55 protein-coding genes, 2 pseudogenes and 1 riboswitch (1 of these 58 running past the window's edge) are annotated in these 56,588 nt (G+C 60.8%); of the genes and pseudogenes, 38 read left to right on the plus strand and 19 right to left on the minus strand.

Annotation, left to right across the window (positions count from 1 at the left end):
* Positions 1-185: 185 nt before the first annotated feature.
* Positions 186-899 carry a YggS family pyridoxal phosphate-dependent enzyme gene (locus ACNAZS_RS15705; protein WP_415791444.1) on the plus strand — a complete coding sequence of 238 codons (714 nt, stop codon included), beginning with the start codon at positions 186-188 and terminating at the stop codon, positions 897-899.
* A 53-nt stretch (positions 900-952) separates the two neighbouring features.
* Here the strand turns inward: ACNAZS_RS15705 and ACNAZS_RS15710 are convergent, their stop codons facing one another.
* Both ACNAZS_RS15710 and ACNAZS_RS15715 read right to left on the minus strand, forming a co-directional pair.
* Positions 953-1,441 carry a copper chaperone PCu(A)C gene (locus ACNAZS_RS15710; protein ID WP_415790937.1) on the minus strand — a complete coding sequence of 163 codons (489 nt, stop codon included), beginning with the start codon at positions 1,439-1,441 and terminating at the stop codon, positions 953-955.
* A 47-nt stretch (positions 1,442-1,488) separates the two neighbouring features.
* Positions 1,489-2,394, minus strand: coding sequence for a LysR family transcriptional regulator ArgP (locus tag ACNAZS_RS15715; RefSeq protein ID WP_415790939.1), 906 nt, complete (start codon positions 2,392-2,394; stop codon positions 1,489-1,491).
* A gap of 126 nt (positions 2,395-2,520) precedes the next feature.
* On the opposite strand from ACNAZS_RS15715, the gene ACNAZS_RS15720 reads away from it, so the two are divergent.
* Positions 2,521-3,156 carry a LysE/ArgO family amino acid transporter gene (locus ACNAZS_RS15720; RefSeq protein ID WP_415790941.1) on the plus strand — a complete coding sequence of 212 codons (636 nt, stop codon included), beginning with the start codon at positions 2,521-2,523 and terminating at the stop codon, positions 3,154-3,156.
* 56 nt (positions 3,157-3,212) lie between these two features.
* Here ACNAZS_RS15720 and ACNAZS_RS15725 read toward each other — a convergent pair whose 3' ends face one another.
* Entirely contained in the window at positions 3,213-3,914 is a 702-nt protein-coding gene (locus ACNAZS_RS15725; protein ID WP_415790943.1) for a Crp/Fnr family transcriptional regulator, read from the minus strand.
* Positions 3,915-4,085: 171 nt separating this feature from the next.
* Here ACNAZS_RS15725 and ACNAZS_RS15730 point away from each other — a divergent pair, with 171 nt between their 5' ends.
* The 11 genes from ACNAZS_RS15730 (at position 4,086) to ACNAZS_RS15780 (ending at position 16,258) form a co-directional block, all read left to right on the plus strand.
* A complete protein-coding gene (locus ACNAZS_RS15730) occupies positions 4,086-6,065 on the plus strand; it encodes an AMP-dependent synthetase/ligase (RefSeq protein ID WP_415790945.1) in 1,980 nt (659 codons plus the stop codon).
* A gap of 3 nt (positions 6,066-6,068) precedes the next feature.
* On the plus strand, positions 6,069-6,866 hold the full coding sequence (locus ACNAZS_RS15735) for an ABC transporter ATP-binding protein (protein WP_415790947.1): 798 nt from the start codon (positions 6,069-6,071) through the stop codon (positions 6,864-6,866).
* 18 nt (positions 6,867-6,884) lie between these two features.
* Positions 6,885-7,814 (plus strand): branched-chain amino acid ABC transporter permease, encoded by a 930-nt coding sequence (locus ACNAZS_RS15740; RefSeq protein ID WP_415790949.1) that lies wholly within the window; start codon positions 6,885-6,887, stop codon positions 7,812-7,814.
* Between the two features lie 10 nt (positions 7,815-7,824).
* A complete protein-coding gene (locus ACNAZS_RS15745; protein ID WP_415790951.1) occupies positions 7,825-8,889 on the plus strand; it encodes a branched-chain amino acid ABC transporter permease in 1,065 nt (354 codons plus the stop codon).
* Between the two features lie 109 nt (positions 8,890-8,998).
* A complete protein-coding gene (locus ACNAZS_RS15750) occupies positions 8,999-10,333 on the plus strand; it encodes an ABC transporter substrate-binding protein (RefSeq protein ID WP_415790953.1) in 1,335 nt (444 codons plus the stop codon).
* Between the two features lie 54 nt (positions 10,334-10,387).
* Entirely contained in the window at positions 10,388-11,248 is an 861-nt protein-coding gene (locus ACNAZS_RS15755; RefSeq protein ID WP_415790955.1) for an ABC transporter ATP-binding protein, read from the plus strand.
* Between the two features lie 90 nt (positions 11,249-11,338).
* On the plus strand, positions 11,339-12,604 hold the full coding sequence (locus ACNAZS_RS15760) for a phenylacetate--CoA ligase family protein (RefSeq protein ID WP_415790957.1): 1,266 nt from the start codon (positions 11,339-11,341) through the stop codon (positions 12,602-12,604).
* An 86-nt stretch (positions 12,605-12,690) separates the two neighbouring features.
* Positions 12,691-14,160 carry a polyphosphate:AMP phosphotransferase gene (pap, locus tag ACNAZS_RS15765; protein ID WP_415790959.1) on the plus strand — a complete coding sequence of 490 codons (1,470 nt, stop codon included), beginning with the start codon at positions 12,691-12,693 and terminating at the stop codon, positions 14,158-14,160.
* A gap of 15 nt (positions 14,161-14,175) precedes the next feature.
* The gene (locus ACNAZS_RS15770) at positions 14,176-14,634 is read left to right on the plus strand and encodes a GNAT family N-acetyltransferase (RefSeq protein ID WP_415790961.1); all 459 of its coding nucleotides are present in this window, start codon (positions 14,176-14,178) and stop codon (positions 14,632-14,634) included.
* The gene (locus tag ACNAZS_RS15775) at positions 14,631-15,095 is read left to right on the plus strand and encodes an HIT family protein (protein ID WP_415790963.1); all 465 of its coding nucleotides are present in this window, start codon (positions 14,631-14,633) and stop codon (positions 15,093-15,095) included. The genes ACNAZS_RS15770 and ACNAZS_RS15775 overlap by 4 nt, the downstream gene beginning before the upstream one ends.
* A 146-nt stretch (positions 15,096-15,241) precedes the next feature.
* Positions 15,242-16,258 carry an amino acid ABC transporter substrate-binding protein gene (locus ACNAZS_RS15780; protein WP_415790965.1) on the plus strand — a complete coding sequence of 339 codons (1,017 nt, stop codon included), beginning with the start codon at positions 15,242-15,244 and terminating at the stop codon, positions 16,256-16,258.
* A gap of 17 nt (positions 16,259-16,275) precedes the next feature.
* Here ACNAZS_RS15780 and ACNAZS_RS15785 read toward each other — a convergent pair whose 3' ends face one another.
* On the minus strand, positions 16,276-16,803 hold the full coding sequence (locus ACNAZS_RS15785; protein ID WP_415790967.1) for a hypothetical protein: 528 nt from the start codon (positions 16,801-16,803) through the stop codon (positions 16,276-16,278).
* 124 nt (positions 16,804-16,927) lie between these two features.
* On the opposite strand from ACNAZS_RS15785, the gene ACNAZS_RS15790 reads away from it, so the two are divergent.
* The 3 genes from ACNAZS_RS15790 to ACNAZS_RS15800 all read left to right on the plus strand — a co-directional run bounded on the left by ACNAZS_RS15790 (position 16,928) and on the right by ACNAZS_RS15800 (position 21,114).
* On the plus strand, positions 16,928-17,689 hold the full coding sequence (locus tag ACNAZS_RS15790) for a uracil-DNA glycosylase (RefSeq protein WP_415790969.1): 762 nt from the start codon (positions 16,928-16,930) through the stop codon (positions 17,687-17,689).
* A gap of 276 nt (positions 17,690-17,965) precedes the next feature.
* Entirely contained in the window at positions 17,966-19,792 is a 1,827-nt protein-coding gene (locus tag ACNAZS_RS15795) for a DEAD/DEAH box helicase (protein WP_415790971.1), read from the plus strand.
* 125 nt (positions 19,793-19,917) lie between these two features.
* Positions 19,918-21,114 (plus strand): class I SAM-dependent methyltransferase, encoded by a 1,197-nt coding sequence (locus ACNAZS_RS15800; RefSeq protein WP_415790973.1) that lies wholly within the window; start codon positions 19,918-19,920, stop codon positions 21,112-21,114.
* Here the strand turns inward: ACNAZS_RS15800 and ACNAZS_RS15805 are convergent.
* Both ACNAZS_RS15805 and ACNAZS_RS15810 read right to left on the minus strand, forming a co-directional pair.
* The gene (locus ACNAZS_RS15805) at positions 21,100-22,269 is read right to left on the minus strand and encodes a CCA tRNA nucleotidyltransferase (RefSeq protein WP_415790975.1); all 1,170 of its coding nucleotides are present in this window, start codon (positions 22,267-22,269) and stop codon (positions 21,100-21,102) included. The genes ACNAZS_RS15800 and ACNAZS_RS15805 overlap by 15 nt on opposite strands.
* Entirely contained in the window at positions 22,269-24,389 is a 2,121-nt protein-coding gene (locus ACNAZS_RS15810; RefSeq protein WP_415790977.1) for a lytic transglycosylase domain-containing protein, read from the minus strand. Before ACNAZS_RS15810 ends, ACNAZS_RS15805 begins: the two co-directional genes overlap by 1 nt.
* An 11-nt stretch (positions 24,390-24,400) precedes the next feature.
* Here ACNAZS_RS15810 and ACNAZS_RS15815 point away from each other — a divergent pair, with 11 nt between their 5' ends.
* The 5 genes from ACNAZS_RS15815 (at position 24,401) to ACNAZS_RS15835 (ending at position 29,560) form a co-directional block, all read left to right on the plus strand.
* On the plus strand, positions 24,401-25,081 hold the full coding sequence (locus tag ACNAZS_RS15815; protein WP_415790979.1) for a 5-formyltetrahydrofolate cyclo-ligase: 681 nt from the start codon (positions 24,401-24,403) through the stop codon (positions 25,079-25,081).
* A 285-nt stretch (positions 25,082-25,366) separates the two neighbouring features.
* Positions 25,367-26,758 (plus strand): circularly permuted type 2 ATP-grasp protein, encoded by a 1,392-nt coding sequence (locus ACNAZS_RS15820; RefSeq protein ID WP_415791446.1) that lies wholly within the window; start codon positions 25,367-25,369, stop codon positions 26,756-26,758.
* A gap of 2 nt (positions 26,759-26,760) precedes the next feature.
* Positions 26,761-27,711, plus strand: coding sequence for an alpha-E domain-containing protein (locus tag ACNAZS_RS15825; protein WP_415790981.1), 951 nt, complete (start codon positions 26,761-26,763; stop codon positions 27,709-27,711).
* A gap of 22 nt (positions 27,712-27,733) precedes the next feature.
* Entirely contained in the window at positions 27,734-28,546 is an 813-nt protein-coding gene (locus ACNAZS_RS15830; RefSeq protein ID WP_415790982.1) for a transglutaminase family protein, read from the plus strand.
* Positions 28,547-28,699: 153 nt separating this feature from the next.
* A complete protein-coding gene (locus ACNAZS_RS15835; RefSeq protein ID WP_415790984.1) occupies positions 28,700-29,560 on the plus strand; it encodes a peptidase in 861 nt (286 codons plus the stop codon).
* Between the two features lie 4 nt (positions 29,561-29,564).
* Here ACNAZS_RS15835 and metF read toward each other — a convergent pair whose 3' ends face one another.
* From metF to ACNAZS_RS15860, 5 genes are all read right to left on the minus strand, one after another.
* On the minus strand, positions 29,565-30,419 hold the full coding sequence (gene metF / locus ACNAZS_RS15840; RefSeq protein WP_415790986.1) for a methylenetetrahydrofolate reductase [NAD(P)H]: 855 nt from the start codon (positions 30,417-30,419) through the stop codon (positions 29,565-29,567).
* Between the two features lie 27 nt (positions 30,420-30,446).
* Positions 30,447-30,782 (minus strand): phage holin family protein, encoded by a 336-nt coding sequence (locus ACNAZS_RS15845; RefSeq protein WP_415790988.1) that lies wholly within the window; start codon positions 30,780-30,782, stop codon positions 30,447-30,449.
* A gap of 122 nt (positions 30,783-30,904) precedes the next feature.
* Positions 30,905-32,320: an adenosylhomocysteinase gene (ahcY, locus tag ACNAZS_RS15850; protein ID WP_415790990.1), complete on the minus strand. Its 1,416-nt coding sequence runs from the start codon at positions 32,318-32,320 to the stop codon at positions 30,905-30,907.
* A gap of 106 nt (positions 32,321-32,426) precedes the next feature.
* Positions 32,427-32,550: riboswitch (S-adenosyl-L-homocysteine riboswitch) on the minus strand.
* Between the two features lie 102 nt (positions 32,551-32,652).
* Complete coding sequence (locus tag ACNAZS_RS15855) at positions 32,653-33,723, minus strand: glycosyltransferase family 4 protein (protein WP_415790992.1); 1,071 nt, start codon at positions 33,721-33,723, stop codon at positions 32,653-32,655.
* Positions 33,724-33,839: 116 nt separating this feature from the next.
* Positions 33,840-34,763 carry a LysR family transcriptional regulator gene (locus tag ACNAZS_RS15860; RefSeq protein ID WP_415790994.1) on the minus strand — a complete coding sequence of 308 codons (924 nt, stop codon included), beginning with the start codon at positions 34,761-34,763 and terminating at the stop codon, positions 33,840-33,842.
* Between the two features lie 133 nt (positions 34,764-34,896).
* On the opposite strand from ACNAZS_RS15860, the gene leuC reads away from it, so the two are divergent.
* The 5 genes from leuC to ACNAZS_RS15885 all read left to right on the plus strand — a co-directional run bounded on the left by leuC (position 34,897) and on the right by ACNAZS_RS15885 (position 38,707).
* On the plus strand, positions 34,897-36,318 hold the full coding sequence (gene leuC, locus ACNAZS_RS15865) for a 3-isopropylmalate dehydratase large subunit (RefSeq protein ID WP_415790996.1): 1,422 nt from the start codon (positions 34,897-34,899) through the stop codon (positions 36,316-36,318).
* Positions 36,315-36,968, plus strand: a complete 654-nt coding sequence (gene leuD / locus ACNAZS_RS15870; RefSeq protein WP_415790998.1) for a 3-isopropylmalate dehydratase small subunit — start codon at positions 36,315-36,317, stop codon at positions 36,966-36,968. Before leuC ends, leuD begins: the two co-directional genes overlap by 4 nt.
* Before the next feature lie 61 nt (positions 36,969-37,029).
* Positions 37,030-37,914: an alpha/beta fold hydrolase gene (locus tag ACNAZS_RS15875; RefSeq protein ID WP_415791000.1), complete on the plus strand. Its 885-nt coding sequence runs from the start codon at positions 37,030-37,032 to the stop codon at positions 37,912-37,914.
* A gap of 75 nt (positions 37,915-37,989) precedes the next feature.
* Positions 37,990-38,238: a DUF1289 domain-containing protein gene (locus tag ACNAZS_RS15880; protein ID WP_415791002.1), complete on the plus strand. Its 249-nt coding sequence runs from the start codon at positions 37,990-37,992 to the stop codon at positions 38,236-38,238.
* Between the two features lie 253 nt (positions 38,239-38,491).
* Positions 38,492-38,707: a dodecin gene (locus ACNAZS_RS15885; protein WP_415791004.1), complete on the plus strand. Its 216-nt coding sequence runs from the start codon at positions 38,492-38,494 to the stop codon at positions 38,705-38,707.
* Positions 38,708-38,867: 160 nt separating this feature from the next.
* Here ACNAZS_RS15885 and metK read toward each other — a convergent pair whose 3' ends face one another.
* Entirely contained in the window at positions 38,868-40,031 is a 1,164-nt protein-coding gene (gene metK, locus ACNAZS_RS15890; RefSeq protein ID WP_415791006.1) for a methionine adenosyltransferase, read from the minus strand.
* Positions 40,032-40,317: 286 nt separating this feature from the next.
* Here metK and ACNAZS_RS15895 point away from each other — a divergent pair, with 286 nt between their 5' ends.
* The 6 genes and pseudogenes from ACNAZS_RS15895 (at position 40,318) to xerC (ending at position 44,799) form a co-directional block, all read left to right on the plus strand.
* A complete protein-coding gene (locus ACNAZS_RS15895; RefSeq protein WP_415791008.1) occupies positions 40,318-41,238 on the plus strand; it encodes a lysophospholipid acyltransferase family protein in 921 nt (306 codons plus the stop codon).
* A gap of 5 nt (positions 41,239-41,243) precedes the next feature.
* Positions 41,244-42,134: a lysophospholipid acyltransferase family protein gene (locus ACNAZS_RS15900; protein ID WP_415791010.1), complete on the plus strand. Its 891-nt coding sequence runs from the start codon at positions 41,244-41,246 to the stop codon at positions 42,132-42,134.
* Positions 42,130-42,272: pseudogene (locus tag ACNAZS_RS15905) on the plus strand (hypothetical protein); the annotation flags it as partial. The gene ACNAZS_RS15900 and the pseudogene ACNAZS_RS15905, both read left to right, overlap by 5 nt.
* A gap of 1 nt (position 42,273) precedes the next feature.
* Positions 42,274-43,077: pseudogene (gene dapF / locus ACNAZS_RS15910) on the plus strand (diaminopimelate epimerase); the annotation flags it as partial.
* Between the two features lie 14 nt (positions 43,078-43,091).
* Positions 43,092-43,775 carry a DUF484 family protein gene (locus ACNAZS_RS15915; RefSeq protein ID WP_415791013.1) on the plus strand — a complete coding sequence of 228 codons (684 nt, stop codon included), beginning with the start codon at positions 43,092-43,094 and terminating at the stop codon, positions 43,773-43,775.
* A gap of 37 nt (positions 43,776-43,812) precedes the next feature.
* Positions 43,813-44,799 carry a tyrosine recombinase XerC gene (gene xerC, locus ACNAZS_RS15920; RefSeq protein ID WP_415791015.1) on the plus strand — a complete coding sequence of 329 codons (987 nt, stop codon included), beginning with the start codon at positions 43,813-43,815 and terminating at the stop codon, positions 44,797-44,799.
* A 14-nt stretch (positions 44,800-44,813) separates the two neighbouring features.
* Here xerC and ACNAZS_RS15925 read toward each other — a convergent pair whose 3' ends face one another.
* The 7 genes from ACNAZS_RS15925 to ACNAZS_RS15955 all read right to left on the minus strand — a co-directional run bounded on the left by ACNAZS_RS15925 (position 44,814) and on the right by ACNAZS_RS15955 (position 51,600).
* Complete coding sequence (locus tag ACNAZS_RS15925) at positions 44,814-46,880, minus strand: TonB-dependent receptor domain-containing protein (RefSeq protein WP_415791017.1); 2,067 nt, start codon at positions 46,878-46,880, stop codon at positions 44,814-44,816.
* Between the two features lie 130 nt (positions 46,881-47,010).
* Positions 47,011-48,066, minus strand: a complete 1,056-nt coding sequence (locus ACNAZS_RS15930; RefSeq protein ID WP_415791019.1) for a nickel/cobalt transporter — start codon at positions 48,064-48,066, stop codon at positions 47,011-47,013.
* The gene (locus tag ACNAZS_RS15935; RefSeq protein WP_415791448.1) at positions 48,063-48,653 is read right to left on the minus strand and encodes a DUF1007 family protein; all 591 of its coding nucleotides are present in this window, start codon (positions 48,651-48,653) and stop codon (positions 48,063-48,065) included. The genes ACNAZS_RS15930 and ACNAZS_RS15935 overlap by 4 nt, the downstream gene beginning before the upstream one ends.
* A gap of 41 nt (positions 48,654-48,694) precedes the next feature.
* On the minus strand, positions 48,695-49,744 hold the full coding sequence (locus ACNAZS_RS15940) for a metal ABC transporter substrate-binding protein (RefSeq protein WP_415791450.1): 1,050 nt from the start codon (positions 49,742-49,744) through the stop codon (positions 48,695-48,697).
* Positions 49,744-50,631 carry a metal ABC transporter permease gene (locus ACNAZS_RS15945; protein WP_415791021.1) on the minus strand — a complete coding sequence of 296 codons (888 nt, stop codon included), beginning with the start codon at positions 50,629-50,631 and terminating at the stop codon, positions 49,744-49,746. Before ACNAZS_RS15945 ends, ACNAZS_RS15940 begins: the two co-directional genes overlap by 1 nt.
* Before the next feature lie 58 nt (positions 50,632-50,689).
* The gene (locus ACNAZS_RS15950; RefSeq protein ID WP_415791023.1) at positions 50,690-51,442 is read right to left on the minus strand and encodes a metal ABC transporter ATP-binding protein; all 753 of its coding nucleotides are present in this window, start codon (positions 51,440-51,442) and stop codon (positions 50,690-50,692) included.
* Between the two features lie 5 nt (positions 51,443-51,447).
* Positions 51,448-51,600 carry a hypothetical protein gene (locus ACNAZS_RS15955; RefSeq protein WP_415791025.1) on the minus strand — a complete coding sequence of 51 codons (153 nt, stop codon included), beginning with the start codon at positions 51,598-51,600 and terminating at the stop codon, positions 51,448-51,450.
* Between the two features lie 170 nt (positions 51,601-51,770).
* On the opposite strand from ACNAZS_RS15955, the gene ACNAZS_RS15960 reads away from it, so the two are divergent.
* The 6 genes from ACNAZS_RS15960 to ACNAZS_RS15985 all read left to right on the plus strand — a co-directional run.
* Positions 51,771-52,280 (plus strand): Fur family transcriptional regulator, encoded by a 510-nt coding sequence (locus tag ACNAZS_RS15960; protein ID WP_415791027.1) that lies wholly within the window; start codon positions 51,771-51,773, stop codon positions 52,278-52,280.
* Positions 52,281-52,602: 322 nt separating this feature from the next.
* Positions 52,603-53,706: a CobW family GTP-binding protein gene (locus ACNAZS_RS15965; RefSeq protein ID WP_415791029.1), complete on the plus strand. Its 1,104-nt coding sequence runs from the start codon at positions 52,603-52,605 to the stop codon at positions 53,704-53,706.
* Positions 53,707-53,762: 56 nt separating this feature from the next.
* Positions 53,763-54,227, plus strand: a complete 465-nt coding sequence (gene dksA, locus ACNAZS_RS15970) for an RNA polymerase-binding protein DksA (RefSeq protein WP_415791031.1) — start codon at positions 53,763-53,765, stop codon at positions 54,225-54,227.
* A gap of 160 nt (positions 54,228-54,387) precedes the next feature.
* The gene (gene hslV / locus ACNAZS_RS15975; protein ID WP_415791033.1) at positions 54,388-54,927 is read left to right on the plus strand and encodes an ATP-dependent protease subunit HslV; all 540 of its coding nucleotides are present in this window, start codon (positions 54,388-54,390) and stop codon (positions 54,925-54,927) included.
* 36 nt (positions 54,928-54,963) lie between these two features.
* Positions 54,964-56,298: an ATP-dependent protease ATPase subunit HslU gene (gene hslU / locus ACNAZS_RS15980; protein ID WP_415791035.1), complete on the plus strand. Its 1,335-nt coding sequence runs from the start codon at positions 54,964-54,966 to the stop codon at positions 56,296-56,298.
* Positions 56,299-56,471: 173 nt separating this feature from the next.
* Positions 56,472-56,588, plus strand: partial view of an alpha/beta fold hydrolase gene (locus ACNAZS_RS15985; RefSeq protein ID WP_415791037.1) — the beginning only. Its footprint extends 888 nt past the window's final position; only the first 117 of its 1,005 coding nucleotides appear in the window; its start codon is at positions 56,472-56,474; the stop codon falls past the right edge of the window.

A 56,588-nucleotide genomic window follows, 5' to 3' on the forward strand; every position in this document is an offset into this window, starting at 1 on the left:
ACGGGCAGCCNCGCGCAGCGNGGCCGAGGCCCCTGGTTGGGCCGAGCCGTGGCGATCTGGCCAGCGGGGGCTATGAACGGGAAGCACGGGCGTCAACAGAACTACCCCGCCGCCACAGCACAACAGCACCACACGTCACCCACCGCGACTATCATGACGTCTTTGCACCGAATCTCACAGTCATCATGAGCCTCGACGACAACATGGCGGCCCGCATCGCGCAACTTCGCGAACGCATGGATGCCGCCTGCACCCGGGCCGGCCGGCCCGCCGGCAGCGTCACGTTATTGCCCGTCAGCAAAACCTTCGGGCCCGACGCCATACGCGAAGCCACTGCCTTGGGTTTCACCCGCTTCGGCGAAAACAAAACACAGGAAATCCGTCAAAAAACCGGCGACCTGGCAGAACTGAATCTCCAGTGGGTCATGATCGGCCATCTACAGACCAACAAAGCCAAAGACGCTGCACGCGATGTCGCCGAAGTCCAGTCACTTGACCGCCTCGAACTCGCGCACGCCCTACAACGCCGCCTGGAAACCGAGGGCCGGGAAATCGACGTCCTCGTGCAAATCAAAACCTCGCCAGAGCCCAGCAAATATGGCTTGCCGCCCGAAAGCGCAGCCGACTTTCTGCGCACACTCGCCCGCGACTGCCCCGCCCTGCACATCCAGGGCTTGATGACCATGGCGGTGCAATCCGACGACACCCAAGCCGTGCGTGCGTGCTTTCGTGCCCTGCGCGAACTACACGATCACCTAAAAACCCTGGCCATCGATGGCGTACGGCTCGACAGATTATCCATGGGGATGAGTGGCGACTTCGAAATCGCCATCGAAGAAGGCGCTACCGAAGTCCGCATCGGCAGCGCCATTTTTGGTGCGAGGCAGTACCCGCAATAACGCGTCACCCTGCCTGTCCGGCGGGCCTGCCGCCCGACGAATACCGGACGACGTTAGTGCTTCATGTGCGACTCATGGCTCGCCCCGGAGTGATGCCCGATAGGCTTGACCTCGAACTTCACCGCCACCTCGCCAGCCTTCTCGAATTTCAGCGTCGCGGGCACCTCGGCCCCCTCGGCAAAGGGTTGCTTCAGTTTCATGAACATGACGTGATAGCCGCCCGGCTTCAACGCGACATCGCCCCCCGCCGGCACTGGCACCCCCTCGGGCAGGTGCCGCATCCGTGCCACGCCATTGTCGGTTTGCACCGTATGCAACTCAATGCGCTCGGCGGCATCAGAGGTTACCGACAGTAGACGATCCGGCGCCGTGGCATCGTTATCGATCTCCATATAGCCCGCGCCATTAGACTGTCCCGGCGCAGACGCCCGCACCCAAAGGTCGTCGACCTCAATCTGCCCGACCTTGTAATCGTGCGCCCACACTGCGGGGGCCGCGCACAGGCTCAGAGCGGCAACCAGTGCCCATTGACGAAATTGCATAGGAACGTCTCCGTAAAGCTGCCAGTCCCAACGAAAGCACTGACGGGTTAACGCCGCCGAATCAAACCACCATCGGCAGCCGCGGCCAAGACCGACTGAGTCAAAGCCTCCATGGCCTGAGAGTTTACCCGCCAGTGCTGCCAATACAACGGGACATCCTCCGTCGCGCGTGCACGCAGCGGAATCAAATGCCCGGCATCCAACGCATGCTGAATCAACGGCAGCGGATTCATCGTCCACCCCAGCCCGTCCCGCGTCGCCTGCACAAACGCCCGTGACGACGGCAGCCACCACACAGGCGGCTGCCAGGGGACGTCCCCCATGACCTTGCGTGCAAATCGGTGCTGCATGGCATCTTTACGGTTAAACACCAGCACTGGCGCCGCCGCCAGTGTCCGCGCACTGACCCCCGCCGCAAAATACCGTGCATGAAACTCGGGCGTACACGTCGCCACATAACGCATACTGCCCAGGGCATGAATACGGCACCCTTGAACCGGATCCGCCAATGCGGTCACGGCGCCCAACACCGAGCCGTTGCGCAACAAGGCCGCCGTATGGTCCTGGTCCTCGGATCGCAGATCCAGCGTGGCCCGGCTGCGCGCGGCAAAATGCCGGGCCGCATTCATAAACCAGGTTTCCAGGCTATCGTGATTGACCGCCACGGTCAGGCTGATCTGCGGCAGCGTGTCACCCTCTAGGCCCAAACGATCTAACGCGTCATGCTCCAGCAGCGCCGTTTGATCCGCCAACTGCACCAATACTTGCCCGTCGGCGGTGGCCATCGCAGGCACCGTGCGCTGCACAAGCAGGCGGCCCATCCGGGCCTCCAGCAGCTTGACGCGTTGTGACACGGCCGACGGCGTCACATTCAACGCTGCGGCCGCACGCTCGAAACTGCCCTCGCGCACCACGGCGGCCAAGGCACGCAGATTGCCGTGATCAATTTTCATGACTCTTTACATTAGAAAAACTTAATTCACTTAAAGAAAATTAGCTTTATTTCATATTACACCCAAGCCAAAATACGCTCTCTGGCCGAAGCGCGTCGCTGCGGCGCTATTTTGTGGATCCCCGAGATGTTCACGTTCGCCTCCTCCTCTGCTGCCCTGACTGCCTGGGCCAGTGGCACAGCCACCGGGCTAGGGCTGTTCGCCGTCGTCGGCGCACAAAGCGCATTTATTCTGCGGCAGGGGTTGGTACGTGCCCACTTATTCAGCATTCTGGCGATCTGCGCCCTGCTGGATGGCATTTTTATTTTCTCCAGCGTGTGGGGCCTGCAAGCAGTGGTGAGCTGGTTTCCGTGGCTAACGCATGTCATTCTGTGGTTCGGCGTGGTCTTCCTGGCCTGGTACGCCTTGCAATCGGCGCGGCGCGCCATTCGGACACAAGGCGGCCTGCACGCCGCTCAGCACGCCGTCCCCTCGCGCACCGGCGCCCTGCTGGCCGCGGCGGGCTTTACGCTATTGAATCCGCATTTCTGGCTGGACATCATGGTGCTCGGCTCGCTGGCACACAGTTTTGACGACGAGCGTCTGGCCTTTGCCGCGGGTGCGGTGACCGCCAGCGTGCTGTGGCTCCTCGTGTTGGGCGCAGGGTCGCGCCTGTTTGCGCCGTACTTTCTGAATCCCAGGGCTTGGCGCATCCTGGATGGCGCGATTGCGCTGATCATGGCCACACTGGCCATACGGTTGGCACTCGATGGCTTGGCCTGAGCGCCACGCCCCTCATCCCGTCATACGCCCAGCGGCATTGCCTCATCCATCGGAATCTATGCCGCACCGATGCCGCTCACGGCGTCCGCGCCATAGCGCTTGAGCCCATCCAGGTCCAGGACCCGCACCGCCCCGTACTCCACTCGCAGCAACCCGGCTTCCTCCAGTTTGCCCAGTGCCTGATTGGCGCGCTGGCGCGAGACACGGGCCAAATAACCGACCTCTTCTTGCGTGATGGTCAACCGCATCCCCATTCCGGGATACAACAAGGGATTGAACAACTCCGCGAGGCAACGCGCCACCCGTGCGTCGGGATCCAATAAACGGTCGTACTCCGCCTTGCCGATGAACTGAGCCACCCGTTCGTTCAATTGATGCAGTAAATAACGATTGAACGGAATACTCGTATCCAGCAGCCATTCAAACGTCGCGGCCGGCATGCGCGCGATGACCGAGTCGCGTAACGCCACCACATCGTATTTGCGAATTTCACGCTTAAGCAGCGACCCCTCGCCAATCCAGCCGCCGGCCGGCACACCAGTCAACGACGCAACCTTACCGTCAGCATTGCCGACCGACACCTTCACCAGACCCGCCAACACGCCGATCCAAACCTGTGCAAATTCCCCTTTGCGCTCTACTATCGAACCAGCCTGCACAGACTGCACCGCGATATCCCGTTCGACTCGCGATCGTTGCTCGTCGGTCAAAACACGAAACCAGGCGGCGGCAAGCTGGAGGGAATCGGCTAATTGCATCGGGAATACCCTAAATATTCTTGGAATGTCGTGATCGTGACAGTTGGCAACTCACCAAGCTTATACCTTACTGTTGCCGTACATCGAAAATGAACTGGTCAAGAGTCGCCCCGGAGTTCAAGCCGCCAGCTTGATCTCCGGACCAGCGGCTCCCAAACCGGAGGAGACAACGTGGTGCATTCACAGCCCGCAGCCGACGGCAAAACGTCGACCGCACCCAGCACCTTTCCTGGCCTGCTCCTGCAGCATGCCAACGTACGCGGGTCGCGGCCCGCCATACGCGAGAAAGACCTGGGCATCTGGCAAACCCTGACCTGGAGCGACGTCGCTCGCGAGGTCCGTCTGGCCGCGCATGGCTTGGCGACGTTGGGGATCCGGCCAGGAATGCACGTTGCGGTCATCGGCGAAAACCGGCCGCGTCTCTATATTGCCATGATGGCAGCCCAGGCACTGGGCGCCATTCCCGTGCCGCTCTATCAAGACGCTGTCGCCCAGGAAATGGTCTATGTCTTGCAAGATGCCAGCGTCACCGTCGCAGTCGTCGAGGACCAAGAGCAGGTCGACAAGATGCTGGACGTGCGCGTGCAATGTCCGGATCTCGCACACGTGGTCTATGACGATCCACGCGGTCTGCGGCATTACGCCGATCCCATGCTGCGCTCGTTCGACCAACTGGAAATGATCGGCCAGGAGCACGCCGACCAGAACCCCGATTTTTTCGAGGCCTCCGTCGCCGCGGTGCAGCCCGATGATGCGGCCGCCATGTTTTATACGTCCGGCACGACGGGCAAACCCAAAGGCGTCGTGTTAACGCATCATGCCCTGATTGACCGTGCGCGCGCCGTCGCCGAACTGGAAAAGCTGACCGACCAGGAGGACGTGCTGGCCTACCTGCCGCCCGCCTGGATCGGCCAAAACATGTTCTCGTATACGCAGTTGCTGGTCAGCGGCTTTACGGTGAATCACCCCGAGTCTCCCGAAACCGTGTCGATCGACATGCGCGATATCGGCCCGACGTATTACTTCGCGCCGCCACGCGTGCTGGAGGCGCTGCTCACGCACGTCATGATCCGCATGGAAGACGCGGGCCGCATCAAACGCAGCCTGTTCCAGACCTGCATGAAACTGGCCCGTCGCGTGGGTGTACGCATTCTGGATGGCGAGTCAGTCGGCCTCTGGGATCGCCTGTGCTATGCAGTGGGCAACGCGCTCATCTACGCACCGCTACGCAATGCGCTGGGGATGAGCCGCGTACGCGTCGCCTACACCGCGGGCGAAGCGATCGGCCCGGATCTGTTTGTGTTCTATCGCTCCATCGGCATCAACTTAAAACAGCTATATGGTTCGACCGAAACCTCGGTTTTCGTGTGCGTACAACCCGATGGCCAAGTCCGTGACGATACCGTCGGACCGCCCGTCAGCGGCGTCGAAATTCGCGTTGCCGAGAACGGTGAAATTCTGATCAAGAGTCCGGGTTTGTTCAAAGAGTACTACCGCAACCCTGATGCAACGGCCGAGGCGCGTGATGCCGATGGTTGGTATCGAACCGGTGATGCAGGCTATCTGGATACCGATGGTCAATTGAAAATCATCGACCGCGCCAAAGATGTCGGCAAGCTCGCCGATGGCAGCCTGTTCGCGCCAAAGTACCTGGAAAACAAGCTCAAGTTCTTTCCCCACATCAAAGAGGCCGTGGCCTTTGGCGCGGATCGGGATCACGTTTGCGCCTTTGTGAATATCGACCTCGAGGCCGTGGGCAACTGGGCCGAACGACGTGGCCTGCCTTACGCGGGCTATACCGATCTGGCAGGCAGGGACGAGGTCTATCAACTGGTGGCGGAGTGTATCGAGCAAACGAATGCCGATCTCGCCAGCGACCCCAAGCTGGCCGCCTCGCAGATCGGCCGTTTTCTGATTCTGCATAAAGAACTCGACCCCGACGACGACGAACTGACCCGTACGCGCAAAGTTCGACGTGCTTTTATTTCACAGAAATACGGGGTCTTGGTCGAAGCGCTGTTCGCCGGGAAAGACTCGCAATACATCGAGACGGAAGTGAAGTTCGAAGATGGCCGCAGCGGCAAGATCGCGGCGGATTTAAAAATTCGCACCGTCAAAACCTTTCCCCCCATCGCTGCCCGGGCCGCGTAGATTATGAGCCACACAAATCGCGACCAGCGCATTGGCAAGGTCATGCTCGACCTGCAGAACATTTCCCTGTCTTTTGGAGGGGTAAAGGCGCTCACCGATATTTCCTTCAATGTCCGTGAGCACGAAGTGCGCGCCATCATCGGGCCCAACGGCGCGGGAAAGAGCTCGATGCTGAATGTCATCAACGGCGTGTACACCCCGCAACAGGGCGGCATCGAATTCGAGGGCACGCGCTACACGCGGATGAACCCGCGCCGAGCGGCCGAAATGGGCATCGCGCGCACTTTTCAGAATCTGGCCCTGTTCAAGGGTATGAGCGTGCTGGACAACATCATGACCGGCCGAAACCTGCGCATGACAACGGGCCTGCTCGCCCAGGCATTTCGTTGGGGTCCCGCCGAGCGCGAGGAAATTCGTCACCGCGAGTTTGTCGAGAACATCATCGATTTTCTCGAGATTCAGGCCTATCGCAAAACGCCAGTGGGCCGTCTGCCTTATGGCTTGCAAAAGCGCGTCGACCTGGGCCGAGCCCTGGCCATGGAGCCGCGCCTACTGTTGCTGGATGAGCCGATGGCAGGGATGAATATCGAAGAAAAGCAGGACATGAGCCGCTTTATTCTGGACGTCAATGACGAATTCGGCACCACTATCGTGCTGATCGAGCATGACATGGGCGTTGTGATGGACATCTCGGACCGGGTCGTGGTCCTGGATTACGGAAAAAAAATCGGCGACGGCAAGCCCGATGAGGTGCGTGCCAACGAAGCCGTCATCCAGGCCTACCTGGGCGTATCGCACTAGAACCAAGGCGAAAGAGACATGGGATTTTTTCTAGAAACCTTGTTCGGCGGACTGATGAGCGGCATGATGTATGCGCTGATCGGCCTGGGCTTTGTTCTGATTTTCAAGGCGTCGGGCGTCTTTAACTTCGCACAGGGTGCGATGGTGCTGGTCGCCGCCCTGTCGATGGCGCGCTTCTCGGAATGGATACCGGCATGGCTGGGATTTGAAAACCTGTTGCTTGCCAATGTCCTGGCCTTCATCATCAGCGCCATTTTGATGTTCGTGCTGGCCATCGTCATCGAACGCTACGTTCTGCGCCACCTGGTCAACCAAGAAGCCACGACGTTATTAATGGCCACGCTGGGCATCAGCTATTTCCTGGATGGACTGGGCCAGATTGCTTTTGGGAGCTCCGTCTACAGCATCGATGTCGGCATGCCGAAAGACCCTGCTTTTATCCTCGACTCGGTATTCGAGGGTGGCATCCTGATCAACCTGGAAGATCTGACGGCCGCCGTCGTGGCCGCCCTGCTGGTCGCAACACTGGCCATTTTTTTCCAGTACACCAGCACCGGCCGAGCGCTGCGCGCCGTCGCGGATGACCATCAGGCCGCGCAATCCATCGGTATTCCCCTGAATCGCATCTGGATCATCGTCTGGAGCGTCGCCGGCCTGGTCGCCCTCGTCGCCGGCATTATCTGGGGATCCAAGTTCGGCGTGCAGTTCACCTTGTCGACCGCGGCATTGCGCGCCCTGCCGGTCGTGATTCTGGGCGGACTGACCTCAGTGCCTGGCGCCATTCTGGGGGGCCTCATCATCGGCGTCGGCGAAAAACTGTCCGAAGTCTATTTGGGCTCACTTGTGGGCGGTGGTATCGAAATCTGGTTCGCCTACGTGTTGGCGCTCGTGTTCCTGCTGTTCCGCCCACAAGGGCTGTTCGGCGAAAAAATCATCGATCGGGTCTAAGGGAAACACTATGTTCTATCGCGAAAACGGCCAATTCAAGACCGGCTATCGCGCCGACCAGCAGATCTTCCCGATCCGCCAGGACCGCATCTTTGTCGTGCTGCTGCTGGCGGTCGCGTTCGTCGCCGTGCCATTACTGGCCAGCGACTATATGCTGCGCGCCATTCTGATTCCCTTTCTGATTTTGTCACTGGCCGCGGTTGGCCTGAACATCCTGGTGGGGTATTGCGGCCAGATCTCGCTCGGCACAGGCGCCTTTATGGCCGTCGGTGCCTATGCGGCCTGGAACTTCGGTGTCCGCTTTCCCGGCATGCCGCTGGTCATACAGATTTTGCTAGGGGGTTGCTTTGCCACGCTGGTGGGCGTGTTGTTTGGCATCCCCAGTTTACGGATACGCGGCCTGTATCTGGCCGTCGCCACACTCGCCGCGCAGTTCTTTGTCGACTGGGCGTTCTTGCGCATTCCGTTTTTCACGAATTATTCGTCGTCAGGCAGCGTATCGGTGCCACCACTGAGCGTATTCGGCATGCCGATACAGACGTCAGTACAACGCTATGTGCTCGTGTTGTGCTTCGTGGTGGTCTTTGCCCTGCTGGCTAAAAACCTGGTGCGTGGCGCCATCGGCCGCCAATGGATGGCCATCCGCGACATGGACGTGGCTGCCGCCGTGATCGGCATACGCCCCATGTACGCCAAGCTCACAGCCTTTGCCGTCAGCTCCTTCATCGTGGGTGTCGCTGGCGCATTGTGGGGCTACATCCATCTGGGTTCGTGGGAGCCCCTGGCGTTCGATCTGGCGCGCTCGTTCCAGCTGTTATTCATGGTGATCATTGGCGGGCTCGGCTCCATCGTAGGCAGCTTCTTTGGCGCTGCCTTTATCGTGCTGGTCCCCGTGGCCCTGACCAACGTGCCGCATATCCTCGGACTCTCGTTGTCGGTAGATACCGCGGCACACATCGAGCACATGGTGTTCGGCGCGCTGATTGTGTTCTTCCTCATTGCGGAGCCCCACGGGCTGGCGCGCCTGTGGGGCATTGCGAAAGAGAAACTGCGAATTTGGCCTTTCCCGCACTGACGGTGCATCTGTTCCCGGTTGCCGTGCCATGCACTGCACGACAACCTCTTTGACTACCCGGCCTCAGACCGGGCCAATCCTGGTGTGAACCACACCAAGCAGGAGGTAAATGGAGATGAAGCGTCTTAACCTGAAGTGGGCAGCGGCCTGCCTGGCCGCCGCTGGCGCCCTATCAGCCGCCGCGCCAGCGCTGGCGGCCGAAGAGCAATTCGTTCCGCTCTTGGTGTATCGCACCGGCTCGTTTGCGCCGCTGGGCATACCCTGGGCCGACGGCAAGCTGGACTACCTGAAACTCGTCAACGCGCGCGATGGCGGCGTCAATGGCGTCAAAATCACCTACGAGGAATGCGAAACCGCCTACGCGACCGATCGCGGCGTGGAATGCTACGAGCGCCTGAAAGCCAAGGGCGGCGGCGCATCGGGCTTTGACACCCAATCGACAGGTATTACCTTCGCCGTGACCGACAAGGCCGTCGTGGACAAAGTGCCCGTCGAAACCATGGGCTACGGGCTATCCCAGTCAGTCGACGGCAAGGTGTTCGAATGGAACTTCCCGTTGCTCGGCACATACTGGACAGCGGCCGACGTCATGATCCAGGACATCGCCAAAAAAGAAGGCGGCCTGGACAAACTCAAGGGCAAGAAGATCGCGCTGGTCTACCACGACTCGCCCTATGGCAAAGAACCAATCGCTTTGCTGCAAAAGCGTGCCGCCAAGGAAGGATTCGAGCTTTTGCTCTACCCCGTTACGGCACCGGGCGTCGAACAGAAATCGACATGGCTGCAAATTCGTCAGTCGCGCCCCAATTACGTGCTGCTCTGGAGCGCCGGGATCATGACGCCGACCGCGATTCGTGAAGCCCAGGGTACGGGTTTTCCGCGCGACAAAATGTACGCCATCTGGTGGGCAGGCTCGGAGGGCGACGTCAAGGACCTGGGCAACGTGGCCAAGGGCTACAACGCCATCACGATCCACAACAGCGCAGCCCGCGGCAAGGTCTACGACGACCTGAAGACGTACGTGTACGACAAAGGACAAGGTTCCGACTCGTCCGGCAGCAACACGCTGGGCACCATCGCACATACCCGAGGCATGATGATTTCGATGCTCCAGGTCGAAGCCATCCGTGCTGCGCAAGAAAAGTTCGGCAAGGGCAAGCACATGACGCCGGAACAAGTGCGCTGGGGTTTTGAAAACCTGAATCTCACTCAGGAACGCCTGAACGAACTCGGCTTTGGCGACATCATGCGCCCTGTGAAGACCTCGTGCGAAAACCACATGGGTGACGATTGGGCGCGCATCGTGCAATGGGATGGCAAGGCGTTCAAGGTGGTCTCCGACTGGTATCAATCCGACAAGTCGGTAACCAGGCCGTTGGTGGAAGAGGCCGCGGCCAAATACGCCAAAGAGAAGAACATCACGCCTCGCAAGTGCGAAGGCTGATGTAAACCAGCCGCTCGCGCCGGGTGCGCGGGCGGCTACCTCGCAGGAACCCTCATGACTGCTCCACACGCCGCCCACACCGCCCCGGCTTCGCCCACCGCGACAGACGCCCCCCAGTTACTGCTGGACGTCAACGGTATCGAAGTCATTTACAACCACGTCATCCTGGTGCTCAAGGGCGTGTCGCTGCAAGTGCCCGAGGGCCGCATCGTCGCGCTGCTGGGCGCCAACGGCGCAGGCAAAACAACCACCCTGCGCGCCGTGTCCAACCTGCTCAAAGGCGAGCGCGGCGACGTGACCAAGGGCACGATTCAGTATCGGGGCCAGCGTATTGAGAGGCTATCACCGTCCGAACTCGTGCGGCGGGGCGTCGTACAGGTCATGGAAGGCCGGCATTGCTTTGCTCACCTGACGATCGAAGAAAACCTGCTGACGGGCGCTTATACCCGTGATCTGAACCGCGGCGACATGGCGGCGGCACTGGATCGGGTATATCAGTATTTTCCACGCCTGAAGCAGCGCCGCGCCAGTCAGGCGGGCTATACCTCGGGCGGCGAACAGCAAATGACGGCGATCGGCCGTGCATTGATGGCCGACCCCAACATGATCCTGCTCGACGAACCCTCCATGGGCCTGGCTCCGCAGATCGTCGAAGAAATCTTCGAAATCGTGCGGGACCTGAATCAACGAGAACGCGTGAGTTTTCTGTTGGCCGAGCAAAACACCAATATTGCACTGCGCTACGCCGATTATGGGTACATCCTGGAAAACGGGCGCGTCATGATGGACGGAGACGCGGCCGAACTCGCCAGCAACGAAGACGTCAAGGAGTTCTACCTGGGTATTGCCAGCGGCGAACGCAAGAGCTTCCGGGACAACAAATTCTACCGGCGCCGAAAGCGCTGGCTGGCTTGATCCCGCCTAGTCTGTTTTTTCATCCGGCTTTATGGCTGACGCCGTATTGCTGTTATTTACGCCTCCCGGCCTTTCATAGAGTGCGACCACATGCCCGCGTTTTTTGATGCACTGGAAACTCGCGTACCGGAACAGCGCGAACACGATTTGATGACGGCATTGCCCGGCGTGCTTGAACGCGCGATGTCGGGCGCGCCCGCCATCGCCGAACAACTGCACGGTATCGACCCGCGCGATGTGACCTCGCGACAGGCCCTGGCGGCTGTGCCCGTGTTACGCAAACATGAACTACTGGAAAAACAGCAGCACAGCCGCGGCAGCACGGCGACGGCCAGCGCTACCAAGACTTTCGGTGGCTTTTCAACGATAGGATGGGGGAAGGCGCTGCGCGTCTTTGCCTCGCCCGGTCCCATCTACGAGCCCGAAAGCAGTCGTGCCGACTACTGGCGTTTTGCACGCGCGCTCTATGCGGCGGGCTTTCGGCCCGGCGAGCTCGCCCACAACAGTTTTTCCTATCACTTCACGCCGGCGGGCTCGATGATGGAGACTGCCGCCCATGCGGTGGGTTGCACGGTATTTCCCGGCGGTACGGGCCAGACCGAGCAGCAAGTTCGCGCCATCGCGGACTTGGCGCCCAGCGGTTATCTAGGTACACCCAGTTTTCTGAAAATCATCCTGGAAAAGGCCGATGAGCTGGGGGTGACCCTACCCTCGCTACAACGCGCGCTCGTGTCGGGAGAGGCCTTTCCGCCCTCGCTGCGTAATTGGCTCGCCGCTCGTGGCATTGACGGTTACCAAGCCTACGGGAGCGCCGATCTCGGCATGATCGCCTTTGAGACACCGGCGCGCGAAGGTTTGGTTGTGGGCGAAGAGATCATCCTCGAAATCGTCCGGCCGGGCACCGGCACACCCGTGCCGATCGGCGAGGTCGGCGAAGTCGTCGTCACCACACTGAATCCGGACTACCCGTTAGTGCGTTTTGGCACCGGCGACCTTTCCGCCGTGCTGCCCGGTGCGTCGCCTTGCGGACGCACCAATCTGCGCATCAAGGGCTGGATGGGACGTGCCGATCAGACCACCAAGGTTCGGGGCATGTTCGTCCATCCCTCCCAGGTCGCCGAAGTCCTGGCTCGCCATCCGGAAATCACCCGGGCGCGATTGATCGTCAGCGGACAAATGGGCAGTGACCGCATGGTGCTGCACGTCGAAGCCGCGGAACACTCGGATGTCCTGGCCGAGCGCATCGCCTCATCGACACGCGATATCACCAAACTGCGTACCGATGTGCAGTGGGTCGATACGGGTAGCCTGCCAAATGATGGCAAGGTCATTGACGACGTACGCTCGTATGAATGACTGGACTCTCGTGCCGATACGCTTGTGCCTCAGACAGATATGTTGCACCATCAAGGCCATCGCGTCATTTGCCGAGCCTTTCGCCTATGTTTGCCGAAGCCCAGTCCGATCCCGCCCTGTCCAAAGAGGTTTTTGAAGCAGAAGAAACGCGCTTGCGCACCGCGCTGCTCAAAGCGCAGTACCGTCAGCTCAAACGTGAGGATCGCGGCCTGCTGATCGTCGTCGCCGGCATCGACGGCGCGGGCAAAGGCGCCACGATCAATTTGCTCAACGAATGGATGGACCCTCGCCATATTCACACCCTGGCTTTTGGCGAACCCACACACGACGAACAAGAACGCCCACCGCTCTGGCGATACTGGAACGAAATGCCCGCCAAGGGCAAAACGGGCATTGTGTTCGGATCCTGGTATTTGCCCTTGCTGCGTGAGGCTGCCCGCAAAAAACCCCGGGCACAGCGGCTCACCGAGTACGTCGACACCATCAACCGCTTTGAGGCCAGCCTGACCGCCGACGGCATACAGATCATCAAGCTTTGGTATCACCTGTCGGCCAAGGCCCAAGCCAAGCGCACCAAGAATTTGCTGTCCAACCCTGAAACCGCCTGGCAGGTCACCGAGGCGGATCGTAAAGTCCAAAAAAAATACGACCGAATCTGCCAGGCAGGCGATACCGTCATCCGTCTGCTCAACGCTCCACATGCCCCGTGGACCGTCATCCCCAGTGCCGACGAACACATGCGCGCCGTCTGCACCGCGCAGACCGTCCTGCATGCCCTCGAGCAACGCCCGCGCGCACCCAAGTCACAGGTATTCACGGCATCCAGCGAGACCCGGCGCCGCAGTCCCGACCGTTTCGCGCAACTCGACTACAGCGCCACGCTGGATAAAGACGACTACGAGTCCGAACTTTCGCAATTACAAGGCCGACTCGCGCACGCCGTGCGATCCAAAGCATTCGCAGAACGCTCGCTGGTGCTGGCGTTCGAAGGGCAGGATGCCGCCGGTAAAGGCGGCGCCATCCGTCGCGTCACGCACGCGCTGGACCTGCGCCAAGTCGACATCCATCCGATCAGTGCCCCCTCGCACCACGAACTGGCACATCCGTATTTGTGGCGATTCTGGCGTCGCCTGCCCCGTCAGGGCCGCATCGCTATTTTTGATCGGTCCTGGTATGGCCGCGTGCTGGTCGAGCGGGTCGAGGGCCTCGCCTCGAGTGCAGCGTGGCGGCGCGCCTATGGCGAGATCAACGACTTCGAACACCAACTCGCCGGACACGGCGCCATCGTGCTGAAGTTCTGGCTGGCCGTCACACCCGCAGAACAGCTCAAGCGCTTTCGCGAGCGCGAGCGCTCGCCATTCAAGAACTTCAAAATCACCCCAGACGATTGGCGCAATCGCGAAAAATGGAATCTATACACCCAGGCCGCCAACGATATGCTGGCGCGCACCGATACCGATGACGCCCCCTGGCACCTCATTGCGGCGAATGACAAACGCCACGCCCGCGTACAAGTCCTGCGGGACATTGTCACTGCGATGGAAAAAACCCTCTAGCCCCACGCCCGAGCCATGACCACCTCACCCAAAACACCCGATATCCGTCCTGTTTCCGATACTGATTTCGATGCCTGGTTGCCGTTATGGAAAGGCTATCAAGCGTTTTATCAGGTCGATATCCCGGACAGCGCTACCCACACCACGTGGGCACGCATACTAGATCCGGCCGAGCCGATACACGCGGCGCTGGCCTATCACGAAGGCCGCGCCGTCGGTCTCGTACATTGGATATTTCATCGCTCGACCTGGACACCGGGCGATTACTGCTATCTGCAAGATCTGTTCGTTGCCAACGACGTCCGCGGTGGCGGGCATGGCCGCCACCTGATCGAACATGTTTACGCTCAGGCTCGCCTGGCCAATGCGGCTCGCGTATATTGGCTGACACACGAAACGAATACGACGGCCCGGCACCTCTACGACCGCGTGGCGGATCAACCTGGTTTCATTCAATACCGGAAGACCCTGTGAGCGCACGCGACCCTGATTGCCCGCTCTGCCGCGAAGACGGTGGCAGCGTACTCTGGCGCGGCCCGCACCTGCGCATCATCGAAGTCGGCGATGTCGATTATCCGGGGTTTACGCGCGTCATCTGGCACGCGCATCTGGCGGAAATGACTAACCTTTCGACCCATGGGCGAGACTTGTTGATGCGTGCGGTATACAACATAGAACAAGCGCAACGCGAGATACTCGCGCCCGACAAGGTCAATCTGGCATCGCTGGGCAACATGGTGCCTCACCTTCATTGGCACGTGATTCCGCGCTGGCGCGGCGACCGGCATTTTCCGGACGCCATCTGGGCGACACCACGCGTCGCCGCGGGCGCCGAACCGCCAGAATGGCACGCGCGACAGGCACACCTTCAAGAACTCTTGCCCCGTTATCGCAATCGCCTCATCGAAAAAATGGACGCGTTACTATGGCACTAATGGGCACGACCAGCCGCTCATAGCGTCAAGCGCGTGTCATTATGCAATACGGTTATTTGGCAAGCGGCCCCAAGGCCGCTACTCTCTCGGCTTCGCCCCATACAGGCTGCCCGTTCACGAACTTGGCTAGCAGGAGAAAATTCGCCATGAAGATCGTAAGAGGACTAATCGGCGCCGCGTTGGCGCTCGGCGCACTCGCCAGCGCACAGGCCGCCACACTGGATGTGGTCAAAGAACGCGGTGAGGTCCGCTGCGGCACGACGACAGGCTTTGCCGGCTTCTCGGCCCCCGATGCCCAGGGCGTCTGGCGCGGCCTGGATGTGGATCTGTGCCGTGCCGTCGCTGCCGCCGTCTTTGGCGATGCCAGCAAAATCAAAGTCGTCCCGCTCAATTCACAGCAACGCTTTACGGCGCTGCAGTCGGGCGAAATCGATGTGCTGACGCGCAATACGACCGTCACCCAACAGCGCGATACCGCGCTCGGTATCATTCATGCGGGGATCAATTTCTACGACGGCCAGGGCTTTTTGGTTCCCAAATCCCTGGGTGTCCAAAAAGCGACCGAACTCAGCGGCGCCACGATCTGCCTGCAAACCGGCACATCCAATGAAAATACGCTGGCGGACTGGGCGCGCGCCCACGATGTCACGTACAAACCGGTCGTCATGGAGACGTTCGACGAGGTCGTCAACGCCTTTGCCTCCGGTCGCTGCGACGTTTTTAGTACAGACGCCTCGGGCCTGGCTTCGATCCGGATTTCCAAGCTGCAAAATCCTGATGACTACGTCGTGCTGCCCGAAATCATCTCCAAAGAACCACTGGGCCCATTTGTACGCCAGGGCGACGATCGCTGGCTGAACATCGTCCACTGGTCACTATCGGCGATGATCGCGGCCGAAGAGTACGGCATCACCTCGGCCAATGTGGACGAGCAAGCCAAAAGCACCAACCCCAATATCCAGCGCATCCTGGGTGTAACGCCCGGCGCCGGCGCCAATATGGGCCTGGATGAAAAATGGGCCTACCAAATCATCAAGCAGGTCGGTAATTATGGTGAAAGTTTTGAGCGCAACGTGGGCATGGGCAGCCCGCTCAAGATCGCTCGCGGCCTGAACGCGCAGTGGACGCAGGGCGGACTGCTGTACGCCCTGCCTATTCGCTAGCGCGTGGCACTATCGCATCAATTGATGCTGTAGCCCCGTCCCTTGAAGCACGCGCCCATGGCGCGTGTGTACGACTGCGCGGACGCACTGGTGGTGTATTCGGTGATGTTTGCAGGATCGAGCCCGCTTTGATTCATTGCCCAGTTTTCGCACGCCTGGCGATCTTGCATCTGCTGCGACTCGCTTTGCCCCTTGGCCGGGTAGGCCACGACACTCAAGCTAGATGAGGCGATCCGCGGCGCCGCATATCGTATCGAGGGTGTCGGAGTCGCATAGGTGATGGATGACCCTCCATATGGGACCGACGAGTAATACACTGGCGGCGGATAATACATAGGCGGCGAGCTGTACGTCACGCCGCTATAGCCATAACGCGGGCCGCTGCTGAGCGCCAACGCAACCCCGGCGCCCAGTAATGCGGCCCCGCCAATCCACCAGCCGGAGCGATAATAACCACCGTAATAATGGCCATGGGCAAAAACCTGCCCACTGCAGGCGGCCAGGGCGGCAGCCACGACCGCCGCACGCCAAAATGGGAACTTCATAATCGTCTTTCCTGAAAAAAGCGGCGAGATAGCGACGGCCGTCAATACCCCATCGCGTCAAGCCGGTACCACTCGTCTTACTTTACTCCCGGGCGACAGCGATGTCTTGTGCAAAAATTCGCCCATGGCACACGACAATCGCTTGCAGAAAAATACCCTGACCACACAGGCCAGCCAGCTCCCGACGGCTTGGCAGGCCGCCTTTCGACGCCCGAGCGTTGCTCAGGCCTTCGCGGACGTCACCGCTTATGTCGAAACACGGTTAGAGGCGGGCGCCATCGTCTACCCAGCCACCCCGTTTCGGGCGCTGGACGGCTTGACTCCCGCCGAGGTCCAAGTCGTGATTCTGGGCCAGGACCCGTACCATGGCCCCGGCCAGGCGCAGGGCCTGGCATTTTCTGTGCCCGACGACTGCAAACGCCCCCCCAGCCTGCGTAACATATTCACTGAGATCGCCCAGGACTTTCCCGGGACGCCGCTGCCGCAAGGCAACGACCTGTCCCGTTGGGTCGATCAAGGGGTCCTGCTCTTGAACACCTCACTGACGGTCGAAGACGGCCAACCCGCGTCCCACGCCAAACGCGGCTGGGAGACCGTCACCGACGCATTGATCAGCCTGGTGGCGCACGACCCCGTGCCCAAGGCCTTTTTGCTGTGGGGCGCGCATGCCCAGGCAAAGCAAGTGTTGCTTCCCAGCAACGCCGGACACCTGGTACTGACGGCCAATCATCCCTCGCCCCTCTCGGCGCGACGCCCTCCGATCCCCTTTATAGGCTGCGGGCATTTTGCCCAAGTCAACGCATGGCTGCTCGATCAGGGAAAATCCCCTATTGACTGGAGCACAGAAAATTCTTTTCCTGTACGCCAACAAGAATTCGGGTTATAGTCGCGGCACTGCACAAATTTTGTTCTGGCATTTTTCATACGCGCTTAATTGCGCGATTGGTTTTCGCAGTCATAGCCTGTCGGGGATGTCACCCGACTTTATGCCGAACACCATCGATTCCTGACCTCCTTTCCTTCCGCCTCGCGTTCTCTATAACGCGCCGTGCGCACGGTTGATCCGGTCGGCCCGATGCTCCATCAACCGTCGCCCGGATACTGCCGCCCCCTTTCTCGGCTATCTCGGCACATGCGCCGCTTTGCGCGGTAAGGACAAGTAATGTCTTTTGAAACACTGGGCCTGGTTCCCACTCTGTTGTCGGCCCTACAAGACGCTGGTTTTTCTGAACCCACCCCTGTACAAGCCGCGGCGATTCCTCAAGCACTGGCTGGCCAGGACTTGATGGTGTCTTCGCAAACCGGTAGCGGCAAAACCGCCGCCTTCATGTTGCCGGCACTGAACCGCATCGCCGGCCAATCCGCCAACAAGGGCGTGGGCGTGCAAGTACTCGTACTGACCCCCACCCGTGAACTGGCGCTTCAAGTCGCCGATGCCACGAGTTCCTATGGCCGTAATTTGCCGGGCCTGCGTACTGCCACCGTCGTCGGCGGCATGCCCTACGGCGCCCAACTCAAGGCGCTGTCGCGCCGCGTTGACGTACTGGTCGCCACCCCGGGTCGCCTGCTCGATCACCTGAAGGCCGGCCGCGTCAAGCTCAGCACGGTACACACCCTGGTGCTGGACGAAGCCGACCGCATGCTGGACATGGGCTTCATCGAAGACATCGAAACCATCGTTGCCCGCCTGCCCCAAGAACGCCAAACGTTGCTGTTCTCGGCGACGCTGGACGGCACCGTGGCCAAGCTGGCTTCGGCCATGATGCGCGATCCGCAACGTATCGAACTGGCAGGCCAGAAAGACAAGCACACCAATATCACGCAAAGCCTGCTGTACGCGGACGATGCTAGCCACAAGATGCAATTGCTGGATCACGTGCTGCGCGACGCCAAGCTGGATCAGGCCATCGTCTTTACCGCCACCAAGCGTGGCGCTGACGATCTGGCCAATCGCCTGGCCGACCAGGGCTTTGCCGCCGCGGCACTGCATGGTGACATGAATCAGCGCCAACGCACGCGCACCCTGACGCAACTGCAACGCGGCCAACTGCGTATTCTGGTTGCCACGGACGTCGCCGCGCGCGGCATCGACGTGCAGGGGATCAGCCACGCCGTCAACTTCGACCTGCCGATGCAAGCCGAAGACTACGTGCACCGTATCGGTCGTACCGGCCGTGCCGGCCGCGACGGCCAGGCATTTACGCTGGCTACGCACGCCGAACGCCACAAAGTGCGTCGTATCGAACACTACATCGGCCAGCCGATCGCGCCGGAAATCATCGCCGGTCTCGAACCCAAACGCACACCGCGTCCCTTCGCGGGCGGCGGTGCCAGCCGTGGTGGCAAGCCCTTTGGCAAGCGCCCCGGCGGCTTTGGCGGTGATCGCCCGCAGTTCCGCGAAGGACGCAGCCATGGTGGCGCACGCGCCGACGGCCCCCGTGAAGGCGGTCCTCGCGGTGAGTTCAAGCCCCGCGGCGAATTTCAGCCCCGTGGCGACTTCAAGCCCCGTGGTGAATTCCAGCCTCGTGGCGACTTTAAACCTCGCGGTGAATTCCAGCCCCGTGGCGATTTCAAACCCCGCGGTGAGTTCAAGCCTCGTGGTGATGCCCAGTCGCGTACTGACAGCCCGCGTGGTGAGTTCCAACCGCGCGAAGGCGGCTGGCGCGGCAATGACGAGCGTTCGGCCCGCCCCGCTGGCGATCGCGAATTCCGCCCGGCGCGTGCCTATGGCGATCGCCCCAAGAGCAACGATTGGCGCGCCGACCGTGACGCCCGTCCGGCTGCAGCCGGCCTTGGTGCCCGCCCGCAACGTGAAGGCCAACGTGGTGAATTTCAACCCCGCGGTGAATTCCGTCCCCGTACCGACGGAGAATTCCGCGGTGCAGACCGTCGCCCCACCGGCTTTCGTCCCTCGACCAAGCCGTTTGCCCAACGTGATGGTGGTCCCGCCAAGCGCCACAGCAAGCCTGCCGGCGCGCGTCGCGACTAAATTCGCCAAGCACTAGCCAGCCGTTCAAGTCTGCCACTGCCCGCTCTGTCCGTCACCCGACGGATACGGCGGGCAGTGTCACGTTCGGGTCTGGCATACGCGGTCGACATGGGACAATAACGCCTATGCAACGCTCCGCTACCTCCTCTTTTCCCGCACTCGATTCCGATAGCGCACAGCATAGTGCCCGTACGGCCGCTCATTTACGACTAGCCATTCAGACAGCGGGCGGCTGGCTGCCCTTCGATCAATGGATGGCGCAGGCCTTGTACGCGCCAGGCCTGGGCTATTACGCGGCGAGCGCCGTCAAGCTAGCCTCATCGGACGCGACCGATGCGCGTGGCACACCGATCGCGCTGGGTGACTTTGTGACGGCGCCTGAGCTCACGCCCTTGTTCGGCCACACCCTCGCCCGGCAAGTGGCTCAGATTCTGAACGACACCGATACTCACACCGTCCTCGAGTTTGGCGCGGGGTCCGGCGCGTTGGCCGAGAGCGTATTAACCGGTCTGGACGACCTCGGGATCACTGCGCAATATCGCATTATCGAAGTCTCGGCCGACCTGCGGGCACGCCAGCAAACGCGTCTGGCACCGTATGGCGAGCGCGTGCAATGGCTCGATGCGCTGCCAGACCGTTTTGCGGGCTGCGTATTGGCCAATGAAGTTCTGGATGCCATGCCCGTCTCGCTCTTTTGCTGGGGGGATGAGGCAACCGTACTGGAACGCGGGGTGGCGCTGGACGCGAACGGGGAATTTACCTGGGAAGATCGGCCCGCCGGGCCCGCGCTTGCCAACGCCGTGGCGGCCCGTATGCCTGGCTTACCGGGCTATGTGTCCGAAATCAATTTACAAGCCGAGGCCTGGATGCAGGCGATGGGACACTGGCTGACGCAGGGCGCCGCCCTGCTCCTGGACTATGGCTTTCCGCGCAGCGAGTACTACCATCCGCAGCGTGCCGGCGGTACGCTCATGTGCCATCTGCACCATCACGCCCACGCGGATCCCTTGATCGCCCCGGGGGTACAGGACATCACTGCGCATGTGGATTTCACGGCCATGGCTGATGCCGCTCATGAGGCCGGCCTGCAAGTCCTGGGCTATACCTCGCAGGCCCGATTTTTGATGAATGCCGGCCTGGCCGAGCTCTTGGCGCAATACGATCCGGCAGACGCGCGGCGTTACGCGCAAGTCGTCGCTCCCGTCCAAAAGCTGCTCAGCGAAGCCGAGATGGGAGAGCTATTCAAAGTACTGGCTGTCGGGCGCGGCATTCAGACCCCGTTGCAGGGTTTCAAACGCGCGGACCGATCAGCGGCTCTTTGATACCGACGCAGGGCCCTCTGAGTGCAAGGCCACCAAAACCTGTAAGCGCGCATCGCGCACAGCGCGCTTGATTTCCTCGGGGTTACCGGTGAATCGCCGGGCAATGGCGCCCGCATCCACCCCGCGTGCCCGTTCGAGCCGCTGGCGCCAGACGGCGACGTCCACCTTGCCCACCACGGCTGCCGTTTCCCATAGCGCGATAAACCGCTCGGGCTTGCGCAAGGCATCGGTTTGCTCAATCAAGGCCAATTGTGCGTCGGGCGAGATCGCTCCGAGGTGATCAAGCACTTTGGGTAGCAAACGGGCATGATCCGCACACTCGGTGGGCACGCGCAAACGGCGACTCAACGCATCACGGTCAGGCGTCAGCCGGCACAACAAGGCGTAATGACCGGGTAGCGGCAGCGTCATTTGCACGGCACGATCCAGGTCGCCGCCTACCGTGTCCACCGCTTGCAACTCCGGCATGATGCGCGCCAGCGCGCCCGATTGCACCAATACCTCCAGCATGCGCGAAGGGGTCGCCGCCATCAGGCCACGCGACAACTCTTTCCAGACCCGTTCAGGTACCAGGGCATCCGCCTCCCCCGCGTCAACCATGCGCTGGCATAACGCCAACGTCTCGTTCGCCACCGTGAAATCGGCAAAACGCGCTGCAAAGCGCCCCAGGCGCAGGATCCGCACGGGGTCCTCGACAAACGACTCGCCCACATGCCGCAGCACGCGCGCCCGCACGTCCCGCACACCATTCAACGGATCATGCAACGCCCCCTGCGGCGTACAGGCAATAGCGTTGACGGTGAGATCACGGCGCAGCAGGTCTTGTTCCAGCGTCACGTCGATCCCGGTATAAAACGTAAAGCCCTTATAACCCCGGCCCGACTTGCGCTCGGTACGCGCCAGCGCATATTCCTCTTTGGTGCGTGGGTGCAAAAACACGGGAAAATCCCCGCCTACCGGTATAAAGCCGCGGGTTGCCATGTCTTCGGGCGACGCGCCCACGACGACCCAGTCGCGATCACCCGCGGGCAAGCCCAGCAAGGCATCGCGTACAGCCCCACCGACGATATACACCTGCAAACCCGCCACGATAGGATCGTCGGCCAAGCCTTGAACAGCCGCGGTTAACGACGACGAGACGTGCACGTCCCCCATTACGGCGCCTCGGCCGTACGCATGGAGCCGTTCGGGTCGATCTGTCCCAAACGCGCTTTCAGCGACTGGGGTTGACCGGAGAACATCGCGGCATAGTAGGTCGCATTGGACATCACATGCTTGACGTACAAGCGGGTTTCCGTAAACGGAATCGTCTCCGCAAAAATGGCGCCTTCGACGGGGTGCGAGAGTGTAGAGCGCCACGTCTTCGGCCGCCCCGGGCCCGCGTTGTAGCCCGCCGTGGCCAGCACCTGCGAACCGTCCAGGTCATTGAGCACGATGCTCAGGTAGTTGGTGCCCAGTTTGGTGTTGGTATCGAAATCGTTGACGCTAGAGGACGTGAAATCCGCCATGCCGATCCGACGTGCCACCCATTTTGCTGTCGCCGGCATCAGTTGCATCAACCCCGACGCCCCCACATGCGAACGCGCGTTCATCACAAAGCGCGACTCCTGGCGAATCAGGCCATAGACCCAGGCCGGGTCCAGCGCGATCTCGTTCGCCTGAGCCGTGACCCGCCCCTCGAAGGGCGCAATATAGCGTTGCGTGAAGTCGACCTCGCCCTCGGTGCGTTCGGAAGTATTGACTACTCGATCGTAGATGTCTTCGGCGCGAGCCAGCTCCGCCGCGGCCAATAGCTGTCGATCAGACATCCCTCGCAACGCGAAATTCCACTCGCCGACCGCCTCGGATCGCCACCCCAGTCGGAACAAATGCACCGCGCGACGCAGACTGCCGTTGGCACGGGCTTCGTTCATTTCCGAGTTGGTCATGGGTGCAGGGCGCTCGGGTACCGTAATGCTGCGCCCCAACTCTTCAGCCGCCAGTTGCCCGTAAAAATTATACTGATCTGCGATGCTCGCATAGGCCTTGCGCGCAGCGTCGTGACGCCCTCGACCGGCCTCGGCACGGGCTTTCCAGTACACCCAGACCGGCTCTGCTTGCTGCGATGCGGGCATCTGTTCGATGGACGTCATCACCCAACGCCAGTCGATCTTGGGCTGACGCAGCGCCGAACGCACGCGCCAGGGACCGTTGTACTCCGTCAACGGAATCGTTGTGCCCGCCTCGCGATACCAGCCGTCGGCACGGCTATCGAGATTCAACGCGGCGATCAGCGCATACTGATTGCGTACCCAGGCCAAATTGGTCTTAGGCAGGTTATTGGCCCATTCGCGTCGCAGATAGTCGTCAGCGACGCTCATATCTTGCCGCGCCAAGCGCGCCAGCGCCAACGTGGCGAGCTCCTTTTCGTTACGTCCGATTCGCTGGTGATCTTGGCGAGTCAACCATCGCATCGGGTTTTTCATCAGCGTATCGTAGGATTTTTGATCCTTGGTGTCGAAGAGATACCCGGCAAATCTCCGGGCATCCGCCACCTCGTTCGTTTCGATGGCCGCACGTAATTGCGGCTGAATTTCAGCCCAGCCGAGGACACCGTCGGCAACCAGCTGGTCATACAAGTTCCAGCAGTCCTTGCCGGGACTAAACGCGGCCTGTGCCTGTTTTGCGGTGGTACGCTGCCCCGTCATGTGACGCGCCTCCAGCACAGCGCACTGGGTTTGCGTGCCCGAAGTCGGCGCCTCGCTTAATTTGCTTGCGGTTTCGAAATCCCCGCGACGCGTGGCTGACAAAATCCAATTGCCGCGCAAGCGCTCAGCCAGATACGTACCATCGTTTTCCTGCAAAAACCGGGTCACGTCGGCTTTAGGAAACGCACTCGTCGGGGCGTTCCATACCTGATAATTCAGCAACCAGTACTCAGGATAGGCGCCCAACACATCCCCACGCGCCTGGGCCGCCGCCAAGCCCAGCACGGACCACTGCTTACGAGCATTGGCATCGCGCGCGGCCAGGACGGCCTGGAATGCCGGCGTTTGTGCCGTAGGAGGCAGCCCAGCCAGTTTGACGGGTGGCACATGTAGCCTTGGCCGGGGCCCCTGGCCCGACGCGCCATGCCCTTGCTGTGCATCGACGGACGTGCACGAGACCGTGAACAAGGCCAAGGCGACAGGCAGCCAACGACCGAGTTGCGCGCGTCGACGAGCCGGCTTAGCCGATCGACGAGACTCGGAGGCCGCAGATTTCTGATAACGTCTTGATTCAAGCCACTGCTGCATCGCCGACCCGCATGAACATTCAAAATACTGAACAGAATAACTTAATCGCGTTACGTACGCGATTACGCCAGGCCCGAAACGAAATTCCCGATGCCCAACGCAGCCGTGGGGGATTGTTAATACGCGGGCGCCTATTCACCTGGCTGAACGCCGTGCGCGAACAGGCTACCAAACGCGGCGCCACCGCGCCCGCCACGGTCGCGGCATTCTGGCCTCTGACGCACGAACCTGACCTGCGGCCGCTGCTCAACCAATGGGCACAGGCCGGCGTTGCCCTGGCCCTGCCTGCCATTCGCGCTGCCGATGCTCCGCTAGAGTTCCGGGCCTGGACACCGGGCGACACTCTGGAGGCGGGCCCCTATCAGGTACAAGAGCCCTTGGCTGATCGGCCTGTACTGCGGCCCGATGTCATTTTGGTACCCACGTTGGGTTATACCGATCAGGCCGACCGCGTCGGTTATGGAGGCGGCTATTACGACCGTACCCTGGCGGATCTGCGCCAGACGGGCCACGACTTCACGACCATCGGCATCGCCTGGAACGAAGGCTTGCTAGAGAACGGCTATCAACCCGCCCCGCACGACCAGCGACTGGACGCCATCCTGACGCCCGATGGCTGGATCCCCGAGCCTCCCCTGCTCGGCCCCAGCGCACCATCGGGCGGTGTGGTCGGTTCATTCGTACTGCGCTGACGCACACACAACGGCCCCACCCTGGTGCATGCACCAGGGCGATGCCTGCCTGATGCCTAGGGGCAACCCTCTTACGGCTCGCGTCCTCCTCTGCTACAAACGAACCAGCGCCCACGCGAGATCAGACTTGGCACGGGGGTTGCTTCATATAATTTGCTAACGGCGCGCGGACCCGCGCCCCGTCCGGGCCGCAGGCTCCATCCGGATCACGCGGCAGGCTCGGACGGGATACCGGAGGAGCCTATGCACCCAGCATCACCCGCCTCGTCAACGGCATATGACGAAATGGTCGACGCCAAGGGCCAGGTGCGCCCCCACTACGGGGCGTTTTCGCAATGGCTATCGAACGAGCCCGCGGACGCCATGGCCGTGCGGCAAATCGAAGCGGACGTGACGTTTCGCCGCGTAGGTATCACGTTCTCTGTCGCCGGCGACGAGGCCGGCACCGAACGATTGATTCCGTTCGATCTGGTTCCCCGCATCATTCCCGCCGATGAATGGCGACACCTATCCGCCGGACTGACACAGCGTGTGCGCGCATTAAACATGTTCATCCGCGACATCTACCACGGCCACGACATCGTGCGCGCGGGCGTGATACCGGCGGAACAAGTATTTCTGAACGCACAGTACCGCCCTGAAATGCAGGACGTGGACGTCGCCGAAGACATTTATTGCCACATTGCGGGCATAGACATCGTGCGCGCCGGGGCCGGCGAGTTCTACGTGCTGGAGGACAACCTGCGTGTCCCGTCGGGCGTGTCCTACATGCTCGAAAACCGCAAAATGTCGATGCGACTGATGCCCGAGGCATTCGGTAGCCTCAAAGTAGAACCCGTCGCCCACTATCCCGATCTGTTGCTCGACAACCTGCGCGAAGTCGCCCCGCAGAGCAGCGACTCGCCCACGGTCGTCGTGCTCACGCCCGGCATGTACAACTCGGCGTACTTTGAGCATGCCTTCCTGGCGCAGCAGATGGGCGTAGAACTGGTCGAAGGCCAGGATTTGTTTGTCGATAAAAACACGGTCTACATGCGCACCACGCGCGGTCCGCGCAAGGTCGATGTGATCTACCGGCGCGTCGACGACGATTTTCTGGATCCCCTATCGTTTCGCGCCGACTCCGCACTGGGTATCCCCGGCCTGCTATCTGTTTATCGGGCCGGGCGAGTCACCCTGGCCAATGCCATCGGCACCGGCATTGCCGATGACAAGTCCACATACCAGTACGTGCCCGACATGATCCGCTTTTATCTCCGGGAAGAGCCCATCCTGTCCAACGTACCCACCTGGCGCTGCTCGCGGCCGGACGAGCTCTCGCACGTACTGGCCCATATGCACGAACTGGTCGTCAAAGAAGTACACGGCGCGGGCGGATACGGCATGCTAGTCGGGCCGACCTCGACCCGCGCGCAAGTGCAGGCCTTTAAGGAACGCGTGCGCAGCCGACCAGGCAACTACATTGCCCAGCCCACACTGGCCTTATCGACCATCCCTACCTACGTTCAGTCAGGCGTCGCCCCGCGACACGTGGATCTGCGCCCCTATGTGCTTTGCGGAAAAAAGATTCGCACCGTGCCGGGCGGCCTGTGCCGCGTCGCACTTGCCGAAGGCTCGCTGATTGTCAACAGCAGTCAAGGTGGTGGCACCAAAGACACTTGGGTACTGGGAGAATAATCATGCTGAGCCGTACCGCCGACAACTTATTCTGGATGTGCCGCTACATTGAACGAGCGGAAAACACTGCCCGCATGCTGGACGTCAATCTGCAAATGTCGTTGATGCCGCAGGACGCCAGTGCCCACGACAGCCTGTGGCGCGCCGTACTGCGTATCTCGGAATTGCAGCACGACTACGACGCCCGGTTTCCGGCCGTCACTGCATTGGACGTGCTGCATTACCTCGTACGCGAGCCGACCAACGAATCGTCTATCTACGCCTGCCTGCGCGCCGCCCGCGAAAACGCCCGTGCGGTGCGTGGCAGTCTGACCACCGAGGTATGGGAAACCTACAACACGACCTGGCTAGAACTGCAAAAGCATCTGCAAACCCATCTGCCCGAACGCAATCCCGGCGAGTTCTTCGAGTGGGTCAAGTTCCGCGCCCATCTGGCGCGTGGCGTCACCATCGGCACCATGCTGGACGACGAGGCACTGCACTTTCTGCGCCTGGGCATGCACGTGGAACGTGCCGACAACACGGCGCGTTTGCTGGATGTGAAATTTCACGAAGAGCACGAAGAACACGAGGATATCGTGGCGCGCACCAGCGAGTTCTATCGCTGGGCATCACTGCTGAGTTCAGTATCGGGCCTGGAAATCTACCGCAAGGTCTATCGGGACGTCATCACATCGGACCGGGTAGCTGAACTATTGATTCTGCGTCCCGATATGCCGCGCTCGCTCGTGGCGTCGGTGCAAGCCCTGACCGAAGACTTGGCGCGCGTGGCCAACCAGCGCTCCGCCGAGACAGAGCGCCGCGCCGGCATGTTGTACGCCGAGTTGCGCTATGGCCGCGTCGAAGACATTCTGCACAGCGGCCTGCACCGCTACCTGGAACGCTTCCTGGAGCGCATCAACGACCTGGGTAACCGGATCAGCCAAGATTTCCTGGTGCCGCTGGTGGCGTAACGCCGCACGCACGGAGAAACGCATGAAACACCTTATCCGACACGTGACCCAATACCGTTATACGGCGCCAGTCAGCTATAGCATCCAGGCCCTGCGCCTGACCCCTCGCCACGACGATCATCAACGTACCCTGCGCTGGCGCATCGACGCGCCGGGCGCGCTGGAGCAACAGGTCGATGCCTACGGCAACATTACTCACATGTTGACCCTGCCGACCCCACACGACAGCATCGAATTACGCGTGACGGGCCAGGTCGAGATCGATACGCTGCCCGATGGCCGACTACGCCCGGAAGACAATCGCCTCCCCATCCATGCCTATTGTGTTCCCACCCCATTGACGCAGGCCAACGGCACGATCCGCGATTTCGTCCATAGCGCCGTCCCCCAAGGGCTGCACACGCCGGCTGACGCGCTGGCGCTGGCCGGCGCCATCTGCGACCGCGTCGCCTACGAGCCCGGCACTACCGACGTGACCACGGCAGCAGACCAGGTCCTGGCGCTGGGCCATGGCGTATGCCAGGATCATGCCCACCTGTTCCTGGCCTGCGTGCGCGACCTGGGCGTGCCGGCCCGCTACGTCAGCGGCTACCTGTATACCGAAGCGGAACACGCCGCCAGCCATGCGTGGGCCGACGTCTGGCTGGACGGAACGGGTTGGACCAGTCTGGATATCACCAACCGCCAGTTCGCCTCGGATTGCCATTGCCGGCTGGCCGTCGCACGGGACTATGATTCGGCCGCGCCCGTGCGAGGGGTACGCCATGGCGGCGGAGAAGAATCACTCACCGTCTCGGTGCAAGTCCAGACGGCCCCGCAACACTCCCAACAGTAATCAGGGCGAAAAACACTCGCTCAGCCGACAAACACCTAGGAGCCGTGCCGTTCCGACAAGAAAATTAATTGGGGGCAGAACAATGCCTCGGACGCTCTCACACGCTGACGCATCTGCCCCTACAATACGCCAGCTGTTATTCACCGAATCACCATGACTTACTGTGTCGCCGCCCGCCTGAATTCAGGCTTGGTTTTTCTCTCCGACTCTCGCACCAACGCGGGCGTCGATCAGGTCAGTATCGCCCGCAAGCTTAATGTCTTTGAGCGGCCTGGCGACCGTGTCATGGTGCTGCTTACGTCCGGCAACCTGGCCATCAGCCAAGCCGTCGTCAATCTGCTGGCGCAGCTCGATAGCGACAGCCCGGATTCGCTGTGGTCGGTACCCGACATGTACGAGGCCGCGCGCCGTGTCGGCGAAGCCGTACGCCGCGTTCACGAACGCGATGCCGAAGCCCTCAGCGAGCATGGCGTCGACTTCAACATCAATCTGATTTTTGGCGGCCAGATCGGCACGGAACGCTGCCGCTTGTTCCAGGTGTATTCAGCTGGCAACTTCATCGAAACCAGCGACGACTGCCCTTATGTGCAGATTGGCGAGGCCAAATACGGCAAGCCCATTCTGGACCGCGTCTTGCGTCCCGACACGCCACTGGACGAAGCCGCCAAGTGCGCGTTGATCTCCATGGACTCAACCTTGCGGTCAAACATTTCAGTTGGCCTGCCGCTGGATCTACTGGTATACGAAACGGGCGCGCTGCGCGTGACGCACTTCACGCATATCGACGAAGACAACGAATACTTTCACATGATCCGCCGTACTTGGGGCGAACGCTTGCGTCAGGTATTTACCGAGATCGCCGACCCGATCTGGACCGAGGCCGAAGCATCGGACTCGTTGGCCGCGGCCGGCCGCCTGCATCAGCCGCACCGGCTCACCCCGGGGGGGAATGAGCCTGGGCCCACCCCTCTGCAGATCGTCGCCCAAGATCCGGGCAAAACGCAGACGTCTTAAGGACTTAAGACCCGGTCCCCAGATCCAGTTCGCGCCAGATCGCCAACGGCGCCTCGGCCTGATTCAGCGTATAAAAATGCAGGCCCGGCGCGCCGTTATCGAGCAGCGTCTGGCAGAGTTCGCTCACGACATCCGCGCCGAATGCCCGGATCGACGCCTTGTCATCGCCAAACTCGGCGAGACGCAAACGTATCCAGCGCGGAATCTCGGCGCCGCACATTTCCGAAAACCGTACCAACTGGGTGTGGTTAGTGATCGGCATAATGCCCGGCACGATCGGGATCGTGACGCCTTTGCTCTGGGCGCGATCCACGAAATCAAAATACGCGTCAGAGTTAAAGAAATACTGCGTAATCGCCGAGTTCGCTCCCGCGTTGACCTTGGCCACAAAGTGGTTCAGGTCCGCGTGCGGGCTGGAGGCTTGCGGATGCATCTCGGGATAGGCCGCGACCTCGATGTGAAACGCGTCGCCGGTTTCCTGGCGGATAAACGCCACCAGGTCTGCCGCGTAGCGCAGCTCACCGGCATCGCCACCCATCCCCGACGGCAAGTCGCCCCGCAACGCCACCAGGCGACGAATCCCCTGCTCGCGGTACGCAGTCAGGATCTCGCGCAGACTATCGCGCGTCGCCCCGATGCAGGACAGGTGCGGCGCCGCATCACACCCCAGGTTTTGCAGCATGCGCACCGTGTCGGCAGTGCCGGTACGCGTCGAGCCGCCCGCGCCGAACGTCACACTGACGTAGCGCGGATGCGTCGCCAGCAACTGCTTGGCCGCGCGTACCAACCGCTCTTGGGCGGCGATATCGCGCGGAGGGAAAAACTCGAGGCTCAGGGCCACGGTAGAAGGTACGGTCATCAGGGAATCAAAAACAGGGAATCAGGATCAAGCAATCAGTCGCGAAAGCAGCGCGGAAATAATGCTGTACAAAATGGCGCCGCCCACGGCCCACCAAAATCCATTGACCTGGAAGCCGCGCAAAATCGAGCCCGCCAGCCAAAACATCAAGGCGTTAAGCACCAACAGGAACAAGCCCAACGTGACAATGGTGATAGGCAGCGTCAGCAGGATCAACACGGGTTTGACCAGCATGTTCAACAAGCCAAGCACCAATGCAGCAATCAAGGCCGAGCCGAACCCAACCACCGTAATGCCGGGCAGCAGATAAGCCACAATCAACAAGGCAACTGCATTCAACAGCCAAACGAGAATTAAAGTCATTGTGGTCTCTCCGGAAACACGCCCATCCAGGCGAAAATAACCATGCTCAACACACGGCGGCAAGGCAGGCTTGCGTACCGGCCGGTACGCAAGCCTAAGCACCGCCCTGTTGTACTACAGGATCAATAACGATAGTGTTCGGACTTGTAGGGACCCTCGACCGGCACGTTGATGTAATCGGCCTGATCCTGACGCAATGTGGTCAGTTTCACGTTCAGTTTCTTCAGGTGCAAACGCGCGACCTTCTCGTCGAGTTGCTTGGGCAACACATACACTTGGCCGCGCTCGTAGACGTCGTTGCGGGTAAACAATTCGATCTGGGCGATCGTCTGGTTCGCAAACGACGACGACATCACGAACGACGGATGGCCCGTGGCGCAACCCAGGTTCACCAGGCGGCCCTGGGCCAGCAGAATGATGCGCTTGCCGTCCGGGAACACCACGTGATCCACCTGCGGCTTGATTTCTTCCCACTCGCAATCTTCGACCGACGCCACATCGATTTCGTTATCAAAGTGACCGATATTGCACACGATGGCCTGGTCTTTCATCGCATCCATATGCGCGCGCGTGATGACGTGGTAGTTGCCTGTCGCCGTCACAAAAATGTCGGCCAGCGGCGCGGCTTCTTCCATGGTGACGACTTTAAAGCCCTCCATGGACGCCTGCAGCGCGCAGATCGGATCGACCTCGGTCACCCAGACCTGGGCGCGCAATGCCGCCAGCGCCTGGGCGCATCCCTTGCCCACGTCGCCGTAACCCGCCACGACAGCGACCTTGCCCGCCACCATCACGTCAGTGGCACGCTTGATGCCGTCGACCAGCGATTCGCGGCAGCCATACAGATTGTCAAATTTTGACTTGGTCACCGAGTCGTTGACGTTGATCGCGGCGAACGCCAGCTCGCCCTTTTGCGACATCTGATACAGGCGATGGACACCGGTGGTGGTTTCTTCGGTCACGCCCTTGATTTCCGCCAAGCGCGTGGAATACCACTTGGGATCGCGCACCAACGTTTCTTTGATCGCGGCAAACAGCACGCGCTCTTCTTCGCTGCCCGGCTTGCCCAGCACCGATGCATCCTGCTCGGCGCGTGCCCCCAGATGCAGCAGCAGCGTCGCGTCGCCACCGTCATCCAGAATCATGTTGGCATGGCGACCTTCGGGCCATTCGAAAATGCGGTGCGTATATTGCCAGTACTCTTGCAGCGTTTCGCCCTTGACGGCGAACACCGGAGTGCCGGTCACGGCAATCGCGGCGGCGGCATGATCCTGGGTAGAGAAAATGTTGCATGAAGCCCAGCGCACTTCGGCGCCCAGCGCTACCAGCGTCTCGATCAGCACGCCGGTCTGGATGGTCATATGCAGGCTGCCGGCGATGCGCGCGCCCTTGAGCGGCTGGCTGGCGGCGAACTCTTCACGAATCGCCATCAGGCCTGGCATTTCGGTTTCGGCAATAGCCAGCTCGCGCCGACCCCATCCCGCCAACGAAATATCGGCAACGTGGTAATCGGTGGCTTGGTCAGTAACGGTATTCATGGTGTGCTCCTGTAATCAACGACGTATCAACAACGATGTGCGTCACAGACGGTCGTACGGAACACTCATTCATGAGAAAGGCGCCCGCCTTTACCGCCTGCCGCGACAAAGGTGAGCGCCGTTGCTGGACGCCGCCGAAGCGACGCCTGGTAAGAATCCTGAGCCTGGCAACCCGCCTGGCCACCCCGCCAGGGGGCAAACCGGGGATCGTCGCAGCGCTCCTCAGGACTGAACTGAATTGTACTGGTTGAGACAAACTGTGCAACAACGCCCGCGAGACACGAACGGCTGTCGATGTCGTGAATCCGGCCCCCTCCCCGCGCCTGCCCGAATTACGTCCGTATGGGCATCGACGCGGTGTCAACCGAATTCGCATGGATCGGCCAATCGGCCGCACCTGCGGGAGTCAACGGCACCAACGCCTGGAGCAGATCGTGAGCGATCTTCTCCCAAGTACGCTTCAATGCGCCCTCGCGTACCCCATTGCGATCCAGCTCCAGCGCCTGTCGGCAGGCCATCGCCAGATCATTGTTCACAAAACCCGTCGCGCCCGCATCAATAACGGCCAAAGGCGCCTCGGTATGAAACGCCGCCACTGGCGTGCCGCAAGCCATGGCCTCCAGCATCACCAGGCCAAACGTATCGGTCAGGCTGGGAAAGACAAAGACATCGGCCGCCGAATAAAGCGCGGGCAACTTATCATCCGGCTGCATGCCCATGAAATGCGCGGTCGGATGGGCCTTGCGCAATCGCGCCTCGTCCGGCCCGGCTCCCACGACGACCTTGCTGCCCGGCAAATCCAGCGACAAAAAAGCATCCAGATTTTTCTCTCGGGCTACTCGGCCCACGCTCAGAAAAATGGGATGAGGCAAGTCAGCAAATGCATCACGTCGAACCGGACGAAAGTGCGAAGCATCCACGCCGCGTGACCACACGCGCAGATTTTTCAGATCCCGAGCCGCCACGATGTCACGCACCGTGGGCGTAGGCACCAGCACGCAGGCAGAGGGCCGATGAAACCAGCGCATATACCGCCACGGCAACGATGCCGGAATCCCCATGCGGGCCTGCAGATAATCGGGAAACAACGTATGAAACGACGTCGTGAACCGCCACCCTTTGCGCAACGCCATCTTGCGCGCCGCCAGGCCCAGCGGCCCCTCGGTCGCGATGTGCAGTGCATCGGGCACAGTGTCGCCCAGGATACGACGCAGTTGTCGACCTGGAGTCAGGCACAAACGTAGCTCTGGCTCGGAAGGCGCCGGTATCGAAGGCGCGCCGGTAGGGTTCACAACGATCAGCTCATGACCCCATTGGGTCAACAAGCGCTGCATAGTGGTCCACGTACGCACCACCCCATTGACCTGCGGAGGCCAGGCGTCAGTAACTAAAACAATACGCATGGGCAACCCCGGCGCGAAAATAGCGATGACGCGATTTAGCCTGCAAAATATGACGCGTCAAAGACAGAAATGTGACAGGCATAGGACAAGGCCGGCACATCGCCAATGTCCGCGCCCTACCAGACGTCCTGATCGCTGCCGGGTGGCCGCACGTGAGCGGCAAATCGTTGCACCAGGAAATCCACGAACGCTACCGTCTTGGCGGGCAGATTCAGGCGCTCGGGGTACAGGGCGTGAATATCAGCGGGCGGCGTACGCCAATCCGGCAGGATCGCTCGCAAGCGGCCGGACCTGATATAGGCGGCGGTCTCCCACTCGGATCGCATCACGATGCCGTGACCATCTAGTGCCCACTCTAGCGCACTTTCACCATCGTTGGAACTCAGTGTCCCCCGCACTTTGACGGTTTCCACGCGTTGTCCACTGCGCAGATGCCAGGTGCCATAAGCGACGTCATTCTCACGCACGACAATGCAACGATGACGCTGCAGCTCGCCCGGCGTCCGTGGCTCGCCATATGCCTGCAAATAGCGCGGTGACGCGCACAGCAGACGTCGATTCGAGGCGAACTTGCGCGCCGTGAGCCGCGCATCCGGGATTTCACCAAACCGCACGGCGACATCAAAGCCTTCGTCCAGCAAATTGACGGGGCGATCGGTCAGGCGCATCTGCACTTCGACGTCGGGAAACTGTCGTGAAAAATCCGACACGGCCGGCACGATATGGGCGCGGCCAAAGCCGAACGTCGCATTCAACCGCAGCAATCCGCGCGGCTGTGCCCGGCCGCTCGCGATATTGCGCTCCAGTGCCTCCAGGTCGGCCAGGATGCGACTCCCTTCGGCTAGATACAGCTCGCCTTCATGCGTGACCGTGACGCGTCGTGTCGTCCGATTCAGCAGCCGTACGCCCAGCCTGCGTTCAAGATTGGCCAGGCGAGTACTCACCGCCGGCGGCGTCAGCCCGAGCTCGCGAGCGGCCGCCGACAAGTTGCCGTGCTTGACCAACAGCGAAAAAAACGCCAAGTCGGAGACCGCATTCATGGATTATTTGCACCGATATTATTAAATTAATTTAAATAAAACTTTATTTATTCATTAATTATAAGAACAAACTTGGCTTATACACTGGTTATACACATCAAAAAAACCCAGCCCGATTAAGGAATCGCTAACCATGGCTCCTATGACTTTGTACGACAAGCTGGTCGCTGGCCACACAGTCGCCCGCATTGATGACGAGCACATATTGCTCTATGTGGACTTGCACATCATGAACGAATACACCAGTCCCCAGGCATTCAGCGGATTGGCTGCGCGTGGACGCAAGGTACTGCGGCCTGGTCAGCAAATGGCGGTGGTTGACCATGTCATTCCGACGCATGCGACGCCCGCGGCATCCCGGGTGATTCAAGATCCCGCGTCCTCGCTGCAAGCCCGCAACCTTAAACGCAACTGCGACGAGCAGGGCATTGCACTATTCGACACGACAGATCCCTTGCAAGGGATTGAGCATGTGATCGCACCCGAGCACGGCATGATTCTGCCTGGCATGGTGGTGCTGTGTGGCGACAGCCATACAACGACCTATGGCGCACTGGGCGCGCTGGGTTTTGGTATCGGTACTTCCGAGGTCGAACACATCCTTGCCACGCAGACACTGGTCTATCGTCTCGCGAAAAACATGCATATCCGCATCGACGGTACATTGCCCGCCGGTGTGTCTGCCAAAGATCTCGTCATCTATGTGGTGTATCGACTCGGCGCGCAGGGGGCACGCGGCTACGCGGTGCAATACAGTGGCCAGGCAATTGACGCGCTGTCGGCCGAAGCCCGCATGACCTTGTGCAACATGACGGTCGAGGCAGGTGCTCGCGCCGCATTGATCGCGCCTGATGACACGACCTATCGTTATGTCGAAGCACGCGCACCGCAACTCCATGGCGCCGACTTGGATCTCGCGCGCGCACATTGGCACACCTTGTATTCGGACGCCGACGCACGATTCGACGTCGAGCACGTCTTCGATGCGGCATCCATTTCGCCATTCGTGACGTGGGGCACCAGCCCCGATCAAGCTATGCCCGTAACAGGCACGGTGCCAGACCCGGATGCCGAACCCGACACACTCGCACGTATCGCGCTGCGCAAGGCAATCGACTATATCGGCTTGACGCCTGGCACCCCGATCGCCGGCGTGCCTATTGATCGCGTCTTTATTGGCTCCTGTACGAACGGCCGCATCGAAGACCTGCGTGTCGTGGCGTCCATCGCACACGACCGCAAGGTTGCGCCCGGCGTACGCGCAATGATCGTACCGGGGTCCGGCGCCGTGCGTGCACAGGCCGAGGCCGAAGGTATTGCCGCACAACTGATCGAAGCCGGCTTCGAATGGCGCCAACCGGGTTGCTCGATGTGCCTGGCGATGAACGATGACATGCTGCGCCCTGGCGAACGCTGCGCATCCACCACGAACCGCAATTTCGAAGGGCGACAGGGTCGCGGCGGCCGGACCCATTTAATGAGTCCCGCCATGGCTGCCGCGGCGGCATTGACCGGCCACATCGTTGACGCGCGCACATTGGAGCAAACAACATGAGCCCATCCTCAGTCATCAAAGGGGTCGCGGCGCCCCTGCCATTCAGTAATCTGGATACCGACCAGATCATGCCCAAGCAGTTCCTGCGCATCGTCGATAAAGCCGGTCTGGACCAGGGCCTGCTCTACGATTTGCGCTTCGACGAAACCGGCGCCCCGCGCCCCGAATTCGTGCTGAATCAGCCCGCGTATCAGGGCAAGACGTCCATCTTGGTGGCAGGCCCGAACTTCGGCTGCGGCTCCAGTCGCGAGCATGCCGTCTGGGGGCTACAGCAATTTGGTATTCGCGTCATCATCGCGCCGAGCTTTGGCGAGATCTTCTTTTTTAATGCACTCAATAACGGTCTGCTGCTGGTCGCGCTACCCGGCGATCGGGTGGATGCCTTACTCAAACGGGTCGCCAATGTCGCAAGCCATGAACTCGAGATCGATATATTGGCGGGACAGGTACGCGCGGCGGACGGCTGGACGGCGACGTTTGCACTGTCTGCAAGACATCGCCAGATGTTTGCGCAAGGACAAGACATGGTAAGCGCCTCGTTGCAGCAACTCGACGAAATCGCGCAGTATGAAACGCAACATTGGGCGCAACATCCCTGGATGAAAGACGTCGCGCAACGTGTGCGCACCCGATTAAATACAGTACCGTAACTCTTTCGCCACCCGGACGGATGGCAAAGCGTCGTGCATAGACAACAAGCAAGGAACAACCGTGACTGACACACTCTTTGATCTGCCTATCCAGACCTTTACGGTGAATAGCCTGCGCATTGCCGCTCGCGTACAAGGCGACGGCCCACCCTTACTGCTGTTGCACGGTCATCCGCAGACCCACGTCATCTGGCATCGCCTTTGGCCCGAGCTGACGCGCAGCCACACCTGCATCGCCGCAGACCTGCGCGGTTATGGCGATAGCGACAAGCCCGCGGCGTCATCCGATCACGCCGCGTATTCAAAACGCGAGATGGCGCGCGATATGGCAGAGCTCATGACAACACTGGGCTTTGATCGCTTTGACGTACTGGCGCATGATCGGGGCGCTCGCGTGGCGCATCGCCTGGGGCTGGACTATGCCGAGCGTGTGCAACGCATGATGTTATTGGACATCGCCCCCACGCTAGACATGTACGACAACACGACGCGCGCCTTTGCGCAGGCCTACTATCACTGGTTCTGGCTGATCCAGCGAGCACCGATGCCCGAGACCATGATCGAACATGACCCGGTGTTTTACGTACGCTCGCTCATGGGCGGCAGACCGGGCGGCCTGGCGCTGTTTGCGCCAGAAGCCTTGGCCGAATACGAGCGCTGCGCCCGTTTGCCCGGCTGGGCCACCGGCGTCTGCGAAGACTATCGGGCAGCCGCCACCATCGATTTGGAGCACGATCGCGAGGGGCGCGACCGGGGGGAGCGCCTGCGCATGCCCCTACGCGTGTTCTGGGGTGAACGGGGCGCTGTCGGACAGAATTTCGACGTCTTGGCACTATGGCGCTCAATCAGCGACGATGTGGCCGGTCGGGCCTTGCCGGGAGCACACTATCTGGCCGAGGAAATCCCCGAACTCGTCTTGCAAGAAGCGCGGCAACTGTTCGAGTAGCGGGACCCGCACTTATCCGACCTTCCGTCAGGGCCTTGCAAAAGGGGACGCACTGCGAATGCTAAGCTCCGTAGGATGAGCAACACCCGAGCCACCCCCGACGGCGACACGCCCGACACCAACGACGCCAAGACGTCGCAGAACGCCTTTGTGGCGACCGATTCTCCGTGCGTCGCAGTGTGCTCGACGCTTTTTGACGAGATCTGCCGCGGCTGCGGCCGTACCGCCATGGAAGTCTCGAACTGGGTCTTTATGACCGAAGAAGAAAAACAAATCGTGTGGCACCGCATCCGCGCCCAGGGCTACCCCCGGCGCAAAGGGTAAAAAGCGACTCCGCCGACCCGGATAGCAACACGGCTTCTACTCGCACGGCCGCCCCACACTCAATGGGCGGCGTGGTGCTGCGCGCTTGCGGCCCGCTTGTTCGCCGCTCGCGTCCGCGCGGCGGAACTCGTAACCCCACTCTAACGCTTTGGGAGTATCCTGAGTGTTCGAATGGATTGCCGGCGCGTAAGCGCCCGGAACAGGGCCAGCGGACCGACGATTCACGACTCACCCCCCTTAGCGGAGACGAGCTATGTCGAATCATGTCTATAAGCAAATCGAATTGGTGGGCTCATCCACCAAATCTTCTGATGATGCGATCAGCCAAGCCATCGAGCGCGCGTCCGGGACCCTGCGCAATCTGGATTGGTTCGAAGTCACCCAGATCCGTGGCCACATCAAGGACGGCAAGGTCGCGCACTGGCAGGTCGGATTGAAGATCGGGATGCGACTGGAGGGCAATGAGTGATTCTGCGGTGCGCAGCGGCTGGCGCGCACATCGGAGCAATTCTTGAGCACCTTCGCCAAGTGATTGTCGCGTAAGGTTTTTTCTGACTTGTTGTCTAACTGTTAAGAGGCTTGTCCACAGTCCATGTGGACAAGCCTCTGGGTTTTTTCAACGCAAGACGTCAGACGCTCTTCTTCAGGTCCTGTGCCTTGTCGGTGGCTTCCCACGAGAACTCGGGCTCGGCCCGGCCAAAGTGGCCATAGGCTGCAGTCTTGGCATAGATCGGACGCAGCAGGTCGAGCATATTGACGATGCCCTTGGGACGCAGATCGAAGTGCTCCCGCACGAGTTGTGCGATCTGGTCGTCCGGGATCACGCCTGTGCCCTCGGTATACACCGTAATGTTGATGGGCTCGGCCACACCGATGGCATAGCTGACCTGCACCTGGCATTGACGCGCCAAGCCTGCCGCCACGATGTTCTTGGCGACATAGCGTGCCGCATAGGCCGCCGAACGGTCGACCTTGGAAGGATCTTTACCCGAGAACGCGCCGCCGCCGTGCGGGCATGCGCCACCGTAGGTGTCGACAATGATCTTGCGACCGGTCAGACCGCAATCGCCCTGCGGACCACCAATCACGAAGCGGCCCGTGGGGTTGACCAGGAATTTCGTATTGGACGTGATCAGCCCTTGCGGGAAGCTGGGCTTGATGATTTCTTCGACGACGGCTTCTTTGATCTCGGTTTGCGAGATCTCAGGTGCGTGCTGGGTCGACAGCACCACCGTATCGACCTCGACCGGGCGGCCATCCACATAGCGGAACGTCACTTGCGACTTGGCGTCAGGACGCAACCACGGCAGGCGGCCGTCCTTGCGCAGCTCGCTCTGGCGTTGCACCAAGCGGTGTGCATACCAGATCGGCGCCGGCATCAAGTCCGGGGTTTCGTCGCAGGCGTAGCCAAACATCAGGCCTTGGTCGCCCGCGCCCTGGTTCAGATAGTCTTCCGACGTGCGATCGACCCCCTGAGCGATGTCCGGCGATTGCTTGTCATAGGCCACCAGCACCGCGCAGCCCTTGTAGTCGATACCGTAGTCGGTATTGTCGTAGCCAATGCGACGGATCGTATCGCGCGCCACCTGGATATAGTCGACGTTGGCAGTCGTGGTGATTTCACCGGCCAACACCACGAGTCCGGTGTTGCACAGTGTCTCCGCGGCAACGCGGGCATTGGGATCTTGAGTAAAAATGGCGTCCAGGATGGAATCGGAAATCTGGTCGGCGACCTTGTCCGGATGTCCTTCGGAGACGGATTCAGAGGTAAAGAGAAAATCGTTACTGGCCACGGATATGTCCTCACGAGACCGGCAAAACCGGTACACAGGGTTAACGAGGCGCGTAGCGCCCCGGATCAAAACCTGTCATTAATGACAATCTGGGCGCGACGCTTTAGCGGATTTTGCCCGGGATGCTTACACATCACAGGCGTCGCCCCGCAAGTTGTCGGTTAACTCGGCGACAAATGTCATTTTAGGCGAAAATGCAGGGTTCATGCTTATTGCATAAATTCATACGCTAATTCCCAATGGTCCGCACCGCAGCTCCCGCGGTGCTATACAGGCCCCGACCCGCATGCTGCTTGCCTTGTTTCGCGCCATTGCCCTGCTACCCCTGCCGCTTTTACATGCGGTAGGGCGTTTGCTGGGCCGCCTGGTCTATGCCTTCCCGGGCCGCTACCGGCAACGTTTGCAAGCAAACGCCGCGCAGGCCGGTTATCCCGACCCCGCGTTTGCTCGCCGCGCAGCGGCCGAGACGGGTGCCATGATCATGGAAATGCCCAAGGTCTGGTTCCGTAGCGCGGAAAGCCTGGCCAAGACGACCTCCGACAGTTTTCATGTCGTCGAAGCCACCTTGGCCGAAAACCCGGACCGGGGCATCCTGTTTCTGACACCTCACCTGGGGTGCTTTGAAATTACCCCACGCTACGTAGCGGCCATTCAGCAAACACCGATGACCATCATGTTTCGCCCTCCCCGCACGCCGGCTTTCGCCCCGCTGCTGGCCGAGGCGCGCAACGCACTGGGCCTCAAGGCCGTGCCCGCAACTATGCAGGGCGTACGCGAATTCGTGCGCTCCCTGCGTCGCGGAGAGTGTGTCGGAATGTTGCCTGACCAGGCGCCAGGCGAAGGCGAAGGCGTCTGGGCACCATTTTTCGGACGCATGGCGTACACCATGACCATGCCGGGCAAGCTGGCTGCACAAACCAAGGTCGCGGTCATCGTAGTAGCGGGCGAACGCCTGCCACGCGGACGCGGTTGGCGGGTCCATTTCTCGCGCGTACCCGAACCCCTTCCGACGGATTCGCAGGCCCAGGCTGCTTTGTTCAACGCCTCCATGGAAAAGCTGATCCGCTTGGCCCCACACCAATATTTGTGGAGCTACAACCGCTACAAAACCCCACACGACGCCCCCCCCATTCCACCCATGCCCGATGCCCCGACATCTGATCGGGGCGCCGCGCCTACCTCCTCTGAATCCGATGCGCATACCTGACGCACATGAATGACCTCAAGCTGCGCGCCCTGAATGGCTTGTTTGCGTGGTTCGGCCGCATACGCCCCGCCAACCGTCAGCGCATCGGCGCGACGCTCGGCTGGCTGACCTGCAAACTGGCTCGTTCGCGCGCACGCATCGTACGCATCAACCTGCAACTGTGCTTCCCCGACCTGTCCGAGCGGGAGCGAGAGACGATGATGCGAGCGCACTTTCGCGCACTCGCCCAGACCATCGTCGACCGCGGCGTACTGTGGTACGGCACGCCCGAGGCGATCTGCGAGCTGGTGACGATCAAGGGCGCCGACCGCATCAACGCCCTGATTGCCGAAGGCCGGCGCGTCATCCTGCTGGCCCCGCACTTTGTGGCGCTGGATGCGGCCGCAACGCGACTCACGCTGGAACTGCCCAGCAGCGCCACCATGTACACCCCACAAAGTGATCCGGCAGTCGACACCATCGTGCGTGATGGCCGCGGCCGTTTCAACGAAGTGTTCCTGGTCAATCGCAAAGACGGCGTGCGTGAGTTGATCCGCCACCTGCGCGCCCCCCGCCCCGTCTATTACCTACCCGATATGGACTTTGGTCGCAACGGCGCGATATTCGTGCCCTTTTTTGGCGTGCCCGCCGCGACCCTCGTAGCCACCGCCCAACTGGCCCGCAAATGGGATGCGGCGGTCATGCCGATCATCGATTTTTGGGACCCCGCGACGGGCCGCTATCATGTCGATGTCCTGCCCCCCTTGGACGATTTTCCCGGCGAGGGTTCTCTTGAGGACGCCACCGCCCGCCTGAACCGCGACATCGAAAGCTGGGTGCGACGCTGCCCCAGTCAGTACTACTGGGTCCACCGGCGCTTCAAAACTCGCCCCTTGGGCGAGGCCAAGTTCTATTAATCCTGATCGGCGCCACGCCATCCACGTAATGCGCGATAATCAGGCCATGATGTGGAAATTCACCAAAATGCATGGCGCGGGCAATGACTTTGTCGTGCTGGACGGCGTACGCCAGTCCATCACGATGACGCCGGAGCGNGCGCGCGCGCTCGCCGATCGGCATTTCGGCATCGGCGCCGATCAAATCCTCGTGGTCGAGCCCTCCACGCACGCCGACGCGGATTTTCGTTATCGCATTTTCAATGCCGACGGCTCCGAGGTCGAGCACTGCGGCAACGGCGCGCGCTGTTTCGTACGCTTTGTGCACGAACAGCGCCTGTCCGATCGCAATCCGCTGCGCGCCGAAATCGCGACCGGGATCCTGATCCTGGACGAAGGCGATGACGAGCAAGTCACCGTCGACATGGGCTGCACCCGCTTTGATCCCGCCGCCCTGCCGTTTGACACCGCCGGCCTGGCCTCGCACCGTCAAGGCGATGACACGCTGTGGCATTTGGACTTGCCCAACACCCCCGCCGGACTGCCAGATAGCGTGCACGTCTCCGCCGTGGCGATTTCCAACCCGCACGCGGTCCAGCAAGTCGACGACGTGGACACGGCGCCAGTAGAAATCCTCGGACCACTGATTGAGCACCACCCGCGCTTTGCCCGACGCGTGAACGTCGGCTTTATGCAAGTCGTTGACCGCCAGACGATCCGGCTGCGCGTCTATGAGCGCGGTGCCGGCGAAACGCTGGCCTGCGGGACAGGCGCTTGCGCTGCCGTCGCCGCCGGGATCCGCCGCGGCCTATTAGCGTCGCCCGTGCACGTTCATGCACGCGGAGGCATCCTCTGCGTCGACTGGAACGGCGAGCGCCTGCGCATGACCGGCCCCGCCACCTCCGTCTATAACGGCCAGGTCGATATCGACAAACTGGTTTTTTCCATGGCCCTTGGCCGATAGCCCGCTACGCCTACATGACCGATACTGCTTTCACTGCTCAGGACATCGCGGATTTCCTGCAAAACAACCCTGCGTTCTTCGACGAACACGCGGAGATTTTCGCCACCCTGCAAGTGCCCCATCCGCATGGTACGCGGGCCATTTCGCTGGCCGAACGGCAAATTCTCACGCTGCGCGAGCGCGTGCGCGAGCTCGAATGGCGGCTGAACGAGCTCCTCAACCACGCCGACTCGAACGAAACCATCGGCTCCCATGTCTTGCAATGGTGCAGCCGCCTGCTGGGGGAAACCGAGCAGCAACATCTGCCTGGCGAAATCACACTGGGCCTAGCCGAGCAATTTGATCTGAATCACGTCGCCCTGCGCCTCTGGAATCTCGCCGGGCAGCCACCCACGGGCTATGGCGAACCCGTCTCACAAGACGTGCGCACCTTTACCGATAGCCTGAAAGCCCCGTATTGCGGCCCCGACACCGAGTTCGAAGCCGTCAGCTGGCTGGACGCCAAACCGCAATCCCTCGCGTTGATTCCGCTACGTCTGGAACCCGATCAGCCTAGCGTCGGTCTGCTCGTGTTGGGGTCAGACGACCCCACGCGATTCAACCCGGAAATGGGCACGGTATTTCTCGAATCCATCGGTCGTCTGGCATCGGCGACACTGCATCGCCTGCATGTGCCTACGCCTCAGGATCAGGCCTGATCCACAGCGGGTGGCCTAAAACGGACTCCTGTCGACAATGACCCGTTCAATTGCCCCCGCTACCCCGCCCACCGCCTTGCCCGCACCCCTGGATGCCTGGCTACAGCATTTACAGGCCCACCGGCGCTACTCGGCACATACGCTGGACGCTTATCGGCGCGACCTGCGCCAACTGGTCACGCTGGCACACGCTGCCGACCTGCCACTCGAGCAAGCCAACCAGGCACACATTCGACAGTTCGCCGCGCGCCTGCACGCGCAGGGCCTGGGCGCACGTAGCCTGGCACGCACATTAGCCGCCTGGCGCGGCTTTTATCAATGGTGGGCCCCCACTGCGGGGCTGGCAGGTAACCCCGTTGCGGGCGTACGCGCCCCCAAAGCGCCTCGCGGCCTTCCCAAAGCCCTCTCTGTCGAGCACGCCCAGGCGCTGCTGGATCACGCCCCCGCCCAATTGTCCACCGAGCCGGCGGGCCTGCGCGATCTGGCCATGTTTGAACTGCTGTATTCCAGCGGCCTGCGACTGTCTGAACTGGTCGGACTCGATCTGCACTACACACGTACCGCCGACTACGAATCCTCCAGTTGGATAAACCGCGACGAAGCCGAAGTCGTCGTCCTGGGCAAAGGCGGCAAACGCCGCAGTGTCCCGGTAGGCAAGGCCGCGCTGACCGCGCTGCAACGCTGGATCGACGTTCGGCCTCAGCTCGCGGCGACAAATGCCGCGGCTACGGATGCCAACGCCCTGTTCGTCGGGACCCGCGGGCGGCGCATCTCCCCTCGTGTCGTACAAACACAATTAGCTAGGTTCGCCCAAGCCGCCGGCCTGCCCGCACATGTCCACCCCCATGTGCTGCGCCATAGTTTCGCCAGCCATGTCTTGCAATCCGCGCAGGACCTGCGCGCCGTGCAAGAGCTACTGGGCCACGCCAACATCTCCACCACGCAGATCTACACCCGGCTGGATTTCCAGCACCTGGCCAAAGCCTACGATCAAGCCCACCCGAGAGCCGGACGCAAGTCATAGGCTTGGCACGACGATCAGTAGGTCACCCGCACGCCCAGCAACACACTACGGCCCGCCAGCGGCGCCGCCGTCGAGATGAACGACGCGTGGTTATACGCCAACTCGTTCAGCAAGTTTGTGCCACGCAGATAAATCTCATAGGCGGCATCCGAGCCTAGCGCATCGCGATAGCTCACCACGGCATTGAGCATGTCGTAACCCGCCGTAGTCGACTCATACGACGCGATATCGTTTTGACGGAACACATGGGCGTACTCTACGCCACCCGACCACTTGTGCCAGTTGACGTTGGCGCGCACGCCCGCCCGCGCGGCCGGGATACGCGGCAAATTACCGTCGCCCCCGGTCAGCTTGCCACGCACATAGTCACCAAACACGCCTGCCGAAAACACTTTGTTGAACTGGTGACTCACCTCACCCTCGATACCTGTGAATTCCGCATCGTGCTGTGCATACTCGATCAAACGAAAATCTTCATACTGATCAAGCGTATTGGCGTAGATGTAGTTCTTGACGCGATTGTGAAATGCGCTCAGGCTGAACGTCGTATCACCCTCATATTTGCGCAACGTCAGATCGATATTCTGCGACGTTTCCTTATTCAAATCTGCATTACCGATTTCGTAGGTATTCGTTGCCAGATGCACACCATCGGCATAGAGCTCCTGGGCCGTCGGCAAGCGTTGCGAACGCGACAAGGACAGGGCGACGGAATACTGCGGCGCAAATTCCCAAATCGCCGCGGCCGACAGCGACGTGCCCGACTGGCTCGAACGCGGGTTATCACCTTCTGGCGAGATACGCTGCCAATCCTGACGTGCGCCGAGTTCAAAACGCCAATCGTCCAGGCGATACTCTTCCAGCAAAAAAATACCGGTCGATTGCGTATCGCTGCGAGGCAAGAAAGCCTCTTCGCCCTCGGCGCTAAAGTCGCTGAATGCGTTCTGTAAACCGATCACCCCCCGCCAACCATAAAGGGGCTTGTGCTCCAGCTCCAGACGCGCGTCATAACCTCGATTTTTAAAGGTGGTACCGACTTCTCCGCCTTCGATTTCCTGATGCTGGTAATCGGTCAGGCCGCCGCGGAAACGGATTTTCTCGAAACCAGCAAACGGCTCGGTGTATTCGGCACGCACATCAACGCGCTGGCTGCGCAGTTTGACGTAAGGCGGGTCTTCTTCACCGTGATCATGATCATGCTCGTCGTGATCCCCATGATCGTGATCGTCATGGCTGCCGCAATGCAGATGCGAGCCATGCGGATGGCAGCCCTCGTACTCGTGATTATGGCCAGGCAGTCCGTATTTGCTGTCCAGATACGTAAACGCCACCCCAACGTAACCACGCGGCGTCACCCACGACAAACCCACGCTACCTTGCGAAGATTCGCTATACGAACCGGCTAACGTATCACTGGTCCAGTCAGGAACATCGTAATCATCCGTACGACGCTTCATGCCTTCGACATGGACAGCAAACTGCCCGGTCCCTGCGGTGATACTCACCGCACCGGCGCGCTCATTGGTCCCGGTCGCGCCACGAATCTCTGCCTCGGCCTCGACACCTCTTTCGGGGATCGCCGTGGGAATGCGATTGTCCAGAACGTTGACGACACCCCCAATCGCGCCGCCGCCATACAACAGCGTAGACGGACCGCGCAGGACTTCGATTTTCCGTGCCAGCAGCGGCTCGGTGGTCACCGCGTGGTCAGGCGAAATAGAGGAAGCATCCATTAATTCGGAACCATCCGACAACACCTTGACGCGTGGCGCAGTCTGACCACGGATGACCGGGCGACTGGCGCCACCGCCAAACGTATCCGAATGAACCCCCAGCAACCCGTTCAACGTATCGCCCAGCGTGCCTTGACGGCGTTCAATCAGCGCGTTGCCATCCAGCACCAATGCCGGCAAGGCCATGCTGTCGAGATCTAGGCCGAGAGGATTGGCCGAGACCGTGATAGGCGCCAATGTCGGGGCATTCTCTTCGAATTCGCCGGGGATTTGCGCAGGTTGCGCCTGCACGGCGGGGGCTAGCGCCAGTGACAAAGCGAAGGCCAGCGGCTGGGGTTTAAGTATCATTTCCCTTTCCAATGATGTTATAACATTCCAATAATTTCAGGATGATATAACATATCAATACTGTTCGCAGACAAAATCCAGACAAAAAATGATGATGAACGGATTAAGGGTGCTTCAGTGACGCCGACCGTCACGCTCCGCCGCTGAATTGCCCGCCGAGCAACAGCAAGCCGAGCAACAAAATAAGCAGTGCGGCGACGGCCTCGATGGCGATACGAACGCGGGTCATCCAGATGGCGCTGGCGTATGCACTCAGACGCGTGGCGGCACCCCCGGCCGCGACGGCGAACACGGCTAACGCCGCGACAGTCAGTCCGGTACCCAGCCCCATCGCCAAGGCAGCGGCGATACCCGCGGCGAAGAAATTTTGTGACAGAGCAAAGACCAGGACAATTAATGCACCGCTGCATGGACGCAGACCCATCGCGAGAACGACTGAACCCGTTTTGCGCCAGTCCAGCGCACCCGCCACCTGGTCGGCCAGCGGGACATGCGCATGTCCACAGCCACAGTCGTCATGATAATGATGATCATGGGCGGCGTCGTGCGCGTGCCCGGCGTCACGATGATGGTGATGATCATGAGTGGCGTCATGCGCGTGCCCGGCGTCATAACCCTGGTCGTGATCGTGATCTCGCCCGGACCGGCGCAGCCAGGGACGCACGGCCTTGGCCCAGACCAGCCATGCCCCCAGCAGCGTGATCAACGCATACGAGGCGGTTTCCAGCCAACGCGTGGCGCGGTTCATCTCTGGCGCGGTGGCGTTCAATAACCAGGCCATGATAGCGACCAGAATGATGGCGACGAGCGCCTGCAATAGCGCGGCCAACAGCGCCAACACCGCGCCGTTACGAGCGGTCTGGCGATTGGCGAGGACGTACGAGGCGATCACGGCTTTGCCGTGGCCCGGGCCTAATGCGTGAAATATTCCATAGGCGAAAGACAACCCCAGCAATCCCCAAGCGGCGGCGCCATCGGCCTGCCAGGCACGCACGGCCCCCGTCAGTTGTCGATAGAAATGCGATTGCCACGCGGCTATCTGGGCAAACAAGGCGCTCAGCCAATCCGGCCCGGCCAAGCCGCCCCCGCTTTCCGGTACGCCGAATGGATGGGCACCCTGGGACCATACAGCCAAGGGGGACAACCACAGCAGTAACGCCACCACCGCAACAGCCAATCGCTTCATTTACAAGTCACTTCTATTCGATGTGTCAGACCTTTGGTAATCGCCAACAGCTCATCAGGCACGGTTTCCGCCTCGGCGGGGATACTCGCCAACTGCTGCATCGTTTGCCAATCGAGTTCGCGTGGCGGTCGATAGGACGAGCGGCAATGCTCGGGGGCATCGATCATAGACACGGCGCCAGGTGCATCAAAGGCATAGGCGACAAAGTACGTCGGATCGTAGATATCGAACTGTACGCCCTGCTTATCGGGCACCAAAGGTTGCGCAAACGGGAGGGTAAATGACAAGGTCAAGCGCTGGCTCTTCGTGTCCCAACTAACCACGGCGTCGCGCGGCTCGGCAAACGTCAAGGGCTGCCCGTTCACAGAGGCTTGCGTAAAGTAGTGCGAAATCGGCTCGCCCAGGGCCTGCATCCAATCTTTCGCCATACCTTGCAGAGTGTCAGCCGACAGACTGCCACCGGGACCTTTTTCCAGGCCTTGAGTCGTGTAGACACCGAACATCTCGTCGAACTTCCAGTCTTGCTTAATCGCCGTTATACGGCCCTGCCCATCAAAAGCGAGTCGCGCACGAGCATCGATCCACATATGTGGATGAGCGTGTACCGTCGATGCCGCGCTGGCCATAATTATTGCGGCTGCAAGGCGTCGGCCAACTGACGAGCATTCCATTCAAACATTCCTAAATAAGTCGCCGCCGGTTGCCCGGATGGGGCCAGCGCATCGGAATAGAGCGTACCACCGGCACGGGCCCCTGTTTCGCGTGCAATCTGCCGAACCAAGGCAGGGTTGCTGATGTTCTCGACAAAGACGGCGGACACATGCTCGCGCTTGACCTGCTCAATAATGCGTGCCATGTCGGCCGCCGAAGGCTCCGCGTCGGTCGACAACCCTGCCACGGGGATGAATCGCACACCATAGGCATCCCCAAAATAGCCGAACGCGTCGTGCGAGCTGACGACTTGACGGCGCTCGGCCGGAATCGCAGCAAAGATCTTCCGGATCCGAGCGTCCAATGCGTCGATGCGCGCGATATAGGCTTGAGCGCGTTGACGATAGCTCGCCGCATGCGACGGATCGGCCGCGGCCAGACCCTCGGCAATATTGTGGGCGTAGACGGCGCCGTTCTTCAGGCTTTGCCAAGCGTGAGGGTCCTGATCGCCATGATGGTGGTGATGGTGATCGTCGTGCTTGTGCGTGTCGTGATCGTGATCATGCGCGTCATGATCGTGACCGTCATGATCATGATCGTCACCATCGGCTTGGTGATGGCTACCCGCGTGCGCTGACTCTGACTTTGACTCAGCCATCTTGCGCGGCGTAATCCCGGCGGTGGCAACGATCTTGGCGCCTGAAAAATCCGCGGCCTTGGCCAAGCGGGGCAGCCACGTTTCAAAATCCAGTCCATTTTCGACCAACACAGCCGCGTCTTTCAACTGACGCGCCGCGGCTGGCGTGGGCTCATACGAATGGGCATCGCCATCGGGACCGACCAGGGTCGTCACCGACACATCGTCACCACCGATCTCACGCACCATATCGCCCAGCACCGAAAAACTGGCGACGACGCGCAGAGGTTCGGCGCTTTGCGCCACGGCCGGCGCGCATACGCCAACGGCTCCCAACATCAACAGCGTCAAAACACGGCGCCGCGCCTGTGCGACAAAATTGTTATGCATCATTTTTCCTTTAGCGAAAACGTTGCGTGGCCATGCGCAATCAGGCCATGCAATAGCCCACCCTGCGGCCCGCAAACCACAGAAATCAAATACGCCAGACCCGCCGCCAAAATGATGGCGGGTGACGCTGGCAGGTTGTAGTAATACGAAATCAACAGGCCGGAGATACCCGACCCGATCCCTATCACCGCCGCGAGAACAATCTGTCCTGCAACAGTCGACAACCAGAACCGCGCGGCCGCCGCGGGCAACATCATCATGCCCACCACCATCAAGGTGCCCAGCACCTGAAACCCCGCCACCAGATTTACGACGACCATGATCAGAAAGACCATATGCGCCAGCGTGCCACGACCGCCGCAGGCCCGCAGAAAGCCCGCATCCAAACACTCGGCCACCAGCACCCGATACCACATCGCCATCGCGAGCAGCGTCACACTCGCCACACTCGTCACCAACAACAGCGCCGCATCATCCAGACCCAGCACCGTGCCAAACAAGACGTGCAACAGGTCCATGTTCGAACCCCGCATCGATACCAGCAACACCCCCAGCCCCAACGAAATCAGATAAAACGCCGCGAAACTGGCGTCTTCCCGCAATGGGGTCAGCCGAGCCACGACACCCGCCAGTACAGCGACCAGCAAACCGGTCATCAACCCGCCCAGCAGCATTGCCCATAGTGACAGGCCCGAAAGCAAAAAACCGGCAGCCACCCCGGGGAGAATCGCGTGCGACATCGCGTCACCCATCAGACTCATTCGCCGCAGCACCAAAAACACCCCCAAAGGCGCAGCGCCCACCGCTGCCGCCGACGTCCCCGCCAGCGCGCGACGCATAAAGGCATAGTCAATAAACGGCGTCACGACCCAATCCAGCCCAGTCATGCGACACTCCCTGCGACATCGAATATCGCGTCCCGCAGCCTATGCCGACAACGTTCGATCACAACCACTCCTCGAGCGCGCCACGCGCCGTCGCCAAATTGCCGGGCGTCAACGCCTCGGACGTCGGCCCCCAGGCAACCTGCCGTCCGGCGAGCAGCAACGACCGCGCAAAATACGCGCGTACCATCGCCAAATCGTGCAGCACGGCAATCACCGTGCGGCCCTCCTGATTCCACATACATAGCAATTGCATCAAGGCGTCCGCGGTATGGCTGTCGACGGCGGCGAAAGGCTCGTCCAACAACAGCACTTGCGCATCCTGTAGCATCAACCGGGCAAATAGCGCCCGTTGCATTTGCCCACCCGACAGGACACCCACCATACGGCCCGCCTCGTCGGCCAGCCCCACCGTCTCCAACGCCTGCCAGACGCGTTGCGTTTCTGCTCGGCTAAAACGGCGCCACGCGCCAACTCGCCGCCACGCGCCCATGGCCACCATGTCCAGCACCGTGATCGGAAACGAGCGATCGACCTCCGCGGCCTGTGGCAGCCAGGCCAGGCGGTGGCGTTCGGCACGGCTGATATGCAGATGGCCGGCCATGGGGCGCATGAGCCCGACCATGCCTTTGATCAAGGTGGATTTGCCGGCGCCGTTGGGCCCCGCGATCGCCGTCATCGATCCTCGGTCAAAATGTCCGGTCACCGCCCGCACGGCCGCCTGCCCCCGCCAGCCAAAAGCCGCATCACGCAACGCGATCACAGGTTCATCGACCGATACGCTCGCGCCTGCCTCGCGGGTAGAAATTGCCATGCCGTTCACGCCCCGATCCACCGCCAGTCCAGCGCCCACCCCGTCAACATCCACAGGATCACTGCCACCACCGCCGCGATGCCCAAACGGCAAAAAACCGAGGTTCGCAGCGCGGAACGATGAGAACGCGCCGAAGCAGCGGAAACAATATGAGACATATCAGTGTCATGCCGCCCAGCGCATAGGCCAGGCGACGTCATTTACTTAATTTAGATATGTTATATCATACCAATACTGAGCAAGATCGACCCCTTGCTCCCTGTACGGCCTGTTTTCTGATACTTTCCAGGGATTACCTGTCCGGCCTGACACCGCCGCCCTGATCGTGATGCCCACCTCGCCCCGCACTAGCCACTCTGACACCATAGGCGAACAACTCAACATCGCCGAATCGCTCTGTGCGCAGCGCGGTCGCCGACTGACGCCCATACGTCGTAAGGTGCTGGAATTGCTCCTGCGCCACGGTCGCAGCCTGAAGGCATACGAGTTGCTTGATGCCATGCGCGCCGAACATCCCGGCGCCGCGCCTCCCACCGTCTACCGCGCACTGGACTTTCTCATGGACGAAGGCCTGATCCATCGCCTGGACGCCGTGAATGCCTGGACAGCTTGCCAGGACGCCGGCGGCGCCCCTCATGATCTGCTCGTGGTCTGTACGGGTTGCGGCGCGGTCGCCGAGGTCAGCGACCCCGCGATGAGCCGGCAATTAGCCGAACGCGTGGCCCTGACCGGCTTTGCCCTGGTCACCCACGAGACCGAAATCCGTGCCCTGTGCCCGCAGTGCCAACAAAAGCAATCGACGGATGCCGGCCACCATCATCACGGCCACGCACACTGAACCACGAGACAACGGCCAGCCAGCTGAATCGTCCCCCACGGTCGCGGCGACCGCTGCGCGCGCGTATTGCGCCGCCACTTATTCCGGTCAAGTAGGCTGCCGCACTTGAAATGCAGACATACATCCCCATATAACTGCATCTGATGGATTACCGTAGCGTTTTATACCGGTGACAAAAGTTCGGTGCCGGGGGTTGTCCCGGGGTTTGCCCACCCGCGCCGACTGTGCTGTAATCCTGCGTCCGGTCGCAACCGCGGCCGCCTGTCGTTAATCGCCTTGGACGCACTCGTGCGCCTTGGAGCTTTCAGCTTACCGCCTTGCCATGAATACCCAGCGCAATTTGGACAAAATGGTTCCCGTCACCATCCTCACCGGCTTTCTCGGTGCGGGCAAGACCACCCTGCTCAAGCGCATCCTGACCGAATACCACGGCCGTCGCGTTGCCGTCATCGAAAACGAATTCGGACCCGAGAGCATCGACAACGATTTGCTCGTACAAGACAGCGACGAAGAAATCATCGAGCTCAGCAACGGCTGCGTCTGCTGCACCGTGCGCGGCGACCTGATGCGCACGCTGGCCGAGCTGCGCGCCAAGCGCGTAGCGGGCGAGCTCAGTTTCGAACGCGTTATCCTGGAAACCACCGGCATGGCCAATCCCGGCCCGGTGTGCCAGACGTTCTTCATGGATGACGACATCGCCGAATACTACCGCCTGGACGCGGTAGTCACAGTGGTCGATGCCAAGCACGGCATGGCGACGCTCGACGCCCAGTCCGAAGCCCAGAAACAAGTCGGCTTTGCCGACCGCATCCTGGTGTCCAAGAAAGACTTGGTCAACGAAGCCGACTACGAGGCGCTACGCGCCCGCCTGGTGCGCATCAATCCGCGCGCGCCCATTACGCCGGTCAATTTTGGCGAAGTCGACCTCAAGTCGATCATCGACATCAGTGGCTTTAACCTGAACTCCATTCTCGACATCGACCCCGAATTCCTGGCCGATGAGCACCCCGACGCCGCCCATGCCCATGAGCACGGTCATGACCATGGTCACGACCACGATCATGACCACGAAGGCGAATGCGGGGCGCATTGTCAAACTCACGATCACCACCACCACCATCACGACGACGAAATCGGTGCGTTCGTATTCCGTTCCAACAAGCCGTTCGATCCCGCACGGCTTGAAGAATTTCTCGGCGGAGTGGTGCAGGTCTACGGTCCCGACCTCATGCGCTACAAGGGCATCCTGTACATGAAAGGCATCAACCGCCGCATGTTGTTTCAGGGTGTTCACATGATGATGGGCGCCGAACCTGGCAAGCCGTGGACCGCAGCCGAAAAACCGTCTACCAAGATGGTCTTTATCGGTCGTAAACTGCCCCAGGAAATTTTCACCCGGGGTTTGGAGCAGTGCCTGGCGGGCTAACGCCGCAATCCCGACGCGCGCATCGCGCCAGGATCGATTCATAGTGGAGTGTTTTCATGGCTACCAAGGCAGCAACCAAAAAATCAAACAAGTCGACGAGCGACGCGGCGATTGATCTGCCCAGCGAAGTAGAATTGCTGGCCATGCCCGAGTCGGACTATATGAACGACCGCCAATTGGCGTTCTTCAAAGAACGACTCAAGCAACTCGAACAAGACATCCTGGCCAACGCCGGCGAGACCACCGAGCACTTGCGCGAAACGCAATTCGTGCCCGATCCCGCCGACCGCGCGACCATCGAAGAAGAGCACGCTCTCGAACTGCGTACCCGCGACCGCGAACGCAAACTGCTCAAGAAAGTGCAACAGTCCATTGCCCGCATCGAAAGCGGCGAATATGGCTGGTGCGAAGAAACCGGCGAACCCATCGGCGTCCCCCGCCTGTTGGCACGCCCGACCGCTACCCTCTCTCTCGAGGCGCAAGAGCGGCGCGAAATGCGTCAAAAGCTCTACGGAGACTAACCCCTCCCCCGCGCTATTTGTCTGTCTCTCCAGGGCCGCATCGGTTTTCCGATGTGGCCCTTTTTCTTGTTATGCATGATCCAGAGGGATAATGTCATGCAGGCGGCACCTTGAAATCTGGCGCATCGCCCCCAATTCAGACCTTCACAGGAAGGAACGCATGGAACAATTTCACGCCACTACCATCATCTGCGTGCGCCGCGGCAACCGCGTTGCGCTGGGCGGTGATGGCCAGGTCACCCTGGGCAACATCGTCATCAAGGGAACCGCCCGCAAGATCCGTCGCCTCTACCATGACAAAATTCTGGCAGGCTTTGCCGGCGCCACCGCCGACGCCTTTACGCTGCAAGAGCGCTTCGAGACCAAACTCGAAAAACACCAGGGTCACCTGATGCGCGCCGCCGTCGAGCTGACCCGCGACTGGCGTACCGACCGCGTACTGCGCCGCCTGGAAGCCATGCTGATCGTGGCCGATGCCGAACACACCCTGGTCCTGACCGGCAACGGTGATGTCCTCGAGCCCGAGCACGGTCTGGCGGCCATTGGTTCCGGCGGCGCCTACGCGCAAGCGGCCGCGCTGGGCCTGTTGCGCAACACCGAGCTAGCCCCAGCCGACATCGTTAAACAATCGCTCGAGATCGCTGGCGATTTGTGCATTTACACCAACCAGAACCACGTCGTCGAAACGTTAGGCGAATAGCCGCCGCGACGAGTTGCTGCAGCAAGGATTCCGCTCATGTCCGCATCCACTATGACTCCCGGAGAAATCGTCTCCGAGCTCGACAAATACATCATCGGCCAAAACCGTGCCAAGCGTGCAGTGGCCGTCGCATTGCGCAACCGCTGGCGTCGCCAACAGGTCGACGAACCCCTGCGCCATGAAATCCACCCCAAAAACATCCTGATGATCGGCCCCACCGGCGTGGGCAAGACCGAAATCGCCCGCCGCCTGGCCAAGCTGGCCAACGCGCCGTTCATCAAGATCGAGGCGACCAAGTTCACCGAAGTCGGCTACGTCGGCCGCGACGTCGATACCATCATTCGCGACCTGACCGAATATTCGATCAAACAAACGCGCGAGCTCGAAATGCGCCGCGTACGCACCCAGGCCGAAGACGCCGCTGAAGACCGTATCCTGGACGCCCTGGTGCCGCCAGCCCGGGGCGCATCTGGCGAACCCGAACGCAACCAGGACAGCAGTGCCCGCCAGACATTCCGCAAACGGCTGCGCGAAGGCACGATCGACGACCTGGAAATCGAAATCGAAGTCGCCCAGACGGTGCCGCAAATGGACGTCATGACCCCGCCGGGCATGGAAGAAATGGCCGAGCAGTTGCGCGGCATGTTCGCCGGCATGGCCCGCGACAAGAAAAAACCCAAGAAAATGAAGGTCAAAGAGGCCTTCAAGCTCATCGTCGACGAAGAAGCCGCCAAGCGCGTCAACGAAGACGATCTACGCACTGTCGCCATTGCCAACGTCGAGCAAAACGGTATCGTCTTTCTGGATGAAATCGACAAAATCGCCACCCGCCAAGAAAGCAGTGGCTCCGATGTCTCGCGTCAGGGTGTACAACGCGACCTGCTGCCACTCGTGGAAGGCACGACCGTCAACACCCGCTACGGCATGGTGCGCACCGATCACATCCTCTTCATCGCCTCGGGTGCGTTTCACCTGTCACGACCGTCTGACCTGATCCCCGAACTGCAGGGGCGCTTTCCCATTCGCGTCGAACTAGAATCGCTCTCGGCCCAGGACTTCGTGCGCATCCTGTGCGACACCGACGCCTCGCTGACCAAGCAATATTCCGCCTTGCTGGCCACCGAAGACGTACACCTCGAATTCACACCCGAGGGCATCGAACGCCTGGCCGAACTGGCGTTTTCGGTCAATGAACGCACCGAAAACATCGGCGCGCGGCGTCTGTACACCGTCATGGAAAAGCTGCTCGAAGAGCTCTCGTTCGATGCAACGGCCAGCAGCGGCCGTAACGTCAAGATCGACGCGGCCTACGTGAACGAACAGTTGTCCGAAGCCGCAGCCAGCCAGGATCTGGCGCGCTACGTGCTGTAACGTATGAAGCACCGCTGCGTGGGCGTGGCGGTGCTTGTCTTGTCATAGCCTCGTGCAGCGAGACTCATCAAAATAATGCAAGTCGATGCAGGCGCGGCATTTACTGACAAAAAGCTGAACCATTGTGATGCGTGGATGTCGCATAACTTCGTTCATGTTCAATGAAGGCTCGCATGTTCAAACCCACCATCGCCGCCGCGACGCTTTTTGTTACCGCCAGCGTTCACGCCCAGCCCGCCGTGCCCGACTATGGGCCCCGGCTCGAACGTTTCAACTATCCCTACCAAGTC

Source organism: Bordetella tumulicola (assembly GCF_965138755.1).
GTDB lineage: Bacteria > Pseudomonadota > Gammaproteobacteria > Burkholderiales > Burkholderiaceae_B > Bordetella_A > Bordetella_A tumulicola.

Excerpts from the sequence above, each read along its gene's own strand:
- ACNAZS_RS15930 (WP_415791019.1), bottom strand. The coding sequence starts at position 48,066 with ATGAAGCGATTGGCTGTTGCGGTGGTGGCGTTACTGCTGTGGTTGTCC.
- ACNAZS_RS15745 (WP_415790951.1), top strand. The coding sequence starts at position 7,825 with ATGTTCTATCGCGAAAACGGCCAATTCAAGACCGGCTATCGCGCCGAC.
- ACNAZS_RS15835 (WP_415790984.1), top strand. The coding sequence starts at position 28,700 with ATGACTTACTGTGTCGCCGCCCGCCTGAATTCAGGCTTGGTTTTTCTC.
- ACNAZS_RS15720 (WP_415790941.1), top strand. The coding sequence starts at position 2,521 with ATGTTCACGTTCGCCTCCTCCTCTGCTGCCCTGACTGCCTGGGCCAGT.
- ACNAZS_RS15845 (WP_415790988.1), bottom strand. The coding sequence starts at position 30,782 with ATGACTTTAATTCTCGTTTGGCTGTTGAATGCAGTTGCCTTGTTGATT.
- ACNAZS_RS15960 (WP_415791027.1), top strand. The coding sequence starts at position 51,771 with ATGCCCACCTCGCCCCGCACTAGCCACTCTGACACCATAGGCGAACAA.
- metF (WP_415790986.1), bottom strand. The coding sequence starts at position 30,419 with ATGACCGTACCTTCTACCGTGGCCCTGAGCCTCGAGTTTTTCCCTCCG.
- ACNAZS_RS15935 (WP_415791448.1), bottom strand. The coding sequence starts at position 48,653 with ATGTGGATCGATGCTCGTGCGCGACTCGCTTTTGATGGGCAGGGCCGT.
- ACNAZS_RS15880 (WP_415791002.1), top strand. The coding sequence starts at position 37,990 with ATGAGCAACACCCGAGCCACCCCCGACGGCGACACGCCCGACACCAAC.
- leuD (WP_415790998.1), top strand. The coding sequence starts at position 36,315 with ATGAGCCCATCCTCAGTCATCAAAGGGGTCGCGGCGCCCCTGCCATTC.
- hslU (WP_415791035.1), top strand. The coding sequence starts at position 54,964 with ATGTCCGCATCCACTATGACTCCCGGAGAAATCGTCTCCGAGCTCGAC.
- ahcY (WP_415790990.1), bottom strand. The coding sequence starts at position 32,320 with ATGAATACCGTTACTGACCAAGCCACCGATTACCACGTTGCCGATATT.
- ACNAZS_RS15805 (WP_415790975.1), bottom strand. The coding sequence starts at position 22,269 with ATGGGGGACGTGCACGTCTCGTCGTCGTTAACCGCGGCTGTTCAAGGC.
- ACNAZS_RS15855 (WP_415790992.1), bottom strand. The coding sequence starts at position 33,723 with ATGCGTATTGTTTTAGTTACTGACGCCTGGCCTCCGCAGGTCAATGGG.
- ACNAZS_RS15795 (WP_415790971.1), top strand. The coding sequence starts at position 17,966 with ATGTCTTTTGAAACACTGGGCCTGGTTCCCACTCTGTTGTCGGCCCTA.
- ACNAZS_RS15710 (WP_415790937.1), bottom strand. The coding sequence starts at position 1,441 with ATGCAATTTCGTCAATGGGCACTGGTTGCCGCTCTGAGCCTGTGCGCG.
- ACNAZS_RS15740 (WP_415790949.1), top strand. The coding sequence starts at position 6,885 with ATGGGATTTTTTCTAGAAACCTTGTTCGGCGGACTGATGAGCGGCATG.
- ACNAZS_RS15860 (WP_415790994.1), bottom strand. The coding sequence starts at position 34,763 with ATGAATGCGGTCTCCGACTTGGCGTTTTTTTCGCTGTTGGTCAAGCAC.
- ACNAZS_RS15825 (WP_415790981.1), top strand. The coding sequence starts at position 26,761 with ATGCTGAGCCGTACCGCCGACAACTTATTCTGGATGTGCCGCTACATT.
- ACNAZS_RS15950 (WP_415791023.1), bottom strand. The coding sequence starts at position 51,442 with ATGGCAATTTCTACCCGCGAGGCAGGCGCGAGCGTATCGGTCGATGAA.
- ACNAZS_RS15780 (WP_415790965.1), top strand. The coding sequence starts at position 15,242 with ATGAAGATCGTAAGAGGACTAATCGGCGCCGCGTTGGCGCTCGGCGCA.
- ACNAZS_RS15820 (WP_415791446.1), top strand. The coding sequence starts at position 25,367 with ATGGTCGACGCCAAGGGCCAGGTGCGCCCCCACTACGGGGCGTTTTCG.
- ACNAZS_RS15750 (WP_415790953.1), top strand. The coding sequence starts at position 8,999 with ATGGAGATGAAGCGTCTTAACCTGAAGTGGGCAGCGGCCTGCCTGGCC.
- ACNAZS_RS15885 (WP_415791004.1), top strand. The coding sequence starts at position 38,492 with ATGTCGAATCATGTCTATAAGCAAATCGAATTGGTGGGCTCATCCACC.
- ACNAZS_RS15925 (WP_415791017.1), bottom strand. The coding sequence starts at position 46,880 with ATGATACTTAAACCCCAGCCGCTGGCCTTCGCTTTGTCACTGGCGCTA.
- ACNAZS_RS15965 (WP_415791029.1), top strand. The coding sequence starts at position 52,603 with ATGAATACCCAGCGCAATTTGGACAAAATGGTTCCCGTCACCATCCTC.
- ACNAZS_RS15755 (WP_415790955.1), top strand. The coding sequence starts at position 10,388 with ATGACTGCTCCACACGCCGCCCACACCGCCCCGGCTTCGCCCACCGCG.
- ACNAZS_RS15705 (WP_415791444.1), top strand. The coding sequence starts at position 186 with ATGAGCCTCGACGACAACATGGCGGCCCGCATCGCGCAACTTCGCGAA.
- hslV (WP_415791033.1), top strand. The coding sequence starts at position 54,388 with ATGGAACAATTTCACGCCACTACCATCATCTGCGTGCGCCGCGGCAAC.
- ACNAZS_RS15785 (WP_415790967.1), bottom strand. The coding sequence starts at position 16,803 with ATGAAGTTCCCATTTTGGCGTGCGGCGGTCGTGGCTGCCGCCCTGGCC.
- ACNAZS_RS15725 (WP_415790943.1), bottom strand. The coding sequence starts at position 3,914 with ATGCAATTAGCCGATTCCCTCCAGCTTGCCGCCGCCTGGTTTCGTGTT.
- pap (WP_415790959.1), top strand. The coding sequence starts at position 12,691 with ATGTTTGCCGAAGCCCAGTCCGATCCCGCCCTGTCCAAAGAGGTTTTT.
- ACNAZS_RS15915 (WP_415791013.1), top strand. The coding sequence starts at position 43,092 with ATGACCGATACTGCTTTCACTGCTCAGGACATCGCGGATTTCCTGCAA.
- ACNAZS_RS15800 (WP_415790973.1), top strand. The coding sequence starts at position 19,918 with ATGCAACGCTCCGCTACCTCCTCTTTTCCCGCACTCGATTCCGATAGC.
- dksA (WP_415791031.1), top strand. The coding sequence starts at position 53,763 with ATGGCTACCAAGGCAGCAACCAAAAAATCAAACAAGTCGACGAGCGAC.
- ACNAZS_RS15830 (WP_415790982.1), top strand. The coding sequence starts at position 27,734 with ATGAAACACCTTATCCGACACGTGACCCAATACCGTTATACGGCGCCA.
- ACNAZS_RS15945 (WP_415791021.1), bottom strand. The coding sequence starts at position 50,631 with ATGACTGGGCTGGATTGGGTCGTGACGCCGTTTATTGACTATGCCTTT.
- ACNAZS_RS15940 (WP_415791450.1), bottom strand. The coding sequence starts at position 49,744 with ATGCATAACAATTTTGTCGCACAGGCGCGGCGCCGTGTTTTGACGCTG.
- ACNAZS_RS15715 (WP_415790939.1), bottom strand. The coding sequence starts at position 2,394 with ATGAAAATTGATCACGGCAATCTGCGTGCCTTGGCCGCCGTGGTGCGC.
- ACNAZS_RS15810 (WP_415790977.1), bottom strand. The coding sequence starts at position 24,389 with ATGCAGCAGTGGCTTGAATCAAGACGTTATCAGAAATCTGCGGCCTCC.
- leuC (WP_415790996.1), top strand. The coding sequence starts at position 34,897 with ATGGCTCCTATGACTTTGTACGACAAGCTGGTCGCTGGCCACACAGTC.
- ACNAZS_RS15760 (WP_415790957.1), top strand. The coding sequence starts at position 11,339 with ATGCCCGCGTTTTTTGATGCACTGGAAACTCGCGTACCGGAACAGCGC.
- ACNAZS_RS15770 (WP_415790961.1), top strand. The coding sequence starts at position 14,176 with ATGACCACCTCACCCAAAACACCCGATATCCGTCCTGTTTCCGATACT.
- ACNAZS_RS15735 (WP_415790947.1), top strand. The coding sequence starts at position 6,069 with ATGAGCCACACAAATCGCGACCAGCGCATTGGCAAGGTCATGCTCGAC.
- ACNAZS_RS15955 (WP_415791025.1), bottom strand. The coding sequence starts at position 51,600 with ATGTCTCATATTGTTTCCGCTGCTTCGGCGCGTTCTCATCGTTCCGCG.
- ACNAZS_RS15790 (WP_415790969.1), top strand. The coding sequence starts at position 16,928 with ATGGCACACGACAATCGCTTGCAGAAAAATACCCTGACCACACAGGCC.
- xerC (WP_415791015.1), top strand. The coding sequence starts at position 43,813 with ATGACCCGTTCAATTGCCCCCGCTACCCCGCCCACCGCCTTGCCCGCA.
- ACNAZS_RS15895 (WP_415791008.1), top strand. The coding sequence starts at position 40,318 with ATGCTGCTTGCCTTGTTTCGCGCCATTGCCCTGCTACCCCTGCCGCTT.
- ACNAZS_RS15815 (WP_415790979.1), top strand. The coding sequence starts at position 24,401 with ATGAACATTCAAAATACTGAACAGAATAACTTAATCGCGTTACGTACG.
- ACNAZS_RS15900 (WP_415791010.1), top strand. The coding sequence starts at position 41,244 with ATGAATGACCTCAAGCTGCGCGCCCTGAATGGCTTGTTTGCGTGGTTC.